The organism is Roseibium porphyridii, assembly GCF_026191725.2.
GTDB lineage: Bacteria > Pseudomonadota > Alphaproteobacteria > Rhizobiales > Stappiaceae > Roseibium > Roseibium porphyridii.
This window is the reverse complement of the sequence record NZ_CP120863.1, coordinates 2,865,485-2,921,898: the sequence shown is the minus strand read 5'-3', so window position 1 is coordinate 2,921,898 and position 56,414 is coordinate 2,865,485. Positions and strand designations below refer to the sequence as shown.

Genomic DNA, 56,414 nt, shown 5'->3' with positions numbered 1-56,414 from the left:
TGAAGTGATCCCAAAGCCTGTGAACGATCAGAACAGGTATCGGGATCGGCAGAAAGATGACAGCCCACAAATAGTAACTCTGCATGACGAAGGCATCGACCAGGTCATCGGAATAGGTGCTCCAGACTGTCGGGGCGACCGAACGGTGATGTTCGGCGTGGAAACGGTAGAGCCACTTGGTATGCATCAGCCTGTGGCCCCAATAGAACCAGGTGTCAAAGGCGATAATGGAGACGACGAACATCAAGATAGCGGACCACCAGGTCAGCTCCAGCGGAGCGACCAGCGTCCAGCCTTTCATTGACAGGAAAATTCCGCCGGCAAGGCACCCAGCAGTCACGGTCAGAGAAGAGACGCTGGCGCGAATTTCCTTCCACATGCGTTTCTCACCGCGCCGGTTCTGTTGAATCCGGCGCTCCGGGTGACGGTTCTGGATTTGAACCAGTACCCAGCCAGTGGCGAAATACAAAAACACATTGATGGCATAACAAGCCGCGTAGATCGGCAGAAATTCAAGCAAAACTGTCAACGCTTGATCGAGCATATCGTCTATTACATCCAGTTTGTCGGTTGGCTGACACAGCTGATCTAGTGTGCGGGCTTACCCGGTTGCCTTGACTTTGGTTTCTTCAGTATCCGGGATCTCTCCGGTTTCTTCCATCGAGCGCACAAGTTCATCGTATTTCGGATGAACTGTTCCACACACGCGATCCCAGAATGAGAAGAAGTTACCGTAGTTATAGTGAAACTGCGAATGATGCAGATCATGGAAGGTCGTACAAATCAGTGGTGACGGGTAGCGCGATGACTTGGACGCAAAATACTCGAACCCGGAATGTCCGACCATGCCCGAAATCTGGTCGAAAAGGCGCAGCGCAAAAACACTCAGTGCCGGAACCGGCAGCACGAACCACACAATGAAATAGAAGAAATGCTCAATGAGCGTGTCCACGAATGTGGAGCTATCATTGCTCCAGGCTGTTGGGGCTATCGAGCGATGGTGTGGGACGTGGAATTTATAGAGCGCAGGAACATGCAACAGCCTGTGCCCCCAGTAAAACCAGGCATCGAACAGCACGAAACAGACGGCAAACATCAGCGGGAACGACCACCAGGAAAGCGCCAGGGGCTCAAACAGGGTCCAACCCTGTGTCTGGGCAAAGTATCCGGCAGACATCAAGACAGAGGACGTTGCAAGCGCCTTCATCGAGGAGCGAATTTCTTCTGCCTGGCGTTTCAATCCGTCGCGGTGTTTTTGAATTCGTCTATCGGGGTAACGGGCGTTGATCGCCATTAAGGCGAAACCAGTCGCAAAGTAGACAGCCACCATAACCGCGTAGATGACTGCAAAAACGGTGATGTACTCAAGCAGGAGCGTCATTGGGATTGATCCTGCTTGCCGGCATAAAGCGCCTCGAACCCCTCAACACGCTCATCGTAGGTCGGATGAATAGTTCCACACATCCGATCCCAGAACGAGAAGTAGTTAGCGTAATTGTAGACAAAATACTGATGATGCTGATCGTGATAGAGCGTGCATAGCAGCGGCCAGGGTTTGCGGGCGCTCGGGCTTGCGAAATGCTCATATCCGCAATGGCCAATAGCGGCAGACACCTGATCGAACAACCGATGGCCCAGGAAGACAAGCGGTGGCATCGGCACGACGAGAAGCACCAGTGCATAGTAGGAATGGGCAAAAAGCGTGTCGACGCTGGAACCTGCGTCATTTGACCAGACCGTAGGCGTCACGGTCATGTGGTGCGGCTTGTGGAACCGATAGAAGAGCTTTGTATGAAGGATCCGATGGCCCCAGTAGAACCAGGTGTCGTGCAGCATCAGAGAAAGTACAAAGAACAACGGTACAGACCACCAGGACAGGGCCACCGGAGCAAAAAGCGTCCATCCGCGCATCTGGAAATAAAGACCGATGGAAAGACAGCAACTGGTTATCAGAAGCTGGACTGTCGACGACTTGATATCGCGGATCGCATCATGGGTCGGCTGACGTTTTTGAATCTTGCGGTCGGGATGCCTGCTGTTGAGCGCCGTCATGGTAAGACCGGTCGCGAACAGCACAACAAGGCTCGCCAGATACAATCCGGCAAACATCGCCACCAGCGCGCCAATCCCAGTTCCAAACGTGTCTGTTACGAAGCTCATAAAAAATATCCATCCGTGAGGCCTTCGCTATAGCAGTGCGTAGCGAAAGTTGAAACGCCGCGTCAAGAAAACACGGTCAGATTTTATGGACAGATACGCCTAGACTTCCTCTTCAACATGCGCAAAGTCGGGATAAATGGATCTGACCAAAGCGTCGATACGGTCAATTTCATCAGGTATTTCAGTGAGTTTTCCGCGCTCTTCTTCCAAAACGGCCAAAAAGATACGCGCGCGAGCCTGATTGACCTGCGGCTGCGGCAAAGTGCCCTCATGAGCAGCGGACAAGACAATGCTCACCAGCCTGTCGGCGGCGTTCAAGCGCCCCCACAGATAATCATGTTCCCGCCAGCCTCTATTGAAGAAGGCACCAAAGGTATTGAGTTGCTTGCCTTTCAGGTCAAACCCTTGCGTGAAAAGGCTTGTCGCGTCCCGTGGGCTGATCCGGTCGACCAATATCTCAGTGACTTCGGAAAAATCGTTTCTTTGCAGGACTGGAAATGTAATGAGGTCATAAAACGCAAAGCCAATATAGGCTCGCATCAGGGTCGCATGCCGTTCCTTGTCGAGCAGCTCAAGTGCCGTTTCAGCAAACAATTCGTCCTGTAACCGGTCGAGATCAGCAAGTCCCATCATGCCGATCAGGCTGTCCAGGAGAGTTGCGACATGATCGCCCGCAGTGGATGCACCAACTGAAACATCCTGAACGAATTCCCGCGTTATTGACTGGCTTCTGCCACCAAAAAATCGACGGGTCCAGCGCCAGCCCAAATGGTCGATTTGCTCGTACAGCAAACCTTTCAGGCGATCGAGCGCGGCTGTATCTGGCGGCGGCAACCCGCTGTCGGGCTCATAGTGGTAAAACCCGTTGAGCTTGCGAATGACGAAACGCAACCGCCTCACCCGATAATCAACGTCAAGACCACGCAGCAGTCCAACAATCTCCGGGTCGGTGCGGCCAAGTACATCCTTGCTGTTTTTCGTGAGATCCGTGAAGTGGTTTGCAAACAGGCCCAGCATGGCCTCTTCCTGCGCCCGTGCGCCCTCGTCTTCATTCAACAGCGCTGCAAGACCGGCAATCCGCTCGGCAAGAGCATGAAGTTTCAGCGACTGATAGTTCAGGAAAGCAAAGCCTGCCTGCTGGAAGGCAGCTACTGTCGCATCCTGGCGGCACTTGGCCAGCAACGCAGCGCTCACCTTGCGCCGCTTTGGCAGCAGTCCCGAAACCGCCTGCTCCACCATGGGTCCCGCTGCATCGATCAGCTGTGATAGCCACCGGCTTCGCCTGTTGTTCTGTTCCAGTTCACGCAGGTCATCGCCAATCGGCTCATTTCGAGGAATATGCGCAAGCGATGCCAGAATAACCCGAAAAAATCCCGGCAACTCGACAGGACCGCTGCCCGCTTCTTGCGGTTCCACCGGTGCTGGATCGACATAAATCAAACGCCGAGCAACTTCGCGCGCGGCCGGCCGTCTCTGAATAACGTCAATCACGGGAGCAAACGGCTTGTTCATGACAACACTGCCGTCGACGAAGCAGTGATTGCCGAAAGTTTCGGATCTAAGATCGAGGCCCTGGGCCAGAAACGAATCTCGATTGTTCCAGGCCAGCTCCTTCCTTGAAAGCACCCTTTCCATCTCCGCAACTGTCGCCGGAGGAAAGGCTCCCGGGAAAGAAGAGGTTGCGCGTGCAGCAAAGACAATGTCCGGGATGTTATCTGTGTCGAATTGACTGTCGACAAAACCTGGTGCCCGGTGAACTGCATGAAAGTTTAAGATTCGGCGATGATCCCACTCTTCCACAAAAGCGGGGTCATCCAGATGGATCCGGCGCTTCATGCCGTTGTAATCTGTAATGGTGACGAATAGGTCGAGTGTTTGCCCGCGTGGTATCAGCGACCGGCCAGTGCTTTCCCCGTTTTCCATTTTTCGGCATGCATCCAGCATCCAGCCGATAAAGCGTTCGCCCGAAAACGGCGGCGAAAACCAGCGCGACTGCATGAATTGGCGCAGTTTCTCGCGTGTCTCTGCACTCTCGATCTGTTTGTTCAGTCTAGAAGAGATGAGACGGTCCAAAACCGGTGAAACCGAAAGCTTCAGATAGCGTGAAAGACCGGACTGGGGCCTTGCCAGCCGCGTAACGTCAGCATTTTGAAGCCACATCTCACTATGGCTGTCGAGCGGCAGGTCGTGGGCGATGGCGCGCGCCAGCATGATACCGTTGACACCACCAGCCGAAGCGCCTGCGATTGCATCAACAACAACTCTGATGTCGGCAACAGAAGAAATTAGATCGAGAAGGTCACGAAATGCGGTTTGAACCGGAGACAGTTCTGAAGGTTGGTTCTCGGCAGTCTTGCCAGCATTGCGATCCAACCGGAAGTTCGAAGCGCGTACCAGGTTCAAAACTTCACGGCTCACGCCGTGCATATAGATGGCCAGGGACACGCCCCCATAGAGCACAAGCGCCAATCTGAGTTCGATTTCCTTCATGGGCTGCCGCCGGCTTCCGGTTTGGGACTCAACGAACCATTCGCGAGTCTAACACAGTAAAAGGTTTCAAATGTTTATGTGGCGATCGCACCGCCATACCGAAGAGCTGCGCCATTACAATGTGATCATGCCTTCTCACGTCTGGGCGTTCCGTGCGTGATCAAGATTTGACATCGCTCCTTATACTGGAAAGCTGCACTGCACTTTTTCGCGCGAGCTGAAGGCCTCTTGCGCTAAGATAAAGCATCCGTCGAAGGTGATTCTTGGGCGGCAGGCTAAACGGCATCAACAGAGACTTCCGTCCACTCGATCAAAATGGCACTCAGCTTGGAAAAAGAAACGCAGCCCTCGTCCAGCATCAAGAACGAAATAGAGGACGCTCCCCTTCGCTCATTCGAAGAGGAAAACAAGGATCTGCGTGCTGAACTGGAAGACCTTCGCGTTCTTTATGAAGCGACGATCGAACATAGCGAGGCTATTGAAGATCAGCTTTCCGAGCAGTCCGAAAAACTTGAGGATCTCTCCAGGCAGCTGGCAAAATATTTGTCTCCACAGGTCTATCAGTCCATCTTCGAGGGCCGACAGGAAGTCAAGATTGCCTCCACTCGCAAGAAACTGACTGTCTTTTTCTCGGACATCGCAGACTTTACCGAGACCGCCGACCGATTGGAGAGCGAAGAGCTCACAAGCGTCCTCAATCAATACCTGACCGAGATGTCCAGGATTGCGTTGAAGCATGGCGCGACGATCGACAAATATGTCGGCGATGCCATCGTTATCTTCTTCGGTGATCCGGAAACACGTGGTGTGACGGAAGACGCGCTCGCCTGCGTGAAAATGGCAATTGAGATGCGTGAACGCATGTCGGAGCTGCAGGACGTCTGGCGGCAGGCAGGAATATCCAATCCGCTCAAATGCCGGATGGGCATCCATACCGACTATTGTACCGTCGGCAACTTCGGCAGTGATGATCGACTGGACTATACGATCATAGGCAGAGGCGTGAACATCGCATCGAGACTGGAAGCCCTGTCTGACCCTGGCTCGATCCTGATATCCTTTGAAACCTACTCGCAGGTGAAACAGCATGTCGCCTGCACCGGAAACGGCGACGTCACGGTCAAAGGCATCGCCTACCCCGTGAACACTTTCCAGGTAGTGGGATTGAAAGACAAATCGTCTGATACGCTCGGCGCAGATCTATCGAAAGTGTCTGAAAAGCTGAATGAGCTCGCATTTGATCTGCCGGAAGAGTTGGAAGCCGGCGAGCGGGAACAACTGATCAAATCTCTGCAAAGCGCATTGGATCGGCTTAAGTCGCCTGGCGACTGAACCGGCCCGCCGCAAAGTTCGGCAATTCAGCTACGTTCTTTTCTCAGCTTGTCCCAATACTCCAACCGCTTTTTGAGCTCACGTTCAAATCCACGCTGCGGCGGGTCGTAGTAGGTCTCACGACCCAGGTTTTCTGGAAAATAGTCCTGGCCGGAAAACCCGTCAGGGGCGTCGTGGTCATAGCTGTACCCTGCTCCGTAGCCTTCTTCCTTCATCAGCTTTGTGGGTGCATTGAGGATGTGTTTGGGCGGAAGCAGCGAACCGCTGGACTTGGCTGAACGCATTGCAGCTTTGTACGCGACATAAGCGCCGTTCGACTTAGGTGCCGTCGCCAGGTAAATGACCGCCTGTGCGAGGGCCAGCTCGCCTTCGGGAGACCCCAGCATCTGATAGGCGTCGCGAGCCGCATTCGCCTGTACCAGCGCATTGGGGTCTGCAAGACCGATGTCCTCTACAGCCATGCGGATCAAACGTCGGGCGAGATACATGGGATCTTCGCCACCATCGAGCATGCGGCAGAACCAGTAAAGCGAGGCGTCCGGATCGGAACCGCGTACCGACTTGTGGAGCGCCGAGATGAGGTTGTAGTGACCATCCGCGCTCTTGTCATAGATCGGAGCGCGCCGTTGCACGATCTGCTGCAAGCGCTCTGCGTCGAAAACTTCATCTATGTCGGCAGCCCGCCAGACATCTTCAGCAAGGGTCAGTGCGGAACGGCCATCACCATCCGCCATGCGGATAAGCACTTGCCGTGCTTCGGCATCAAGCGGCAGAGCCCGTTCTTCAGTCTCCTCCGCCCTGAGCAGAAGTTTTTCAATTGCATCGCCTGACAGGGACTGAAACGTCATGACATGCGAGCGCGACAGAAGCGCTGCATTCAATTCAAATGACGGGTTCTCGGTGGTGGCTCCGACCAGTGTGATCGTGCCGTCTTCCATGACAGGCAGAAAACTGTCCTGTTGGGCACGATTGAAACGATGGATCTCGTCCACGAACAAAAGCGTGGCGCGTCCGCCCATGCGCCGCGCCCTCGCGGCCTCGAAGACTTTCTTCAGTTCAGAAACGCCGGAGAAAATGGCTGAGATCTGCTCAAACGCCAGATCTGTCTCATTGGCCAAAAGGCGCGCGATTGTGGTTTTGCCAGTCCCTGGCGGCCCCCAGAAAATCAGTGATCCAAGCGTGCGCGTCTTGAGCATCCTGGACAATGTGCCCTCAGGGCCCAGCAAGTGATCCTGGCCAACAACATCAGCCAGCTTTGCCGGACGCATTCTGTCGGCCAAAGGCCGAGGGCCGGACTGTGCCAGACCCGAAGCTTCGAACAGATCGCTCAAAGGGACGTCTACCTCAAGATAAGCTGGGACACCTTGCCATCGCGTTCGATCTCAAGCCGCCAGACACGCGGAGGTGTCTTGGTCACCGTTTCAAGCATCCTGGTGCTTTCGACAACCTGCTCATTAATACCACGCACGACATCGCCGGGACGCAAGCCCACCTGATTTGCCGTGCTGCCGCGCCGCACCGCTGTGATCACAACGCCTTCAAATACCCCTTCCAGACCGATTTCTGTCGATACGGCCGGAGAAAGGTTCATGACTGTTGCCCCTTCGAACGGTGAAAACTCAACAAGCTCTCGCGTATCCCGCGGCACTGTCTCCGGGGCCGGCACCAGGGAAATGGGCAAGGCAATTTCCTTGCCGTCACGGATGATCTTGAACTCGGTGTCATCGCCGATCATCTTGGTCGCAAACCGATAGCCGAAGGAGTTCGGATCGGTTACTTCCTTGCCGCCGATAGCAACAACGAGATCACTCACTTTCAGCCCGGCATCCTGTGCAGGTGACCCGTCGAAAACGGCGGTCACCAAAACCCCGCGCGGACGATCGAGTGACAGTGCTTCTGCAATCTCTGAATTGACCAGCTGTACGGTCGCGCCGAGCCAGGGCCTTTGAACCTTGCCTCCCTGGTCAGCCGCCCGCGCTACAAACCGCGCCATATGGGCGGGGATGGCAAAACCAATGCCGTTGGAACCACCAGAACGAGAGAAAATCGCCGTGTTGATCCCGACGAGTTTCCCCTCCATGTCCACGAGAGCTCCGCCGGAATTGCCCGGATTGATCGCGGCGTCCGTCTGAATGAAAAACTGGAAATCAGTGACACCAACCTGAGTCCGGGCCGTCGCGGACACAATGCCCTGGGTCACAGTCTGACCGACACCGAACGGATTGCCGATGGCAAGCACAATGTCTCCGACCTCGAGACTGTCGGACTCTGCAAAAGTCGTATGATCAAACGGCCCCTCACCCTTGATCTTCAATACGGCAAGATCGGTTCGCTCATCCAGCAAAACGATTTCTGCATCAAATTCACGCCTGTCACTCAGCGCGACACGGACTTCATCCGCATCCTTGATGACGTGATGATTGGTGATGACGGTGCCGTCTTGGCTGATGATCACGCCGGAGCCAAGGGAGGATTCCACCCGCTCGCGCGGACGGTCAAAGCCACCGCCTCCTGGCTGGCCGAAAAATCGCCTGAAGAAAGGATCATCAAAAAACGGCGATACTCGTTGCCGCTGCACGACCTTGCGACTGGCATAGACGTTGACGACGGCCGGAGCGACGTTTTTCACAATCGGCGCGAAGGACAGCTTTATTTGTGTTTCGCTTTGAGGAACCAGCCTGAGGTCGGTGGGTGTTGGCTGTGCTGTCTGGGCAAATGCGTTTGCCGACCAAAGGCCCAAAACCCCCGTCAGAACTAAGCACAGCAGTTTTGTCGTTTTACCGGTTTGTGCCAGGCGCATGCCATGCCCTCGTTTCGAATCTCAAAAGGTTGAATGCCGATACATGGCAGATAGGGTGGAATGGAGGCAAATACAAAAGCAAAAAGCCGCCGGAAATCCGGCGGCTTTCGATCAAAATACAGTGTTTGATCAGGCAGAGCGGACCTGATCGAGGAAGCTGCGGACTTCGGTGTCCAGCTGCTCAGCCTCCGATGCCATATCTCCAGCTTCATCCGTGAAGTTCTGAGCGGCCATGTTGGTGTCGTTGGAAAGTGAGGCAACGTTCCGAATGTCCTCAACCACCTTGGATGTTCCACCAGCTGCACGTTGCGTATTCTCCGCAATGCCCTGCGTCGCATAGCTTTGCTCGGTCACCGCAGCGGCAACTTCACTGACCGATTGCGTGATATCATCAATCGTTTTTTGAATGTCACCGATTGCTCCAACCGCATCATCCGTCGCTCCGCGGATCGCATCGATCTGCTGCTGGATTTCACCAGTCGCCTTGCCTGTCTGTGCGGCAAGGTCCTTGACTTCGGATGCAACCACCGCAAAGCCCTTGCCCGCCTCACCGGCACGTGCCGCTTCGATGGTCGCATTCAGAGCCAGCAGGTTGGTTTGGTCTGCAATGTCGGAGATAAGCGTGACCACTTCACCGATCCGGTTGGCTGCTTCAGCAAGCGACTTGACGGTCTCGTTGGTTGTTTCCGCCCGCTTTGTCGCTTCAGCTGCCACGCCGGACGAACGTTCAATCAGCGTAGAGATCTCCTGGATCGAACTGGAAAGCTGATCGGAAGCAGCTGCAATCGATTCCACTTCGGCAAGCGTACCTTCAGACATCTCCGCAGCATTGGTGGAGGTTTCACCGGCACTATCTGTCATGCTGCGCATGTTGTTAGCGCTTTCACGCAGCTTCGATGCAGACCGCGCGACCTTGTCGACCACCGTGCCGACAGTCGCTTCGAAATCACCAGCAAGGCTTGCCAGCATTTCCTGCCGTTGTGCTGCTTGGCGTTGCGCTTCGTCGGCCTCTTCTGCAGCCCTGCGCTCATTTTCATCTGCCGCGTTCTGGCGGATTTGCAGAACGGCACGGCCGATATCGCCAATTTCGTCCTTGCGTTTCGCTGCCTTGATTTCAGCGCCAAGATCACCTGAGGCAATTGCATTGAGAGCGCCGACCAGTGTGGTCAACGGTCCAGTGATCGAGCGAGAGAAGAACAGTGCGATGACAGCGGCAACCGCAATGGTCCCCAAGGACCAGATAAACATCTGATCGCGCATGTTGGTAACTGCCGAAAGCGTCTCTTCAACGCTCTTTTCAGCAACAATCGCCCAGTTCTGTCCTTGGAAGGAGAGCGGGCGTGCGACCATGAGGTCTGCAACACCATCAGCACCGATAACGATATCCGCTGCTTCCGCACCGTTTGCCGCTTCGCGTGCCGGAGCAGCATCTACAGTTGCGGTCAAAGCGGTCTGTGAACCGGCAAGTGGCATGTCACTGAGAACCAGACCATCTTGATCGATGACGTAAACTTGGCCTGTTTCACCAAGATCCTCACGTCCCGCAACGACCTTGTTCAAAAACTTGGTGTTCAAACGGACAACAGCCACACCATTCAGGCTAACGGAACCAAAGGAATTCATATAGACCGGAGAAGCAAGGAACAGCGTTCCCTCACCACCACCAGGGCCGTAAGCTTCAAACCCTGTCGCAGCGACCTTGCCTTCTTCCAGCTCTTTTGCAGCATTGAAGACAGCTTCAAGACCGGTTCCGTCGGCAGCACTTCCTTCACCAAGCTTTGAGAGGAATTCATCCCCTTTGGTGACAGAGTAAAGAATTAGGCCCGCAGGATCTATCAGGTAGACATCTGCATATCCGCCGTTTTTCCAGACATTATAAAAGGCCGGATGCGCTTCCGAGTGGCGCCAGGCGTACATGGTCTTTTGTTCGGCACCTGTCAGCTGAGCACGTTCTTCAGGTGACTGTGGAGCGTGGAAAAGGCTTAGAATTTCTGCCTTTTCCTTGTCCAGGTTCATGGTCGCATTGCCCAGATTGCTGATCGGGTCAGCCACGCTGGAGGCAAGATTGACAATTTCCGCCTCGACGGTATCCAGCTTTGCGTCAAGCAGTGCCGACCTGGCTGTGATGACCATACCAAGCTCAGCTTCGGCTGCTTTCTGCAAACCGTCTTTGCCTGTCATGTAACCAATCACACCGACTGCTGCACAGGCAGCGACCGTGATCACGATCATCAAAGCAGGAATAACAAAGGAAAGACGAAGAGAAGGCCCGGCCTTCTTCGATCCCGATTTCTTGTTGCCGATCACAATAATTCTCCCCAGCCCCGAATCCATCTCCAGGAGGCTGGGAAAAGATAGGCTCGAGTTTCTTAAATCATTGATAATCGGCAATCATACTATTTGCAGGCAGCAGAAAAGTATTTGAAGAAGTTTATTTCAAACAAAAAGGCGAGCCAATGCCCGCCTTTCAGTATTCGCTATGAAAACCGAACTTACGCTGCGTTTTCAGCCGCTTCTTCTGCTTCAACACGAGCGCGATCGTCTGCGCCGCGCGCTTCCGGATCCCGGTCGACGAGCTCGATGACTGCCATCGGAGCATTGTCACCATAGCGGAAACCGGCTTTCAGAACGCGGGAATACCCCCCGTTGCGTTCCTTGTAACGCTCGCCAAGCGTGTCAAACAGCTTGGCAACCATGGCTGTATCGCGGATCTGCGAGATAGCCTGGCGGCGTGCATGAAGATCACCGCGTTTGCCCAAAGTGATGAGCTTGTCGATGATCGGCTTCATTTCTTTGGCCTTGGGCAGGGTCGTGACGATCTGCTCGTGCTTGATCAGCGACGCTGCCATGTTTGCGAACATAGCCTTGCGGTGGCTAGAAGTCCGATTGAGCTTGCGGCCGGCTTTACCGTGGCGCATGGCCCTCTCCTTTTTCTATCGGGAAGTCTGCTCTGTTTCCTTCAAGAGCACTTGCCCGGTGGTTCCCTAAAGGACGCATGCGTCCTTAATACTGATGGTCTTCGTAGCGCTTGGCGAGATCATCGATGTTCTCAGGCGGCCAGTTGGCGACTTCCATGCCGAGATGGAGGCCCATCTGAGCGAGAACTTCTTTGATTTCGTTGAGCGACTTGCGGCCGAAATTCGGCGTCCGCAGCATTTCCGCTTCGGTCTTCTGAATGAGATCGCCAATATACACGATATTGTCGTTCTTCAGGCAGTTTGCAGACCGGACAGACAGTTCCAGCTCGTCGACTTTCTTCAAAAGCGCCGGGTTGAAAGCCAGTTCCGGAACAGTGTCCTCGGCGACTTCGCGTTGCGGCTCTTCGAAATTGACGAAGATGGAAAGCTGATCCTGCAGAATGCGCGCTGCGAAAGCCACGGCATCATCCGGCTTGACGGAACCATCGGTTTCAATGGTCAGGGTCAGCTTGTCATAGTCAAGAACCTGGCCTTCACGGGTGTTTTCCACCTTGTAGGAGACCTTCTTGACCGGTGAGTAAAGACTGTCGACCGGAATCAACCCGATCGGAGCATCTTCCGGCCGGTTGCGATCAGAAGAATGGTAGCCTTTACCGGTGTTGACGGTGAATTCCATGCGGATTTCAGCGCCTTCGTCGAGTGTGCAGAGAACCAGTTCCGGGTTGAGCACTTCCACGTCGCCGACTGTCTGGATATCACCGGCCGTCACAACACCTGGTCCCTGCTTGCGCACAACCATGCGCTTGGGTCCTTCGCCTTCCATGCGAATGGCGATTTCCTTGATGTTGAGCACGATGTCGGTGACATCTTCCCGGACACCCGGGATCGACGAGAACTCATGCAGAACGCCATCGATCTGAACCGCGGTTACCGCCGCCCCTTGCAGGGAGGACAGAAGAATGCGGCGCAGGGCGTTGCCCAGTGTCAAGCCGTAGCCACGCTCGAGCGGCTCGGCAACAACCGTTGCCAAGAAGCGCGGGTCATCACCCGGCTTGATCTCGAGTTTGGTCGGCTTGATCAGTTCCTGCCAATTTTTTTGAATGGTCACGTTTGCGTCCCTTCGGCTATCCCGCCCGGCTCTGCGGCCAGGCTATTCTTTGCCATTTGGAGAAACAGGTACCTAAGACTGAATAAGCCTTAGACGCGGCGGCGCTTGCGCGGACGACAGCCGTTGTGCGGTATCGGCGTCACGTCGCGGATGGACGTGATCAGGAAACCGGCGGCCTGCAGTGCCCGAAGCGCAGATTCACGGCCGGAACCCGGACCGCGCACTTCAACTTCGAGAGTGCGCATGCCGTGTTCGGCAGCTTTCTTCGCAGCATCTTCAGCAGCAACCTGAGCCGCATACGGCGTGGACTTACGAGAGCCCTTGAAGCCAAGCGCACCAGCGGAAGACCAGGAAATTGCATTGCCCTGAGCGTCCGTGATCGTGATCATCGTGTTGTTGAATGTCGAATTCACATGCGCAACGCCAGACGAAATGTTCTTGCGTTCGCGGCGACGCACGCGCGTCGTGTCTTTAGCCATTTTGTTATCCTTGTTTTGATCTCGTCACTGCCGTAATGCCGGCAGCTCCACCACCAATCGCGGAATGATGATTATTTCTTCTTACCTGCGATCGGTTTCGCCGGACCCTTGCGAGTACGTGCGTTAGTATGCGTCCGCTGACCACGAACCGGCAGGCCGCGGCGGTGACGCAGGCCGCGGTAGCAGCCAAGATCCATCAAACGCTTGATGTTCATTGCCGTATCACGGCGAAGATCACCCTCAACCATATAGTCACGGTCGATGGTTTCGCGGATCTGCAGAACTTCTGCGTCGGAAAGCTCATTCACACGGCGGGAAGCGTCGATGTTGTTCTTTTCAACGATTTCCTGGGCAAATTTCTTGCCAATGCCGTGAATGTACTGAAGCGCGATGACAACGCGCTTGTTCGTCGGGATGTTAACGCCAGCAATACGTGCCACGTTGGTCTCCATGTTATGCGGCAGAACCGGAGTTTCTGCCCGCAGTGGGTAGTGCCCGCGTCCGGTGGAGTCCGGCCCTTGCGGGTGTGAAAATGCCGGGATGGTCCCGGCACAGAGAATGCCGGTCCCACATCCATGGAACCGGCTTAACTGTAAGGTAGAGCGCGTCGTTTACCGGCTCTAAACCCTTTCGTCAAGACCTTGAAGTACGGAATCTATAGACCCTGCAACTTCTTCAATGGATTGCATTCCATCGATGACATGAAGCAGGCCGGTCTTCTCGTAATAAGGGACAACAACTGCGGTATCGCGGTTATATGCTTCGAGCCTTTGCTTGAAGACGATCGGGTCGTCATCCTTGCGAACCGGCTCACCGGCTGCTTTGGCATCTTCAGCCCGCTTCACGATACGATCAACGAGTTTGGTCTGGTCGACACGCAGCTCAACGACGGCATCTACTTTGTAGCTACCGGCCTCGAGCATTTCGTCCAGTGCCTCAGCCTGGGCAACGGTGCGCGGGAAGCCGTCAAGAATGAAACCATTCTTTGCATCGTCTTCTGCGATCCGGTCGCGGATAATTCCGACGACGATCTCATCAGAGACGAGCCCGCCGGAATCCATCACTTCCTTGGCTTTGAGGCCGACCGGGGTCTGGGCGGCAACGGCGGCCCGTAGCATGTCTCCCGTGGAGAGCTGCGGAATGCCGTATTTTTCAACAAGCCGAATGGCCTGCGTTCCCTTCCCCGCTCCTGGCGGTCCTACCAGAATTAGCCTCATCGACGTTTCCCCCTGAGTTTCGCTTTTTTCACGAGCCCCTCGTACTGGTGTGCAAGCAAGTGGCCCTGGATCTGCGATACGGTATCCATTGTCACGCTAACCACAATTAGCAAAGAGGTGCCCCCGAAGTAAAACGGAACGCCAGTGGCCGATATTAGGAATTCGGGTAATAGACAAACGACGGTGATGTAAAGCGCACCGACAACCGTAATGCGCGTCAGCACATGGTCGATATATTGCGCAGTGCGTTCACCAGGACGAATGCCAGGGATGAAACCGCCGTGTTTCTTCAGATTGTCGGCCGTATCACTCGGGTTGAACACGATCGCCGTATAGAAGAAACAGAAGAAAATGATCATGGCGGCATAGAACACCATGAACAGCGGCTGCCCGTGTCCAAGTGCCGCTGTGATGTATGTCAGCCACTCGTTGCCGCTACCTTGCCCAAAACCGGAAAGCGTCGCCGGCACGAGCAGAAGTGACGACGCGAAGATCGGCGGAATGACACCAGCGGTGTTCAGCTTCAATGGCAGGAACGAGGTGTTGCCCTCGAACATGCGGTTGCCCATCTGCCGCTTCGGATACTGGATCAGAAGGCGGCGCTGAGCACGCTCCATGAACACGATGAACGCGATAACCACAACAGCGAGGATGATGACTGCCAGAATGATACCGGTTGCCAGGGAGCCCTGACGACCAAGTTCAAGCGTCTGAACCACTGCTGAAGGCAGACCGGCGACAATGCCGGCAAAGATGATCAGCGAAATACCGTTGCCGATGCCGCGCGACGTGATCTGTTCGCCAAGCCACATCAGGAACATGGTGCCGCCGACAAGCGTGATTACGGTGGATGCACGGAAGAACCAGCCCGGATCGGTAACAACATTGGTTGCGCCTTCAAGCCCGACAGCAATGCCGTAGGCCTGGAACGCCGCCAGAATGACGGTTCCGTACCTGGTGTACTGGTTGATGACCTTGCGGCCCTGTTCGCCTTCCTTTTTCAGCTGCTCAAGGGTCGGAACGACCGTCGTCATCAGCTGCATGATAATGGAGGCGGAAATATACGGCATGATGCCGAGGGCGAAGATCGCCATCCGCTCGACCGCACCACCGGCGAACATGTTGAACATGCCGATAATGCCTTGCTGCGCCTGATCAAAGGCCTGCGCAAAGGCTTCCGGATTGATGCCGGGCATCGGAATGTAAGTGCCCAGTCGATAAACCAAAAGCGCCCCTAGCGTGAACCAGATGCGCTTTTTGAGTTCTTCAGCCTTGGCGAAAGCTGAGAAATTTAGATTTGACGCCAGTTGCTCGGCGGCCGATGCCATGCCCTACTCCGGTCAGATGCTTGCCCAAAAATGGGAAAAGCCCAGGCTGTTAAGCCTGAGCTCCCTGAACGGCAATCTTGCCGCCCGCTTTTTCGATTGCAGCCACAGCACCCTTGGAGGCACCAGCCACTTCAAATGTCACTGCAGCAGTGAGTTCACCGTTTGCAACGATGCGCACGCCATCACGGATCCGTTTGACGACGCCGGCAGCCTTCAGGGCTTCAACCGTCACGGTTTCGGATGCATTCAATTTGCCGGCATCAATCGCCTTCTGAACACGGCCGACGGACACAGTATTGAAGTCCTTGGCAAAAATGTTCGTGAAGCCGCGTTTCGGCAAACGGCGGTGAAGCGGCATCTGACCGCCTTCAAAGCCTTTGATAGCGACGCCGGAACGGGACTTCTGACCTTTGACACCACGGCCACCGGTCTTGCCCTTGCCAGAACCGATACCGCGTCCAACGCGGGTGCGCTCTGGTGTTGCGCCTTCGTTATCACGAAGTTCGTTGAGCTTCATGTTCTCTCTCCTCACCCCGTTCTTACGCGTTGTCTTCGACGACGCGAACGAGATGCTGGACCTTATTGATCATGCCGCGCACTTCCGGAGTATCCTTCAGCGTGGAACGGCGGTGCATCTTGTTCAGGCCAAGACCGACAAGCGTCGCGCGCTGGTCCTTAGGACGGCGCAGCGGGCTGCCGATCTGTTCGACCGTAACAGTCTTTTCGGTGTTCGCCATGGAACCTACCCTCTTTCAGCTGGGGACCCGAGCCGCTAAGGTCAAGCCTCAGCGGCAGCCGGAGCCGCCTCATCGTTGTTGTCACGACGCCGCGACTGCAGCACAGAGACCTTCAGGCCTCGGCGAGCTGCGACGGAGCGCGGGCTGTCTTCTTTGGTCAGTGCAGCGAATGTTGCACGAACCATGTTGTAAGGGTTGGATGTTCCCAGCGACTTTGCCACAACGTCCTGAACGCCAAGCGTTTCAAAGACGGCACGCATTGGACCACCTGCAATGATACCCGTACCAGCCGGAGCTGCACGCAGCAGAACCTTGCCCGCACCGTGACGGCCTTCCACATCGTGATGAAGGGTCCGGCCTTCGCGAAGCGGCACACGGATCATTGTGCGCTTTGCAGCTTCAGTTGCTTTCCGGATGGCTTCCGGCACTTCACGTGCCTTGCCATGACCGAAGCCGACACGGCCCTTCTGATCACCAACCACTACCAGAGCGGCGAAGCCGAAACGGCGGCCACCCTTGACCACTTTGGCAACGCGGTTGATGTGAACGAGCTTGTCGACGAATTCGCTGTCTCGCTCGTCGCGATCGCGATTTTCATGTCTCGCCATTTTATACGTCTTCCGTTCTTAAGAGCGCCAACGGGCGCTGGTCAGAATTCAAGTCCACCTTCGCGGGCTGCATCAGCAAGCGCTTTGACGCGCCCATGATACATGTACCCACCTCGGTCGAACACGACCTGCTTGATGCCAGCGGCAACTGCGCGCTCGGCTACAAGCTTGCCGACAGCAGCAGCTGCTGCAACATCGGCGCCCGTTTTCAGGCTGCCCTTGAGATCTGTTTCGATCGTTGAAGCAGAGGCAATCGTGTGCCCCTTCGCATCGTCAATGATCTGGGCGTAGATCTGCTTCGACGAGCGGAAGATGGAAAGGCGCGGACGTCCGCCGGCGGCTTTCCTGATCGAACGACGCACGCGATCGCGGCGGCGCTCGAAAGCTTGTTTGCTGTTCGCCATGATCCAGGTCCGTTACTTCTTCTTGCCTTCTTTGCGGACGATAAATTCGTCTGCATAACGTACGCCTTTGCCTTTATACGGCTCCGGCGGGCGGAATTCACGGATTTCGGCTGCCACCTGGCCGACACGTTGCTTGTCGGTTCCGGTGATGCTGATTTCCGTCGGTTTCGGGCACTTAATATCGATGCCTTCCGGGATCGGATAGACGACGTCATGCGAGAAACCGAGCGCCAGCTGAAGGTTTTGACCCTGGACCTGTGCACGGTAACCGACACCAGTAATCGCGAGGTCCTTTTTGAAACCATCGGTTACACCGGTAATCAGGTTCGACACCATGGTACGGCTCATACCCCACATGGAGCGAGCCGGCTTGGTGTTGTTACGCGGATCGATTTTGATCCCGTCATCCGTCATTTCGGCCAGAACAAGATCATTGAGCAAGAAAGACTTTTCGCCTTTCGGGCCTTTGATCGTAACCGTCTGACCGTCGATCGATGCCGTTACCCCGCTTGGCACGGGGACTGGCTTTTTGCCAATACGAGACATATGACCAACCTTGTCGTTGTTTTAACAGTGAGAATGCCGCCTCAGAAGACGCGGCAAAGAACCTCACCACCTACATTTTCTTCCCGCGCCTGATGGTCGCTCATGACACCGCGTGGCGTCGAAATGATCGACACACCCAGGCCATTAGAGACATGCGGGATGTTTTTCACCGAGGAGTAAACGCGGCGGCCCGGCTTGGACACACGTTCAATCGTGCGAATAACCGGTTCACCGTCGAAATACTTCAATTCGATTTCCAACTCGGACTTACCGCCCTCATAGTCAACCGAAGTGTAGCCACGGATGTAACCCTCTTTTGCGAGCACATCAAGTACGTGTGCACGCAATTTGGATTTTGGTGAACTGACCTTGCTCTTGCGGCGCAATTGCGCGTTGCGGATGCGGGTCAGCATATCCCCCAACGGATCAGAAATTGCCATCGGAGTTTCTCCTTACCAGCTCGACTTGACCAGGCCCGGGATTTTACCCAGAGAACCCAGTTCACGAAGCGCAATACGCGACATCTTCAGCTTGCGGTAAAAACCGCGCGGACGGCCGGACACTTCGCAGCGATTGCGAACACGGTTCGGCGCGGAATTCCGCGGCAGTTTTGCCAGCTTCAGGCGGGCGTTGTAACGCTCTTCCAGGGACAGGCTTTCATCTTTGGCCATTGCCTTCAGAGCGGTGCGCTTCTCAGCGTATTTCTTGACAAGCTTCTCGCGGCGCTTGTTTTTCTCGATTGCGCTTTTCTTCGCCATCGTCGTTCCCTTCCTTGCCCGTTACTTCGTGAACGGGAAGTTGAACGCGCGCAGAAGCTCGCGCGCCTCGTCATCCGTCGATGCCGTTGTGCAAACGATCACGTCCATGCCCCAGATCTGGTCGACCTTGTCGTACTCGATTTCCGGGAACACGATGTGTTCTTTGATGCCCATGGCATAGTTGCCGCGACCGTCGAAGCTTTTCGAGTTCAGACCACGGAAGTCACGAACGCGCGGCAGCGCGATGGTGATCAGACGGTCCATGAACTCGTACATCTGCTGGCGGCGCAGGGTCACCTTGGCACCAAGTGGCATGCCTTCACGAACCTTGAAGGTTGCGATGGATTTCTTAGCCTTGGTGATGACCGGCTTCTGACCGGCGATTGCTGCCAGGTCTTCTGCTGCGATGCGCGCTTTCTTGGAATCGCCAACCGCCTCACCGACACCGATGTTCAGGACGATTTTTTCCAGCTGCGGAACCTGCATAACGTTCTTGTACTGGAACTGTTCCAGAAGCTGCTTGCGCACGACTTCATCGTAATGCGTCCGAAGACGCGGCACATTAGTGGACTCAGCCATCGATCAGGTCTCCCGAACGCTTGGCCACACGAACCTTGGTGCCATCGTCCTGCACTTTGAAGCCGACGCGAGTCGCCTTGCCGTCCTTAGGATCGACCAGGGAGACGTTGGAGAGATGGATCGGTGCTTCCTTAGCAACGATGCCAGCTTCCTGGGTCTGGGTCTGCTTCTGGTGGCGGCGAACCATGTTGATGCCACGGACCAGGGCCTTGTTATCGGCGGTCAGCATCTGGATGACTTCGCCGGACTTACCCTTGTCACGGCCGGTCAGTACAACCACCGTGTCGCCTTTTTTAATTTTCGCAGCCATCAGAGCACCTCCGGCGCGAGCGAAATGATTTTCATATGGTTTTTTGCACGGAGTTCGCGCGGCACCGGACCAAAGATACGGGTGCCGACCGGCTCCTTATTGTTGTTGACCAGCACGGCCGCATTGCGGTCGAACCGGATCACGCTGCCATCGGGACGGCGGATATCCTTTGCCGTGCGCACGACGACAGCCTTCATCACGTCGCCCTTCTTAACGCGGCCCCGCGGAATAGCCTCTTTGACGGAGACGACGATAATGTCGCCGACCTGGGCATATTTACGCTTGGAGCCGCCGAGCACTTTGATGCACATGACACGACGCGCGCCGGAATTATCGGCGACGTCGAGGTTTGTTTGCATCTGAATCATGACTGGCTGCCTTGTTCTTCTATTGGCGCTCGGTTAAGCGCCTGATGCTCACTTGATCGGAGCGTGGTCACTGAGTGACCACAGTCCAACGTTTGTTTTTCGAGATCGGCGCGCACTCTTCGATCTGAACAGAGTCGCCAATCTTGTATTGATTGCTTTCGTCGTGTGCGCGGTACTTTTTAGTCCGGCGCACAGTCTTCTTCAGCAGCGGGTGTGTGAAGCGACGCTCCACGTTCACCGTCACCGTCTTGTCATTGGCGTCGCCGACAACGGTGCCCTGCAAGATACGCTTTGGCATTGCCGTCTCCTTAAGCGTTCGCCGTCACGCGCTTTTCGCGCATGATCGTCTGGATACGCGCGATGTCGCGGCGGATCTGCCGGACGCGCGCTGTGTTTTCAAGCTGACCCGTTGCCTTCTGAAAACGCAGATTGAACTGCTCTTTCTTCAGACCTTCGAGTTCCGTGCGGAGCTCATCAACGGTTTTCGCCCGTACTTCGGTCGCCTTCATGGCATTAACTCCTCGACTGCCTTACTCGCCGATACGCTGAACGAAACGGCATTTGATCGGCAGTTTGGCAGCAGCAAGACGCATCGCTTCACGCGCAATGTCTTCCGGCACACCGTCAATTTCGAACATGATCCGGCCAGGCTTGACGCGGCAAGCCCAGTAATCCGGAGAACCCTTACCCTTACCCATACGGACTTCAGCAGGCTTCGAAGAAACCGGAACGTCCGGGAAGATACGGATCCAAACACGACCCGCACGTTTCATGTGGCGGGTCATAGCACGACGGGCCGCTTCGATCTGACGTGCAGTAACACGCTCTGGCTCCAAAGCCTTCAGACCGAATGCGCCGAAGTTGAGGTCGGTGCCTCCCTTCGACAAGCCGTGAATGCGGCCTTTGTGCTGCTTGCGGAACTTTGTGCGCTTCGGTTGCAGCATCGTTCTTCTCTCGTCTTTCTTATCTTACGAGCGGCAGGCAGCTTGAATTAAGCTGCGCGCTCGCGGCCCCGATCCCGGCGTCCGCCGCGATCACCCTGGTTTCCGTCTGTCACAGCGCTCGCACGGCGTTCAGACGCCATGGGATCGTGTTCCAGAATTTCACCCTTGAAGATCCAGACCTTCACACCGCACACGCCGTAAGCCGTGTGAGCGCTGGCAACACCGTAATCGATGTCAGCACGCAGAGTGTGGAGCGGCACGCGGCCTTCACGGTACCATTCGATACGAGCGATTTCTGCGCCACCGAGACGTCCGCCGCAGTTGATCCGGATGCCTTGGGCGCCGAGACGCATGGCGGACTGAACAGCCCGCTTCATGGCGCGGCGGAAGGCAACACGGCGTTCCAGCTGCTGAGCGATCGAAGCGGCAACAAGGGTCGCGTCGATTTCCGGCTTGCGAACTTCAACAATGTTGATGTGCACTTCCGAATTGGTGATGTCGGCAATCTTCTTGCGAAGACGCTCGATATCGGCACCCTTTTTACCGATAACCACACCCGGACGACCGGAGTGAATGGAAACACGGCATTTTTTGTGCGGGCGCTCGATAACCACTTTGGAAACGGCCGCCTGCTTGAGCTCCTTCAACAGGAACTCACGGATGCGGAAATCTTCATGAAGAAGATCGCCATATTCGTTCTTGTTCGCGAACCAGCGGGAATCCCAGGTGCGGTTGATCCCAAGGCGCATGCCGATCGGATTTACTTTATGTCCCATCAGGCAGTCTCCTCAACTTCGCGCACAACGATGGTCAGGTTCGAGAAAGGCTTCTCGATCCGGCCGACGCGTCCGCGTGCACGGGCCTGGAAGCGCTTGATGACAAATGCCTTGCCAACATGAGCCTCGGCAACCACCAGGTTGTCGATGTCCAGGTCATGATTGTTTTCCGCGTTTGCAACGGCAGACATCAGAGTTTTCTTGACGTCCTGCGCAATGCGCTTGCGGGAGAATGTCAGGTCCGCAATGGCGGAGCCGACCTTTTTGCCGCGGATAGCAGCCGCAACGAGGTTCAGCTTGCGCGGAGAAATGCGCAGCATGCGGGTCATTGCCCGAGCCTCGTTGTCAGCGAGCGTCCGCTCACGCTTCGGCTTGCCCATCGTTACTTCCTCTTTGCCTTCTTGTCGGCGCCGTGTCCGTAGTAGGTCCGGCTCGGCGAAAATTCACCGAACTTGTGACCAATCATCTCTTCAGACACCAGCACCGGAACGTGCTTTTGACCGTTGTAGACGCCGAAGGTCAAACCGACGAACTGCGGCAGGATCGTTGAGCGGCGGCTCCAGGTCTTGATGACCTCGTTCCGGCCGGATTCGCGAACCTTGTCAGCTTTCTTCAGCAGATACCCGTCGACAAACGGACCTTTCCAGATCGAACGTGCCACGATCCTTGTCCTTTACTTCTTACGCGCGTGACGGCTGCGGACGATAAACTTATCGGTCTGCTTGTTACGCCGGGTGCGCTTACCTTTGGTCGGTTTACCCCAAGGAGTAACCGGATGACGACCGCCTGAGGTCCGGCCTTCACCACCACCGTGCGGGTGGTCGATCGGGTTCATGGCAACACCACGCGTATGCGGACGAATGCCAAGCCAGCGGGAACGGCCTGCTTTGCCGAGGTTTACGTTGGCATGGTCCGGGTTGGACACAGCGCCAATCGTAGCCATGCATGTGCCGAGCACACGGCGCTGCTCGCCAGACATAAGGCGCAGCGTTGTGTAGCCCTGGTCACGGCCAACGATCTGAACGAACGCGCCGGCGGAGCGGGCGATCTGGGCACCTTTGCCCGGCTTCAGTTCGATGTTGTGTACGATCGTACCAACCGGGATACGCGACAGCGGTGCTGCGTTGCCCGGCTTGACGTCGACGTTTTCACCAGCAGAAACAGTGTCGCCAACGGCCAGACGCTGGGGCGCCAGGATGTAGCTCAACTCACCGTCTTCGTAGCGGATAAGAGCGATGAATGCGGTCCGGTTCGGATCGTATTCCAGACGCTCGACCGTTGCCGGTACGTCCCACTTGCGGCGCTTGAAGTCCACAAGACGGTAGGACCGTTTGTGACCGCCACCGCGGTTCGGTGACGTCAGGCGACCGGTGTTGTTACGACCACCCTTCTTGGACAGGCCTTCGGTCAAAGTCTTGACCGGCTTGCCTTTCCACAGACCAGAGCGGTCAACCTGTACAAGCTGACGGCGGCCTGGGGACGTCGGGTTGAATGTCTTAAGTGCCATTTTTCTTAAGTCCCCGTCTTAGAGCCCGGTGGTCACGTCGATTGCGTGACCTTCCTGCAGCGTAACGACGGCCTTCTTGAAGTCAGACTGACGGCCAAGACGTCCGCGGAAGCGCTTGACCTTGCCCTTACGGACGAGAGTGTTCACTGCCGTGACCTTGACACCGAACAGCGCTTCGACTGCGGCCTTGATTTCCGGCTTCGTTGCATCGTTGGCAACTTTGAAGACAACCTTGTTCTCTTCAGAAGCCATCGTCGACTTTTCGGTGATTACCGGGCCGACGATCTTGTCGTAGTGAGGAAGTTTGCTCATTTGAAGCGCTCCTCAAGTGCAGACACCGCAGCCTTGGTCAACACCAGAGTGTTGGCACGCAGGATGTCGTAAACGTTGATGCCCTGAACCGGCAGCACATCCACATGTGGAATGTTGCGTGAGGCCAGCGCAAAGTTGTTGTCGACTTCGGCACCGTCGATAACCAGAGCGCTCGTCAGGCCAAGCTTGTTCAGCTGGTCCTTAAGGGCCTTGGTCTTGGCTTCGGCAGCCTTGGCGTCTTCAACAACGACAATGCTCTCAGTTTTCGCTTTTGCCGACAGGGCATGCTTCAAACCGAGCACACGAACCTTTTTCGGCAATTCGTGGCTGTGGTCGCGAACAACCGGGCCAAAGGCCTTGCCACCACCGCGGAACTGCGGAGCCTTCTTGTTACCGTGGCGAGCACCGCCGGAGCCTTTCTGACGGACGAATTTCTTCGTCGAGCCGGAAATCTCTGCGCGCTTCAGCGCCTTGTGGGTGCCGGTCTGGCGTTTCGCCAGCTGCCAACGCACCACACGGTGGATCAAATCGGTGCGCGGCTCGAGACCGAAGATCTCGTCAGACACCGTGATCGAACCGGCCGCCCCACCTGCGAGGGTCTTGACCTGGAGTTCCATCACTCACTCTCCTTCCCGGCAGCTTCAGTCGCTTCGGTTGCTTTGAAAGCACCCGGAACCGGAACATTTTCCGGCAGCGCCTTTTTGACCGCGTCGCGGACCAGGATCCAGCCGCCTTTGGCGCCCGGAACAGAACCCTCGACCATGATCAAGCCACGCTCAACATCAGTGCGCACAACCTTCAGGTTCTGCGTGGTCACGCGGGCGTCGCCCATATGACCGGCCATTTTCTTGCCCTTGAACACGCGGCCCGGATCCTGACACTGACCGGTAGAACCGTGTGAGCGGTGCGAGATCGAGTTACCGTGTGTTGCACGGCCACCACCGAAGTTGTGACGCTTCATCGCACCGGCAAAACCTTTACCGATGGAAGTGCCGGTCACATCAACGAACTGGCCTTCAACATAGTGATTGGCAGTCAGCTCAGCGCCGACGTCGATCATGTTGTCCGCGGAAACGCGGAATTCAGCGACAGTCCGCTTCGGCTCGACTTTGGCGACGGCAAAATGACCGCGCAGAGCCTTCGGCGTGTTTTTAACCTTACGGGTACCAGCGCCAAGTTGCAGCGCAGTGTAACCATTCTTTTCTTCAGTCCGGTGGGCTACCACCTGGCAGTTTTCCAGCCGCAAAACCGTGACCGGAACATGCTCGCCTGCATCGTTGTAGATGCGGGTCATGCCCACTTTCTGAGCGATCACTCCAGAACGCATGGATGTGTCCCCTTCGACCCGGCTTAAAGCTTGATCTCGACGTCGACACCAGCGGCAAGGTCGAGCTTCATCAGCGCGTCCACCGTCTGGGGCGTCGGATCAACGATGTCGAGGAGGCGCTTGTGTGTACGCATCTCGAACTGATCGCGGCTTTTCTTATCGATGTGCGGTCCGCGAAGCACAGTGTACTTCTCGATCCGCGTCGGCAGCGGTACGGGACCCCGTACCTGAGCACCGGTCCGCTTGGCCGTATTGACGATCTCCTTAGTGGAGGCGTCCAGAATACGGTGGTCAAACGCCTTGAGGCGGATCCGGATATTCTGACCGTTCATTGTTATTGTTCCCAATAAGACTGCGGGCCTGCCCGCGTTTCGGTTTGAAGCGCCGGCAGGCCCGGCTGTCGACTATTCGATGATTGAAGCGACGACGCCTGCGCCGACGGTACGGCCACCTTCGCGGATCGCGAAGCGCAGGCCTTCTTCCATGGCGATCGGCACGATCAGCTCAACGTCAACGGAAACGTTGTCGCCAGGCATAACCATTTCAGTGCCTTCCGGAAGGGAAACAACACCGGTCACATCAGTCGTACGGAAGTAGAACTGAGGACGGTAGTTGGTGAAGAACGGCGTATGACGGCCACCCTCTTCCTTCGTCAGAATGTAGGCTTCTGCCTTGAACTTCGTGTGCGGGGTAACAGAACCCGGCTTACAAAGAACCTGGCCACGCTCAACGTCTTCACGGCCAACACCGCGGATCAGTGCACCGATGTTGTCGCCGGCTTCACCGCTGTCCAGCAGCTTGCGGAACATTTCAACGCCGGTAACCGTCGTCTTCTGGGTGTCCTTGATGCCGACGATCTCGACTTCTTCACCCACGTTGATCACGCCACGCTCAACACGACCGGTCACAACAGTACCGCGGCCGGAGATCGAGAACACGTCTTCGATCGGCATCAGGAACGGCTGATCCTTCGGACGCTCTGGCGTCGGGATGTATTCGTCAACCTGATTCATCAGCTCACGGATCGCGTCACGGCCAATCGCCGCATCGCGGTTCTCAACAGCTGCAAGCGCGGAACCCTTGACGATCGGAATGTCGTCGCCCGGGAACTCGTAGGAAGACAGAAGCTCACGGATTTCCATCTCGACAAGCTCAAGAAGCTCTTCGTCGTCGACCTGGTCAACCTTGTTCATGAAAACAACAAGAGCCGGAACGCCAACCTGACGGGCAAGCAGAATGTGCTCGCGGGTCTGCGGCATCGGGCCGTCTGCGGAAGACACAACCAGGATACCGCCATCCATCTGAGCAGCACCGGTGATCATGTTCTTCACGTAATCGGCGTGACCAGGGCAGTCAACGTGGGCGTAGTGACGGGCGTCCGTCTCATACTCAACGTGAGCCGTGGAGATCGTGATACCGCGAGCCTTCTCTTCAGGCGCACCGTCAATCTCGTCATAAGCTTTTGCTTCGGCACCACCTGCTTCTGCAAGCGTCATGGTGATCGCAGCGGTCAGCGTCGTCTTGCCATGGTCAACGTGGCCAATCGTGCCAATGTTAACGTGCGGCTTGTTGCGCTCAAATTTTTCCTTCGCCATCGGATTACTCCGTTTCTCTATTTCTTTTGACGTTAAGAGGCTGGGATCAGGCGTATTTCGCCTGAACCTCTTCGGCGACAGCCTGCGGCACCTGCTCGTAGTGATCGAACACCATCGAGTACTGGGCGCGGCCTTGAGACATGGAACGCAAGTTGTTCACATAGCCAAACATGTTAGCCAGCGGAACCATTGCGGTGATGACAGTGACAACGCCCCTGTTCTCCGTACCTGCGATCTGGCCGCGGCGGGAGTTCAGGTCACCTATCACGTCACCCATGTAGTCTTCCGGAGTGACAACCTCGACTTTCATGATCGGCTCCAGCAATTTCGGGCCGGCCTTCTGGATCGCTTCGCGGAAACCGGCACGGCCGGCGATTTCGAATGCGAGCACAGAGGAGTCAACGTCGTGGTATGCACCGTCGGTGAGAGTTGCCTTGATGTCGAGCATCGGGAAGCCTGCCAGCGGGCCGGAAGACATCACGCTCTCAATACCTTTGGTAACACCCGGGATGTATTCCTTCGGAACGTTACCGCCGACGACGGAGCTCTCGAAGACATAACCTTCATTCGGCTCGGACGGCTCAATGGTGAGCTTGATGCGAGCGAACTGGCCGGAACCACCGGACTGCTTCTTGTGGGTGTAATCCACATCAGCCTGTTTGGTGATGGTTTCACGGTAAGCAACCTGCGGAGCACCGATGTTGGCTTCAACCTTGAATTCGCGCTTCATGCGATCAACGATGATGTCCAGGTGCAACTCGCCCATACCGGCGATGATTGTCTGACCGGATTCTTCGTCAGTCTTGACGCGGAAGGACGGGTCTTCAGCTGCCAGGCGGTTCAGGGCAAGGCCCATTTTCTCCTGGTCGCCTTTGGTTTTCGGCTCAACCGCGATCTCGATGACCGGCTCAGGGAACTCCATACGCTCCAGGATCACCGGCTTCAGCGGATCACAAAGCGTGTCGCCTGTCGTGGTGTCCTTAAGACCTGCAATCGCCACGATGTCGCCTGCATAAGCCACATCAATGTCGTCACGGGAGTTGGAGTGCATCTGCATCATCCGGCCGACGCGCTCACGCTTGTCTTTAACCGTGTTGAGCAAAGACGTGCCCTTGTTCAGAACGCCAGAGTAGATGCGGCAGAACGTCAAGGAACCGACAAACGGATCGTTTGCAATCTTGAACGCCAGCAGACCAAGCGGCTCTTCATCAGATGATTTGCGCTCGACTTCTTCTTCGTTCTTGGGATCGATGCCTTTAATCGCAGGCACTTCCACCGGGCTCGGAAGAAAATCGACAACAGCGTCGAGAAGCGGCTGAACGCCTTTGTTCTTGAACGCGGAACCGCAGAATACCGGAACAAATTCGTTGCTGATTGTACCCTTACGGATAAGCTCTTTGATCTTATCGATGGATGGCTCTTCGCCTTCCAGATAAGCTTCCATCGCTTCTTCTTCGATCTCGACAACGGTCTCGACCAAAGCATCACGTGCCTCTTGTGCGCGATCAGCAAGATCGGCTGGAATATCGACGACATCCCAAGCAGCACCGAGATTTTCCGACTGCCAGATGAGTGCCTTCATTTCCAGAAGATCAACAACACCTGCGAAATCGCTTTCAGCTCCAACCGGAAGCTGCATAACAAGCGGTGTGCAGCCGAGGCGCTTTCTGATCATTTCGACACAACGATCGAAATCAGCACCAAGCTTGTCCATCTTGTTGACGAAGATCATCCGCGGGACGTTGTACTTGTCGGCCTGACGCCAAACAGTCTCTGTCTGCGGCTCAACGCCAGCATTTGCGTCCAGAAGAGCGACAGCACCATCAAGAACACGCAAGGAACGCTCGACCTCAATGGTGAAGTCAACGTGTCCTGGGGTGTCGATGATGTTCAGGCGCTTATCGTTCCAGAATGCAGTGGTCGCAGCGGACGTGATCGTGATGCCACGCTCCTGCTCCTGCTCCATCCAGTCCATGGTGGCTGCGCCATCATGAACTTCGCCGATCTTATGGCTCTTACCTGTGTAGTAGAGGATCCGCTCGGTAGTTGTGGTCTTACCGGCATCGATGTGTGCCATGATGCCGAAGTTGCGGTAGTCCTCGATTTTATGCGTGCGCGACATAGCGTCAGCCCTTCGAAGTCACAAATTACCAGCGATAGTGCGAGAACGCGCGGTTGGCATCAGCCATCCGGTGCGTGTCTTCACGCTTCTTAACTGCGGTACCACGGTTGTTTGCAGCATCGAGCAACTCGCCAGAAAGACGATCAACCATTGTCGTTTCGTTGCGATTGCGTGCTGCGGTGATCAACCAGCGAATTGCCAGTGCCTGGCGGCGGTCAGAACGAACTTCAACCGGAACCTGGTAGGTCGCACCACCAACACGGCGGGAACGGACTTCCACTTGCGGCATAACGTTCTCAAGAGCAGCATGGAACACTTCAATCGGGTTCTCACGGGTCTTGTTCTCAACCACATCAAACGCACCGTAAACAATGCGTTCTGCAGTGGACTTTTTGCCGTCATACATGATCGAGTTCATGAACTTGGTGACGACGATATCCCCGAACTTCGGATCCGGGTTAATTTCGCGTTTTTCTGCGCGGTGACGACGGGACATCTGATGTGCTCCTTACTTCGGCCGCTTGGCGCCGTATTTCGAACGACGCTGCTTACGATCCTTGACGCCCTGGGTATCGAGCACACCACGGATGATGTGATAACGAACGCCCGGCAAATCCTTCACGCGGCCGCCGCGGATCATCACCACCGAGTGCTCTTGAAGGTTGTGACCTTCACCCGGGATGTAGCCAATGACTTCGAAGCCGTTGGTCAGGCGGATTTTGGCCACCTTACGCAGAGCCGAGTTCGGCTTCTTCGGCGTCGTCGTGTAAACGCGGGTGCAAACACCACGCTTCTGGGGGCAGGCCTCCATGGCCGGCACCTTGTTCCGCTTCGGCGGATCTTTCCGCGGCTTGCGGATCAACTGGTTGATGGTCGGCATTCTTTGCCCTTTACCTTGTCCATCCAAAAATTCTTTAGCAATTGCAGTTCTCACAGCCCTGCAGACAACCGGCACAAACCGTTAGCCATGCAGAATTGCACCAGCGCGCTCAGAACTGAGCGGCCGGCGCTGCGAAAAACCAGAGGACCACAAGTTGCCTCGCGGTCATGCAATCGACGCGTATTCGCCTATGTAACCCGGCAGCGTTTAAGAGGATTGGGTCCTGCGCCTTGGTTAGCGCTGGACGGGTTCACTCTTACCGCCTGCCCTTGGGATGCGCGGAAACTACTCATATGCACCCATTGCGTCAAGTGCTTTGTCGAAAAAACCGCGGCTTTGCGCATTACCGATCGGCAATGCGAATTTGTGACATGATTTCCGTCGGATACGGCAAATGAGCGACACTATTCACGCGCCGTTTTGTAATTTTATTTCGCAGCCAACTTTCCGGCTAACGAAGCATGGGGACTCGATCGCCACTGAAGCGGCATGACCGCGATTCCCGGCGCGACTCTTCTGACGATCGGATCCAACGAAGAGCCTTGTTCCTTCTCATGAATCACTTCTCCAAACCGAACGGGAAGAATTCGATGCATTGCCAATGACGCCCGCTTCAATCGGCCCTGCAGAACTTTCAATCCTGCTGAGTGTCGGAGTTCCCCCTCACCTGTACTCCAGGAAACGTACATTGCGATACCGGTCCAAACTGCGTAAGCACCGTGTCAGGCTGAAAAGGTCACAATCGCAACATTGCCTGAAAGTGCATCCTGGTAGGCGCCTTCATAGACCGGATCATCGGGTTCACCATCCATGACGCCGATCTGCTCCAACTCAGCTTCCGCAAACCCCTGCGAAGACAAGGACTCAAGTGTTCTTCTCACGGCATCATCATCATCCGGCGCAGTGAGCAGCGCGTGGATGGTAATGGCGTCCTCCGGCAACGCTTCCTCATTCTCCCATACCCGACCGATGACGATATAGACGACCGGATCCATTTCAACTTCATTGTCATTCATAGCTAACTTCCGCCTGTGTCCTGATACAAGAAAGGCCGCCCGGAGGCGGCCTTTCGAATTGTCATGGGAGCACCGGTTACTCGGCCGCCCCGGTCATGTCTTCCAGGAGGCCTTCCGCTGCGCTGTCCGAAGACTGCTGGCGTTGCGCTTCCTGGATCAGGTCGTCGCGATGGGTTGCAATCTTGCGGATCCGCTTCATTACCCCGCCGGTACCAGCCGGGATGAGGCGTCCCACAATCACGTTTTCCTTCAGACCGACCAGTGGATCGGTTTTGCCGTTGACCGCAGCATCTGTAAGGACGCGGGTCGTCTCCTGGAAGGAGGCGGCAGAGAAGAACGAACGTGTCTGCAACGAAGCCTTGGTGATGCCGAGCAACACCGGTGCGCCTTTGGCAGGCTCTCTGGCTTCGTCGATTGCCTTGCGGTTCGCTTCCTCGAAGTCGAGCTTGTCAACCTGCTCGCCAGAGAAGAATTCGGTATCACCGGCATCGGTGATCTCGATCTTCTGAAGCATCTGACGAACAATGACTTCGATGTGCTTGTCGTTGATCGTCACACCTTGCAACCGGTAGACTTCCTGGATCTCATTGACGAGGTATGCAGCAAGTGCTTCCACGCCTTTAACAGCCAGAATGTCATGGGGTGCCGGGTTACCGTCCAAAATGTACTCACCCTTTTCAATGGCGTCGCCTTCCTGCAGATGGAAGTGCTTGCCTTTCGGAATGAGGTATTCGACCGGATCGACACCCTCTTCAGCCGGCTCGATGATGATGCGACGCTTGTTCTTGTAGTCGCGACCGAAACGGATCGTGCCATCGATCTCAGCGATGATAGCGTGATCCTTCGGACGGCGTGCTTCGAACAGTTCAGCAACACGCGGCAGACCACCGGTGATGTCCTTGGTCTTGGCGCTTTCAAGCGGGATACGCGCCAGAACGTCACCAGCTTTGACAGTTGCACCCGGCTGAACGGACAGAACCGCATCCACCGACAACATCAACCGTGCATCGGAACCGCGGTCGGTCTTGGAAACCGCCCCCTTGTCGTCCTTGATCACGATTGCCGGTTTCAGGTCGGCACCACGCTGGGACGAACGCCAGTCAATGACGACACGCTTGGTGATACCGGTCGCCTCGTCGGCAGTTTCCTGCACAGACGCACCATCGACCAGATCTTCAAAGTCAACGACACCGTCAACTTCAGCAAGCATCGGACGGGTGTACGGATCCCATTCGGCAATCCGCTGACCGCGCTTGACCTTGTCGCCATCATCGACATGGAGCTTGGAACCGTAAGCCACACGGTGCACGGCGCGTTCGTTGTCATCGCTGTCAATGACAACGATGGACATGTTGCGCACCATGGCAATCAGGTTGCCATCAGAGTCCCGGTTGACCGAACGGTTCCGGATCTTGATCGTGCCGTCGACATTGGATTCGATGAACGAGCTGTCAACAACCTGTGCGGTACCACCGATGTGGAAGGTACGCATGGTCAGCTGGGTACCCGGCTCACCGATGGACTGCGCAGCGATAACGCCGACCGCCTCACCCATGTTCACTGGAGTACCGCGAGCAAGGTCACGTCCGTAGCAGGTCGCGCAAACGCCTGTTTCGGTTTCACAGGTCAGAACCGAACGGATCTTCACCTGCTGCACCTTGGCAGCTTCGATCGCTTCAACGTCCTTTTCGTCGATCAGCGAGCCCTTCGCCACCAGAACTTCACCAGTCTGGTTGTTGACCACGTCTTCTGCCGTTGTACGACCGAGGACGCGCATCCCCAGAGAAGCGATGACGTTACCGGCATCCACGATCGGCGCAACGGTGATGCCACGTTCAGAACCACAATCCTGTTCAAGAATAATGGAGTCCTGGGCAACATCCACGAGACGACGTGTCAGGTAACCGGAGTTCGCAGTCTTCAAGGCCGTGTCGGCAAGACCCTTACGGGCACCGTGGGTGGAGTTGAAGTACTCCAGAACCGACAAGCCTTCCTTGAAGTTCGAGATGATCGGGTTTTCGATGATGGAGCCGTCCGGCTTGGCCATGAGACCACGCATGCCGGCCAGCTGTTTCATCTGCTGAGGCGAACCACGCGCACCGGAGTGCGACATCATGTAAACCGAATTCATCGGTTCCTGGCGACCAGATTCCTCATCGATCTGAACGGCCTTAATACGGGCCATCATTTCATCGGCAATCTTGTCGGTGCATTTCGCCCAGGCGTCAACAACCTTGTTGTACTTCTCGCCCTGAGTGATCAGGCCGTCATTGTACTGCTGCTCATATTCGGTCGCGAGCGATGAGGTCTCGGCCACCAGCTTCTGCTTGGTGTCCGGGATGACCATGTCGTCCATGCCGAAGGAAATGCCGGCGTTACAAGCGTTCTTGAAGCCAAGCTCCATGATGCGGTCACAGAAGATAACCGTCTCCTTCTGACCGCACGCACGGTAAACCGTGTCGATCATCTTGGAGATGTCCTTCTTGGTCATCAGCTTGTTACAGGCATCGAACGGCACTTCGTGGTGTTTCGGCAGCAACTCCGCAACCAGCATCCGGCCAGGCGTCGTCTCAAAGATCTCCGACGTCGGATTGCCTTCCGCGTCAATGGACTTGAAGCGTCCCTTGATCTTGGAATGCAATGTGATGACATTGTTGGCCAGCGCGTGATGGATCTCGCCGATATCGCCGAAGGCCATGCCTTCGCCCGGCTCACCTTCTGCCATGATCGACAGATAGTAGAGACCCAGAACAATATCCTGCGACGGCACGATGATCGGGCCACCGTTTGCCGGGTGCAGAATGTTGTTCGTGGACATCATCAGCGTCCGGGCTTCCAGCTGAGCTTCGAGCGACAGCGGCACGTGAACGGCCATCTGGTCACCGTCGAAGTCGGCGTTGAACGCGGAACACACCAGCGGGTGCAACTGGATCGCCTTGCCTTCAATCAGCGTCGGTTCGAAGGCCTGGATGCCAAGACGGTGCAACGTTGGTGCGCGGTTCAGAAGAACCGGGTGCTCACGAATGACCTCGTCAAGAATGTCCCAGACTTCCGGACGCTCCTTCTCAACCAGCTTCTTGGCTTGCTTGACCGTTGAGGAGAAGCCCTTTGCATCGAGGCGCGAATAGATAAACGGCTTGAAGAGCTCAAGCGCCATCTTCTTCGGCAGACCACATTGATGCAGCTTCAGTTCGGGACCAACGGTGATGACCGAACGACCGGAATAGTCGACGCGCTTACCAAGCAGGTTCTGACGGAAGCGGCCCTGCTTGCCTTTCAGCATGTCGGACAGCGACTTCAAAGGACGCTTGTTGGCACCAGTGATCACACGGCCACGACGGCCGTTGTCGAACAGGGCATCTACAGATTCCTGAAGCATCCGCTTTTCGTTCCGGATGATGATATCCGGTGCACGCAGTTCCATCAGCCGGCGCAGACGGTTGTTACGGTTGATCACACGACGATACAGATCGTTGAGATCAGACGTCGCAAACCGGCCGCCGTCCAGCGGCACAAGCGGCCGCAGATCCGGCGGGATCACCGGAACAACAGTCATGATCATCCACTCCGGGCGGTTGCCCGACTCCATGAATGCTTCAATGACCTTCAAACGCTTGGCCAGTTTTTTCGGCTTCAGTTCGGTCGTCGCTTCCGCGATTTCCTGACGAAGCTTCTCGCTCTCGCGTTCCAGATCCATGCTCATCAGGATCTCGCGGATCGCTTCAGCACCGATCATTGCCGTGAAGGCGTCTTCGCCATACTCGTCCTGAGCGGCAATGAAGTCTTCTTCAGACAGCAGCTGATGTTGCTTGAGCGGTGTCAGGCCCGGCTCCAGAACAACGTAGTTCTCGAAATAGAGAACGCGCTCCAGATCCTTCAGCGTCATGTCCAGCAGAAGACCGATGCGGCTTGGCAACGACTTCAGGAACCAGATATGCGCAACCGGCGCAGCCAGTTCAATGTGGCCCATACGCTCACGGCGAACGCGGGAAAGGGTGACTTCAACACCACATTTCTCACAGATAACGCCTTTGTATTTCATGCGCTTATATTTGCCGCAAAGACATTCGTAGTCTTTGATCGGGCCAAAAATACGCGCACAGAACAGACCGTCGCGCTCAGGCTTGAACGTGCGGTAGTTGATCGTCTCCGGCTTTTTGATTTCGCCGAAGGACCAAGACAAGATCTTTTCCGGGCTCGCGAGCGAAATCCGGATATTGTCAAAGGTCTGTGTGGGAGCCTGCTGATTAAACAGGTTCATGACCTCATGATTCATGGTCCGTCTCCTTCGATGCACGGTCGGGGTAGAGGGTCACTCGCCTCTCCCCGTCACCGGCATGAGTCAATTGGGGTCCGTTGCCGGGGTTACTCTGCGGCGTCCGCAGCTTCTTCCTCGGCAATCGCGGGTGCATCGGTACGCTGAAGTTCAACGTTGAGACCCAGGGACCGCATTTCCTTCACAAGCACGTTGAAGCTTTCCGGAATGCCCGCCTCGAATGTGTCGTCGCCGCGTACGATGGCCTCGTATACCTTCGTTCGGCCGGCCACGTCATCCGACTTGACGGTGAGCATTTCCTGCAGCGTGTAGGCTGCACCATAAGCTTCAAGCGCCCAGACCTCCATTTCCCCGAAGCGCTGGCCACCAAACTGCGCCTTACCACCCAACGGCTGCTGGGTAACGAGCGAGTATGGACCAATCGAACGGGCGTGGATCTTGTCGTCGACCAGGTGATGGAGCTTCAACATGTAGATGTAGCCCACGGTAACCTGACGATCGAACTCTTCCCCGGTCCGGCCATCATAAAGGGTCGACTGACCGGACTGTTTGTAGCCCGCGATGTTCAACGCATCGACAACATCCGGCTCGCGTGCACCATCAAAGACTGGCGTCGCAATCGGAACACCCTTCTTAAGCTGATTCGCCAGACGAACGATGCCATCGTCATCGAATTCCTTGACGTCATCGCCTTTGAGGTTGTCGCCATAGATTTCGATCACCTTGCCACGCAGGTTCTCGATCTCGCCGGTCTTGCGGTACTCATCGTACATTTCGCCGATGCGAAGCCCCATGCCACGGCAAGCCCAACCCATGTGGGTTTCCAGGATCTGACCGACGTTCATGCGCGAAGGCACGCCAAGCGGGTTCAACACGATGTCGACATGCGTACCGTCTTCCAGGAACGGCATGTCTTCACACGGGTTGATCTTGGAGACCACGCCCTTGTTTCCGTGGCGGCCGGCCATTTTGTCGCCCGGCTGAAGCTTGCGCTTAACGGCAACGAAGACCTTGACCATCTTCATGACGCCCGGTGGCAGTTCGTCACCGCGCTGCAGTTTCTCGACCTTGTCGATGAAACGCTGCTCGAGACGCTTGCGGCTGTCGTCATACTGACCGCGCAGAGCTTCGATCTCGGACATGAACTTCTCGTCGTCAGTGGCGAATTGCCACCACTGCGAGCGTGGGAAGTCGTTGAGAACATCCCCGGTCAGAACACCGTCTTTCCTGAAGCCTTTCGGTCCGGCGACAGCGGTCTTGTCCATCAGCATCTCGGCCAGACGGCCATAGACGTTACGGTCAAGAATAGCCTGTTCGTCGTCACGGTCTTTTGCGAGGCGTTCGATTTCTTCGCGCTCGATCGCCATCGCACGTTCGTCTTTTTCAACGCCATGGCGGTTGAAAACACGAACTTCAACGACCGTACCGGACACGCCCGGCGGCAGACGAAGAGACGTGTCACGAACGTCCGAAGCCTTCTCACCGAAGATGGCACGCAGAAGCTTTTCTTCCGGTGTCATCGGGCTTTCGCCCTTCGGCGTGATCTTGCCGACGAGGATGTCACCCGGGTTCAGCTCAGCACCGATATAGACGATACCAGCCTCATCGAGGTTCTTCAGCGCTTCTTCCGAAACGTTCGGGATGTCGCGTGTGATTTCTTCCGGGCCAAGCTTGGTGTCACGCGCCATCACTTCGAATTCCTCGAGGTGGATGGAGGTGAAGACATCGTCGGAAACGATGCGCTCGGAAAGGAGGATGGAATCCTCGAAGTTGTAGCCGTTCCAGGGCATGAACGCGACAAGCACGTTCCGGCCGAGCGCCAGATCACCGAGGTCCGTGGAAGGACCATCTGCGATAATGTCACCCTTGTGCACCCGATCACCTACACGGACCAGCGGACGCTGGTTGATACAGGTGTTCTGGTTGGAACGCTGGAACTTCTGCAGCCGGTAGATATCGACGCCGGATTTGCCGGGGTCGAGGTCTTCGGTTGCCCGGATAACGATACGTGTTGCGTCGACCTGGTCGACGACACCTGCACGGCGCGCACCAATGGCAGCACCGGAATCGCGAGCCACAATCGGCTCCATGCCGGTGCCGACAAACGGAGCTTCCGCCCGCACAAGCGGCACAGCCTGACGCTGCATGTTCGAGCCCATCAGAGCGCGGTTGGCGTCATCGTTCTCAAGGAACGGGATCAGCGCCGCTGCAACGGAGACCAGCTGCTTGGGCGAAACGTCCATGAGGTCGACCTTGTCGGACGGAACCATCATGTTTTCACCGGCGTGACGACAAGTGATCAGCTCTTCGGTGAAACGACCCTCGCCGTCCATCACGGCGTTGGACTGTGCCACGTAGTGCTTGGCTTCTTCCATCGCCGAAAGGTAGACAACGTCGTTGGAAACAACACCGTCTTTCACTTTGCGGTACGGGCTTTCGATGAAACCGTACTTGTTGACGCGTGCGAAGGTTGCCAGCGAGTTGATCAGACCGATGTTCGGGCCTTCCGGCGTCTCAATCGGGCAGATACGGCCATAGTGTGTCGGGTGAACGTCGCGGACTTCGAAGCCGGCGCGCTCACGGGTCAGGCCGCCTGGGCCAAGTGCCGAAAGACGGCGCTTATGGGTGACTTCCGAGAGCGGGTTGGTCTGGTCCATGAACTGCGACAGCTGCGAAGAGCCGAAGAATTCGCGAACAGCAGCAGCAGCTGGTTTCGCGTTGATCAGATCCTGCGGCATGACTGTGTCGATTTCGACAGAGCTCATGCGCTCCTTGATCGCGCGTTCCATGCGCAGAAGACCAACACGGTACTGGTTTTCCATCAGCTCGCCAACGGAACGGACACGACGGTTGCCAAGGTTATCGATGTCGTCGATATCGCCCTTGCCGTCACGCAGCTCCAGAAGAACGCGGATGACTTCCAGAATATCTTCCTTGCGCAGAACCCGAACAGTATCTTCGCACTCAACGTCAAGACGCATGTTCATCTTCACGCGGCCAACAGCCGAGAGATCGTAACGCTCATCATCGAAGAACAGCGACTGGAACATCGCTTCTGCGGTGTCGATGGTGGGCGGTTCACCCGGACGCATCACACGGTAGATGTCGAACAGCGCATCCTCGCGGGATTCGTTCTTGTCGACTGCCAGTGTGTTTCGGATGTACGGCCCCGTGTTGACGTGGTCGATGTCGAGCATCGTCAGCTCGTGGTAACCGCGCTCTACGAGTTCTTCCAGCAACTTGCCGGTGATTTCGTCACCAGCTTCAGCGTAGATCTCGCCGGACTGGCCGTCGACAATGTCTTCGGCAAGATATTGACCATGCAGATCTTCGTCAGTGATCTTGAGGGCGGTAACGCCCTTTTCACCGAGCTGACGGATTGTACGGGCAGTGATCTTGCGGCCACCTTCAACAACCACATCGCCGCTATCGGCGTCGATCAGGTCGTAAGACGCCTTGGTGCCCTTAAGGCGGTTGCTGTCGAACGGCATACGCCAGGAACCATCCTTCTGACGGGTGTAGTCGATCCGATTGTAGAAGGTGTTCAGGATCTCTTCGCCATCAAGGCCGAGTGCCATTAGCAGCGAGGTCACCGGGATCTTGCGGCGACGGTCGATACGCGCGTGCACAATGTCCTTGGCATCGAATTCGATGTCGAGCCAGGAACCGCGATACGGGATCACGCGTGCAGCAAACAGCAACTTGCCGGAGGAATGGGTTTTTCCCTTGTCGTGATCGAAGAAGACACCCGGAGACCGGTGCATCTGGGACACGATCACGCGTTCCGTACCGTTGACGATAAAGGTGCCGTTGTCGGTCATGAACGGCATGTCGCCCATGTAGACATCCTGTTCCTTGATGTCTTTGACGGACTTTGCACCGGTATCTTCATCAACGTCGAATACGATGAGGCGCAGGGTCACCTTCAGCGGCGCAGCGAAGGTCATGTCGCGCTGACGGCACTCGTCAACGTCGTATTTCGGAGCTTCGAACTCGTAGGAAACAAATTCCAGCAGTGAGGTGCCGGCAAAATCGGAAATTGGAAATACGGACTGGAAGACCGCTTCTAGGCCTTCAATCTTGCGGCCACCGCCAGGCATCTCGTCGACCTGCAGGAACTGGTCATAAGATGCTTTTTGAACCTCGATGAGATTGGGCATAGCCGCGACATCGCGGATCGATCCGAAGTATTTACGGACCTTTTTGCGACCGTTGAACGTTTGGGTCATTGTCGCTCCTCATATGGGCCGGGTAACGGCTTCCCGAAACGCCCCTTGTCCAATCGGGCATCTGCCCGGGCGCTTCGGAAAACCGTCGCCCCTTTTGAGATCCACTTGCCTCAAGCCAGACAAGCCGATCAGTCGTAGGGGTCTAGAGCTTTGCCACGATCATTCGAACACAGCAGGCCCTAGTGGGACGTACGCCCCGGAACCGGGTCAGACCCGCCGGGGCAAAAAACGGTCCCGGGAAAACCCGGAACCGCGAAAGGCAATAGCCTTTATTACTTCAGCTCGACAGAAGCGCCTGCTTCTTCCAGCTTTTTCTTCAGCTCTTCAGCTTCGTCCTTGGCAACGCCTTCCTTGACAGCCTTCGGAGCGGACTCGACGAGTTCCTTAGCTTCCTTCAGACCCAGGCCGGTGATGGCACGGACTTCTTTGATGACGTTGATTTTCTTGTCGCCGGCAGAAGCCAGAACAACGTCAAATTCAGTTTTCTCTTCAGCAGCAGCACCTGCATCAGCAGCGCCACCAGCAGCAGCAGCAACTGCAACCGGAGCAGCAGCAGAAACGCCCCACTTTTCTTCCAGAAGCTTGGAAAGTTCAGCAGCTTCCATAACAGTCAGTGTGGACAGTTCTTCAACGAGCTTTTCAAGATCAGCCATTTTTCAGTACCTTAAAGTTCGAACCAGTATTGGTTTCTTCGAGACAGTGTGTTGGTCGCCTTATGCGGCCTCGTCCTTCGTGGCATACGCATTGAAGACGCGAGCGAGCTGCCCGGCCGGTGCGTTGACAACCTGAGCAATCCGGGATGCTGGTGTCTGGATCATGCCAACCAGTTTCGCGCGCAGCTCATCGAGCGACGGCATGGTTGCCAGTGATTTGACCCCATCCGGGTTCAAGTTGGTCGTGCCAAGAGCACCGCCAAGAATTGCAAACTGATCGTTTGCCTTGGCGAAATCGACGGCTGCTTTCGGTGCGGCTACCGGATCCTCGGAATAAACGAGAACGGTAGGGCCCTGAAACAGGTCGGAGATGTGCTCAAGGTCAGTGCCTTTGAGGGCGAGTTTCACAAGGCGGTTTTTTGCGACTTTTACAGAGCCGCCGGCTTCACGCACAGACGCCCGCAATGCGGTCATCTGAGCAACCGAAAGACCTGCATAGTGCGCGACAACAACGACGCCGGTGTCAGCCAGCTCATCGTTGAGAGATGTCACGAACTCGTGCTTTTCCGCTCTTTCCACTTGCCTTCTCCATTTGGTGGCGCGTTTCGCCACCGGTTTACCTTTGCCGCTCGGCTGACGGTCCCGAACCCGGAACCGTCTGATCGAACGGCGCTCAGGGTCCTGTCCCCTCACCTTTGCGTTGCAACAACGCTCGGCAAGGTCTGGTTCGAACCAAGTTTCCGCCGGTTCGGCGGGGAATTCGGTTCTCACCCATCTATGCAGGCCAATATGCTTAAGCCGGTTTCCCGGCACCTGCAGTCTCGGACAGGGCAATCCGGCGGCGAACCGCCGGATCTATTCGATCTTGCGATCGAAATTTCACTTCAATCCGGCAGACCCGGATTATTCGCCGGCAACGCTTGCCAGATCGATCTTCACGCCCGGGCCCATTGTCGAGGACACCGCAATACGCTTCAGATAAGAACCTTTTGCACCTGACGGCTTGGCCTTCTGAACCGCATCCACCAGAGCCTTGACGTTCTGGGAGATGGCTTCTTCTGAGAAGGACACTTTGCCAACACCTGCATGCACGATACCGGCCTTTTCAACACGGAACTGCACAGCGCCACCTTTGGCGTCGTTGACAGCCGCGGTAACGTCCGGCGTCACGGTGCCGACTTTCGGGTTCGGCATCAGACCGCGCGGGCCGAGAACCTTACCGAGACGGCCGACAAGCGGCATCATGTCAGGGGTCGCAATGCAGCGGTCGAAATCGATCTTGCCGCCCTGGACTTCCTGAACCAGCTCTTCAGCGCCAACAATGTCTGCGCCTGCAGCTTTGGCTTCGTCAGCCTTGTCGCCACGCGCAAAAACAGCAACCTTGACGTTCTTGCCTGTTCCGTTCGGCAGAACGCACACGCCGCGAACCATCTGGTCAGCATGGCGTGGGTCAACACCGAGATTGATCGCAACTTCGACGGTCTCGTCGAACTTGGTCTTGGACCGACCCTTGACCAGGCTAACGGCCTCGCCGAGCGGGTAGAGCTTGTTCCGGTCGATGCCTTCACGCGCTTCTTTGGTACGCTTTCCAACCTTCGCCATGATCTTACCCCTTTACCTCAAGGCCCATGGAACGGGCGGAGCCTTCAACCATCAGCATTGCTGCATCGACGTCGTTGGCGTTCAGGTCCTTCATCTTGGCTTCTGCGATTTCCTTGACCTGATCGCGGGTCACGGAACCGACAGTGCCGCGTCCTGGGGTCTGGGACCCCTTCTGCAGCTTGGCAGCCTTCTTCAGGAAGAAGCTGACGGGAGCCGTCTTGACTTCGAACGTGAAGGACTTGTCAGAGTAATATGTAATCACGGTCGGGCACGGAGCACCCTTTTCAACATCCTGAGTCTGCGCGTTGAACGCCTTGCAGAATTCCATGATGTTCAGACCACGCTGACCGAGCGCCGGACCAATGGGTGGCGACGGAGTAGCGGAACCTGCCGGCACCTGAAGCTTCAGGAAGCCTTCAATTTTTTTCGCCATTTTTCTCTCCTGTCATGTGCAACCGAACGGCTATCCGGTTGCATGGGAGTTGGTGGTCCGGCCCTTTGTCATTGCCCGGCGAAGAGCAATGGAACCTTCCACCTATTTTATCCCGGCTCGTTCGCCAAATTCGACGATTACCACCGGGCACTCACGCCCTCCTGCCGGAGGGCAACCAGTCAGAGCTTGTCGACCTGACCGAATTCCAGTTCAACGGGCGTTGCACGACCGAAGATGGACACTGCCACCTTGAGACGCGCGCGCTCGTCATCAACTTCTTCGACAAGACCGGAGAACGACGCAAACGGCCCATCGGACACACGCACCTGCTCGCCAACTTCAAAGCTGATAGAGGGCTTGGGACGATCAACGCCCTCCTGCACCTGATTGATGATCCGCAAAGCTTCTTTTTCCGGAATCGGCATCGGTTTTTGATCCGCACCCAGGAAACCGGTAACTTTCGGAGTGTCCTTGATGAGGTGAAATGCCTCGTTGGTCATTTCCATCTTTACAAGCACATAGCCCGGGAAAAACTTGCGCTCGGCATCGACCTTGCGGCCCCGACGCACTTCCACGACCTTTTCCATTGGAACGAGGATTTCCTCAAACAGATCGGTGAGACCTTTCTGCTCGGCCTTCTCGCGAATGGAATCGGCGACCTTCTTCTCGAAATTGGAATAGGCGTGCACAATGTACCAGCGCTTGGCCATGGTTCTTCAGTTCCGTTTCTTGTTCTTGTCTGCAAACCGGACGGCCGGTCTTACTCAATTAGCCGCCGACACCCAGCAAAAAGCCGATCCCCAGGCTCATCAACTGGTCCGCGATGAGGAAGAAGATCGAGGCGATCATCACCATGACAAACACCATGGCAGTGGTCACAGCGGTCTCGCGGCGCGTCGGCCAAGTCACCTTGGAGGTCTCGGCGCGCACTTCCTGGATAAATTTAAAGGGATTGGTCTTCGCCATTCCGATTCCGGTCTGTTAAATACGAGTGGGCGCGCGGAAAATCTCCGCGCGCCTCACTCGAGGAAACTCTTTAAGCCCTCGAGGCCGATTAATCAAGAGCAAATTGGCAGGGGCAGCAGGGTTCGAACCCGCGACCTACGGTTTTGGAGACCGTCGCTCTACCAGCTGAGCTATACCCCTTCATTGGAACCGCCTGCGCGATCCCTGCTCCTGATACCCTCTGAGGCCGCTCACAGCAACACTTAAGAGGGCAAACCGCCGGGCACAAGCCCGGCGGTCCAAATTCATCTTATTCGATGATTGAAGCGACGACGCCTGCGCCGACGGTACGGCCACCTTCGCGGATCGCGAAGCGCAGGCCTTCTTCCATGGCGATCGGCACGATCAGCTCAACGTCAACGGAAACGTTGTCGCCAGGCATAACCATTTCAGTGCCTTCCGGAAGGGAAACAACACCGGTCACATCAGTCGTACGGAAGTAGAACTGAGGACGGTAGTTGGTGAAGAACGGCGTATGACGGCCACCCTCTTCCTTCGTCAGAATGTAGGCTTCTGCCTTGAACTTCGTGTGCGGGGTAACAGAACCCGGCTTACAAAGAACCTGGCCACGCTCAACGTCTTCACGGCCAACACCGCGGATCAGTGCACCGATGTTGTCGCCGGCTTCACCGCTGTCCAGCAGCTTGCGGAACATTTCAACGCCGGTAACCGTCGTCTTCTGGGTGTCCTTGATGCCGACGATCTCGACTTCTTCACCCACGTTGATCACGCCACGCTCAACACGACCGGTCACAACAGTACCGCGGCCGGAGATCGAGAACACGTCTTCGATCGGCATCAGGAACGGCTGATCCTTCGGACGCTCTGGCGTCGGGATGTATTCGTCAACCTGATTCATCAGCTCACGGATCGCGTCACGGCCAATCGCCGCATCGCGGTTCTCAACAGCTGCAAGCGCGGAACCCTTGACGATCGGAATGTCGTCGCCCGGGAACTCGTAGGAAGACAGAAGCTCACGGATTTCCATCTCGACAAGCTCAAGAAGCTCTTCGTCGTCGACCTGGTCAACCTTGTTCATGAAAACAACAAGAGCCGGAACGCCAACCTGACGGGCAAGCAGAATGTGCTCGCGGGTCTGCGGCATCGGGCCGTCTGCGGAAGACACAACCAGGATACCGCCATCCATCTGAGCAGCACCGGTGATCATGTTCTTCACGTAATCGGCGTGACCAGGGCAGTCAACGTGGGCGTAGTGACGGGCGTCCGTCTCATACTCAACGTGAGCCGTGGAGATCGTGATACCGCGAGCCTTCTCTTCAGGCGCACCGTCAATCTCGTCATAAGCTTTTGCTTCGGCACCACCTGCTTCTGCAAGCGTCATGGTGATCGCAGCGGTCAGCGTCGTCTTGCCATGGTCAACGTGGCCAATCGTGCCAATGTTAACGTGCGGCTTGTTGCGCTCAAATTTTTCCTTCGCCATCGGCGTCGCTCTCTGTCCAATACTCGGTTCATCGATAAAGGCTCGAGTCGGGCCGCATTCCGGCGCCTTGGACAGATCCGCGTGCGACGAACTACTTCCCGTAGAACTTTTCTGTCAGGATTTCCGGGCGAAAGAGCCTTCCGTCCCGGACACTCCGATCAGCACCCATGATGGAGCGGGTGAAGGGAATCGAACCCTCGTCGTCAGCTTGGAAGGCTGCTGCTCTACCATTGAGCTACACCCGCACAACGAGAGAAACAGAAGCGATGGTGGAGGAGGTTGGATTCGAACCAACGTAGGCATAGCCAACGGATTTACAGTCCGTCCCCTTTAGCCACTCGGGCACTCCTCCATCTCGTCCTGCTTCACGCCGAAGCGATCAGGATGGCTTGACCGGAGAGCCCACCCGAAGGGGCGAGCAATCCCGTGGCGCGTGTTATGCAGATGAGGACCTGCCCTGTCAACGCCGATTTTGCAAAGAAATGAACAAAATCAGGATGACGCGCGAAACAGCTGCCTCACGCGCAGTCCATCGGCCTAGCCACCTATCCAAAAAGTGTGCCTCAGCTTGGCCATTTTGTCACGATTTGCCTTTGGTTTTCACGCTCTTGCGCTCTTGAAGGCTCTCACCCTGTGGACAACTGCGGAGCGTCAGGCAGTGGGGCGCATATGGCAGCAAAGGTGGGCTTCAACGATTTCAATGCGCCTCTGGTAGACGCCAGGTGATCAAAATAGGAGTTGCGGCGCACAAACGGTTTGTTGTAGCTACAACAAATGACTGATCCGCTTGACGACATAGACCTTATGCATATGGGCCGGATGTGCTTCGGCCACGCAGCAAGGCGCACCGCAAATCTGCTGACCCGGCATTATAATCGACACTTGGCGGCACTCGGTTTGGAACTCACCCAGGCACAATTGCTGGCGGCGATTGCCGAGGGCTCCGCCGCATCTGCGTCGGAGATTGCAAGATTTCTCGGGATTGATCGCTCCACGCTTGCCCGAAACCTTAAACCGCTCGAAACCGCAGGTCTGATTACAAGGCAGGATAAGGGTGGACGCCGAGTTCTACCGGTTCTCACGTCCGCGGGTAGGCGCAAGGTGATCGAGATCCATCAAACGTGGCTCAAGGCCCAAGCCGAGATCAGCGACCTTCTAGGCCCTGACGGTGCTCAAGCCGTGCGCAGCCAAATGTCCGCGCTGCGCAAGGCCGTTCACATCCTTAGCGGTGAAATGGACACCGACGCGCAGAACCGTGCTGGACAGCCCCCGCAAACAACTTCTTCAAAATCGGGACAACAATCATGAGCGACTCTGAGTCTTTTACTGAAAACGGAAAAACACATGTGCTCGGCGCCCTGCCCAAAAAGGCCTTTCATGAAATGACCGGCCTCGACATTTTCGAGCGCATGATGGCCGGAGACCTTCCCGCGCCACCGATCATGGTGCACTCCAATATCCGTATGAAGGAATTCTCTGAAGGGCGCGCTGTTTTCACCGGCCAACCGGCGAAAGAATTCCTCAATCCCCTAGGCACTGTTCATGGCGGCTGGATTTCCACGCTGATTGACACAGCCCTTTCCTGCGCGGTCCACACGACGCTGCAGCCCGGCGAGTTTTATACGACCACATCGCTCAACGTGAACCTGGTGCGACCACTCCAAGCCAATAGCGGCGAGGTCACATGCGAGGGCCGCATCGTTCACCGCGGTTCACGACTGGCCACGTCCGAAGGCGACCTGCGCGATGCAAGCGGCAAACTGATCGCCCATGGCACGGTCAGTTGCATGATCATGAAACCATCTTGAACAACGGCTTCCTGTCTGTTGAAGAGCCGAAAGCCACCTCTTTCCCTTTGGGCTATTTGACGCTAGAGCTGCGCTATGACGGAAAACACCAAATCATCGCGCTTCAAATCGGGTAGAGGCAAGCCGGGCAGTCCCTTTAGAAAGGGGTCGGGCAAACCTGCCCCGCGCCGCCCAGGCCTGCCGCCAGAAGGTCCCGTTCTGCTCTATGGTCTCCACACAGTGGAAGCGGCATTTGCCAACAAGGACCGCAAGCGGTTGAAGCTCTTTGCGACGGAAAACGCACAACGCCGCCTGGAGGAACGCGGCGTCAAGATCGATGTGACGGTGGAAACTATGATGCCACGCGCACTCGATCGCATGGCCACCAAGGATGCCGTCCACCAGGGCATGATCCTGGAAGCCGATCCCCTGCCCGCCTATGGAGCGGAGCACCTCAAGGGTGCGCGGCTAATTCTGGCGCTCGATCAGGTCACCGACCCTCATAATGTCGGCGCGATCTTGCGGTCGGCGGTCGCGCTTGACGCCGATGCGGTCGTTACCACCGAACGCCACGCGCCCGAAGAAGGCTCTGTTCTTGCCAAATCCGCCTCCGGCGCGCTGGACATGATCAAGCATGTCAGGGTGAAGAACATGGCCCGCTTCGTTGCAGAAATGCAGGATCAGGGTTTTTCCTGCGTCGCTTTGGACAGCGACGGCCCGGCGAGCCTCGAAGAGACGCCCTTTACCGACAAGACCGTACTGGTTCTGGGATCGGAGGGCAAAGGCGTGCGCCAGGGTGTGCGTGAAGCCTGTGGTCTGACAGCACGTCTCGATATGCCGGGAGAAATCCGCTCCCTGAACGTCTCCAATGCAGCAGTGCTGTCGCTATACGTCGCGCGCATGAAGATGGGTCTCTAGGCAACAAGCCTTGAATGCTGGCTGTCCAAGAAGGTGTCCGGTCTATCACCAGCTAGTCCTGCTTCGACGCTGAAGCGAAGGCAAGGCAGCCTTCGCCTCTTTCAAAGTTTTCAGGAAACGCCGGCTTCGACGGTTGGCCCCCTCAATCCTTCTCAACACCGCGCAAATGAAATTCATTCTGCGATGTCAGCCGCACCGCTCGCACCACGGTGTCCGCGCCAGTTGCCGGCGCGCGTCAGGAAGGGAGCAAGGATCAGGCTCAGGAAAAGTGTCGGCGCGAGTACCATAAGACCGGTGCGAATGCCGTAGGCGTCGGCAACCGGACCAATCGTCAACGGTCCGAGCAGAAATCCCAACAACGCGATAAAGGAGAGAATGGCAACATTCGAGGCCGCGCTTGTTCCCGGGGCTGCTGACGCGGCAGAGACACCCAACGGAAACGCAAGCGCAGCACCAATACCAAGAATACCAAGCCCCAGAAGCGCTACCGGTACGCCCGGCGCTACCCAGATGATACCCAGGCCAACCAGACCGACCGCCGCAAGGATCTGGCCCAGCCTGCCAGGCTCTGCCACTTGGCGAAGCCTGTCACCCAGGAGACGCGTTGACGCAAGGCAGAGAGAAAAGACGGAAATACCGAGACCGGCCAGACCCGGGCTCGCAGCAAACGCATCTCGCAGGAACACTGCCGCCCAGTCCGCAATGGCGCCTTCGACGATTGTTGTGCCGAACGTAAAAACACAGACGCCAAGCAACAAAGGGTGCGGCATTCGAAAACCAACCGCATGTTCTTCCGCGCTGGCTGGCGCTTCGGCAACCGGCATCTTAAGCGTCGACGGCAACACCAGCGCTTCAACCACAAGGGCAATCGCCAGTCCGGCGATCAACGGCGACCACCCCAGGCCTGCAACCGCCGACCCGATCAGCGTTCCGGTCAACAATCCGAAACTCCAACACCCGTGGGCAACGCTCATGACCTTGCCGCCAGTGTCCTTTTCATATTCGTCGGCAAGTACGTTCAGACCCAATTCCAATAGGGATAGGGAACTGCCCATGCAGGCAAGCGCTGCCATCAAGAGCCATTGAGACGTCGCCATGAAGGGCAAAAGCATGACAAGCAGAAATACCGGATAAAGCACCAGCGTAATCCGCCGAGCACCCAGCCAGTTGGCAATACGTCCGGCAAAAAGCAGCGTTGTCAGCGTTCCGATCGGAGCACCAATCAGAGCGAAGGCAAGCTCACTGTTACTGAGACCCAGTGTCGTCTGAATGCCAGGAATATGCGGCAACCACGCACCAAGCGCGATTGGCTGTAGAAAAAAGATCAGGCAGATGCGCTGTGCCCGCGTCATGTAATCCCTGTTCGAAGAAGACTGGTCGCACCACGATAACCATTACCCGGCGCGACTCATTTTGGGTTGTCGATGAACAGCATTACACGAATTTCGCCGGGTTCGGCAGGTATCCGCTTATCGTCCTGTTCCGGGGGGGCCTTTTCGGGTCTGCGCCGGTCCTTCGTAAGGGGCAAATGTTTTGAGCTCGGATACATTGAATCCGCCAGGGCACCCGGATGCGATATAGTCGAAATAGATCGCCCGGCCCCGAATAGCCCTGCTTTTGTCTGCTTCGAAAAAGAGGCCGTAGCAGGCATTGTTACAATAAAAGAGGCTTCCCTCCTCGGCCCCGACCCGCCGCGCTGTACCGTTTGTCTGGAGCACCTGTTCGCCCTGGAGCATACCCGTCATGACGTGACAGACATCGCCGCCATATGAGTTCCGGCTGCTGTCCTTGATGGCAAATCGGATGGGAATGCCGGTGATTTCCTTGCCGGTACGATCCACGCGGTGAAGCCAACGGTCGCGCGCAAAATTCTGCGGGCGTCCGGAAAGACAATTGAGCACATCCCAATCGGAAGTGGTCTTTACGTTGTAAAAATAATCTCCGGTCTCGTCTTTCATGCCACGGCAGGTATCAAGAGCATTCTCAACCCCATTCGCTTTGTCGAACCATCCAAGCGCCAGGATCGGAAACCCGTCCATCGCATAGCCGATCGGTTTCTTGTCCACCTCGACCCATGTTTTGCCGAGGTCCTCAATCAGGCATTTGGGTGCAATGTGGTAATGATAGTCGTCTCCTCTTCCCGCGTGGCCGCCACAGACATCCAGTTCGCCAGCCTCAAAAGCGCTGGGGCGCTTGCCGGTCGACCGATTCACCGGCCCCTGCGTGCTCGGATCAAAGATCGGAACACCATTGACGGCAACACCCACCGGACCTGCCTCTGTTTTTGTCGGCCGGTTTGACAATTGCGGCGTCAAAAGGATTTCGAACTCATAATTGTGCTCGGACGGAAATTGCTGATTGGTGGCAATGATTCCCCTCATGATCGGATCGTTGACGTTTGGCAGCCCTTTGGATGAAAACCGCGCCTTGCCGCCTGAACAGGTCAGCGTCTCAACCTCCTTGGTGTAGCAGGCCTCGTCGCATTTGCAGGTCTTGATATCGTGAGCTTTTGATGTTGGCGAAAAGCCGAGTGACGCAAAGACGATTGCAGCGGTCAAACCCATTGGTTTTGCAAAATTCATTTGTGCATTCCCGATAAAGCCCACGACATTTGGCATAACACAGCACCCGGACAGACCGCAGAGTGAATTTGTAATTGACTGTAACCGGCCCTGAAACAGATTTATCCACAGTCTCGGAGCAAATATCTCTGCTTTTCTAGGGCGTTAGAAAGCTTTTTGAGGCCTTGAATTGAATTTTTGCCACAAGGGCATGGACAAGCGCCGCCAATCTGGTAGAAGCCATTCCCGGCGCCGGTATAGCTCAGTTGGTAGAGCACGTGATTTGTAATCTCGGGGTCGCGGGTTCGAATCCTGCTGCCGGCACCATTTTTCCCTTTGATGCAAATCTGTTTGATACGGTGCCAGCGCCCACGCACTCCATCGTGGTGTCCCGAAGCCGAGGTTGTCCTACTGTAGCGCGCAACTTCGTTTGGCATTTCGCGCAACTTCGTTTGGCACACAGATTTTGCGGTTAGTCGAAATATCTGATTTGCGAACGCAAGCCTGGAAGCGTGTTCTCATCAGGAAGTTCATCTAGCGCCTTCTTGGTAAGCTTAGGTCTGACAAAAGAGCCTCCCTCAACTCTGTTGTCCACATACTCATTGATCTGGTCCAGGGTAATCTTCCAGCAATGAAGGGCGTAATCCGTTAAATTGCACATAGCGATACCTTCATCTGAAAGCATGCTCGCAAAGTATATTGACCGTTGCGGCGTCATCGGCACATCGAGTGTTCCCTCTGACGCGTGTAGTGAAATTCTGTTGTTTCTCTCGGTTAAACAGTCATTGAGTTCTTCAGTAAAACACGCTGCACGATGCACAAACATCGACAGTGCAGGCATTTCTCGGCGCAGCGATGAATATTCTGTGTGATTCGGAACCGGCATATGCGAAGGCTTTGCAAATGCCCTGTAAAAATGAACCATACTCTTTGAGGCAAGCAATAACGATGAGACACTCTTGTCTCGGTTTTCATCTTTGGCTGAATAAACGGAATTCACATGTTGTTTCATCGTAGACACTTCAGGCCGAAGTTCGTTCAAAAACTGATTTTTGAATATGGCCAAAGACTCCAAATTGGCACCAGCCGCCATGGCCAATCGACTGAGTGCATCGAGTTCATCATTTCGCCTATCTGCAAGTTTTCGTTTTTGAAGCTGTTCCTGCTGATAATGGAACGCCCAAATTCCCATTAGAAAACCAAGTGCTGAGCCAATCGCTATTTGCAAGACTCTCAGAAAAAACTCGAACATCAGTGTTTCCTTGCCTGAAATTTTTGGTTTCTAGGTGGTGTAATCGACGGATATTTTCGGTGGCTTCATAACGATGAAATGACCGCACACCAGTCAATTGACTTTCCTGCTTTGGTAGCTGATTAAGCGGCATATTTTCGGCTTAGAGCGTGGTTCTGATTGTTCAATTCTAAGCCATCAATTGCGAGACTTCCCCAATATCCAAAGCATGTTACAACTCTGTTGAAAGAGGCGTTTAACATTGGATCTTCAACACGCAGCTCGCAAAGATCTATGAGCCTTTTTGTTCAGGCTTATCACGAAAAAACGCCGAAGTATGATATTCACCCAGTTGCAACCGGTTGCTTGCCGAGATCTTAGGCAAAAGTTCTTGAAGACGAAAGAAAAGCATAAAAAGCTGGTTATGTTCCAAAGCCAAGTCAGAATGCCAAAATGATACGTCTCTGTTGTTGAAGAATCGTAATACATCACACACACGATCTAGTTCGTGGCCCGCAGAAGATGTGCAATTTGGGTATAATTCATACGCAACATTAGCGATTTGCGTGCAAAGACTCGACAATTCTTGGTCTGCAACTTCTTTCTCCTCTCTTTCCTTTTGCTCCTTCATTAGTTCAGTTTGCAAGTTGAAGTAATTACCACTACGACGAGCCTCTTCAGCTTGCGCTTTAGTCGCCTCTTTGGCCTCTTCGGCCACGTCGCGTGTTAACCGGAGTTCTTTTCGTTGTTCGGCAAGTTCTTGCGACTGAATATACACCGCAGCTGCCAACCAGATAAAAGCCAGTGGAGCAAAGAATCCAGCGAGAAAATCACCTAGTTCATTTGCAGTAAGTCCCTGAAAAATCTTGATCGGTTGGCCGGAACCATCAAGCCCAGACCAGGAGAGCAGCAACGCGCCAATCAAAAGCCAAATGCCCGAAAAAATGACCAATCCTGCTTTCATCAATACCCCCGTGATTTACACAGGAGCATTGCAACCTTCGGGCGATCTAGCAAGTATCACGCATAAAAAGCACTCTTGAGAGTTCGCCACGCATAAGTTGCGACCAGCGGGACAACCCCAATACCGGCTGCGTGGAATCGCTCCGCCCGATTGACCATCCCATCATCCAATTCGAAAACTTCGCGTTGAAGGTCCAGCCGCCTGGACAAGTGCCGTCCCAGACTTCAAGGTCACATGGAGTTGGGGCAAAGATTGGCAATCTCTTCCATCAAATTTGTGAACTCAACACGCGAAATCTGGTTGAATTCTGCTCCATTAGCGTTTGCTAATTTAGTTTCGAAAATGCCGACCACAGCACTGAGTACTACCTCAATTTTGTTTGCAAACAGAGAGGGTCTTTCTCCCAGAGGTGATACCTCTTTAGATATTCAAATTCGTTTCTGATAGCCGCGTAAACACCAACCAGATCTCCTGCTGCCACGGGAGGTCTAAGTGTGTTGGTAACATCCAAAAGAGACCTCAGCATTCCTGGGCCTCCCATTGTTGAAAAGTAGACAGAGTAACCAGCGTCCACCCAGCCTCCTACAAATTCAGCTAGGTCTTCACGTTCCAGAGCTTGGGGCTCGCGCAAGGCTACAATGTACAGCGTAGGCGATGGGCGAGTTTCAATGTCAACGAGGAAGCCACATTGAAGTGGTTGCCAGGACATTGGGATGTTCTCTAGAACCCTCCAGCTGCATTGGTATCCGCGACAAATATCTGGTCTTGTTTCATAAACGGTGCAGCCGCTTGATCGGTCACAATGAGGACATAGCACCCCAGTGGGCTTAACCAACTGTTCTGTTTTTATGCGTGTCACCTCGCAGCAAACAGTGCATTCTCCGCATTCTCGGCCAGGAATCGTCGTCACCATCAAGATGGCTCCCTTTAAGCGATTCGATAGCCACCAATTGCAGTTCAACTATGTTTGGGTTGTCAACCTGCGACATGTATCCCCTGCAACTGGTTGAGCGCGTCTTCTTATTAAGAATTCGATTTTTCGAGCTGACTGTTGGCAAAGGACGAACCAGTTGTTTCGATTTTTTGCCTTTCATAGTTCTGCCATTCGTTCCTCGACATTCACTTTAGTTTCTTGCGTGTTTCACTTGCACTCTCTTACGACTTGATTGCGCGATACCTGAGTTGATGGCTTAGCCGTGCATGAACTCCACTCCGAATACTCAAAGGCCGGGCGGGCACATGGTTTGGCGATCAGGCCCGCCGTCCGGATCAATCCCTTTTGATCCGGACCGTCCGTCAGTTCATCAGTCCAGTTCCTCCACCTCATCCGGCTTCACCGGCGCGATCGCGTCCGGTTCCCCGACAGGATCGGAATACTTGACTGTGAGCCCGTGCCTGGGCGGTTTGCCCGGCCGGGACAGGATCTCGACCACCTCGACGGTCGAGCCGGCCGGGAACGTGCTGGAGACCAGATGCGACTTTTCCGTCAGCCGCAGTTTGGTCCCAGGCCCGATGTGATCAGGAACGGGACTTTGCATTCGTCTTGTCCTTGCCAACGGTCTGAAGAAGTGCGCGGGCCGCGCCGCCAACTTCAGTGCGCAGGGCACAGGCTTCCAGCAGTTCCTCGATTTCGGTGAGTTCCTTGGAGGTGATATCGGTCTCGCCGTTGTAGATCCGCTGGGACAGCATGAAACGGCGGTACTTACGGTCGCCGTCCTTGTTGCTGCCGGCATCGGCATCTGATGTCAGAGCAAAGAGCACCGCGTCCTTTAGCAGGAAGGATTGCGGCTTCTCTTCTGTTGCGTCGGGATGTGGAATGGCCTCGCCCCGGATGTCCTTCAATTCCTCTTCAAAGTCGATTTTCATTGCATGGTCCTTTCTTCAAGTTCTGTGACCCGGCCTTCGATCGCGTCGAGCCGGTCTTCAGCAATGGCAATGCGGGAATGATGGTCCTGGGCGAACATGATCAGCGGTGCGGTAAAGCGCTCGTACATCAGCCCGTCCGGCGTGCCGCCGATCGTGAAATGCACATATCGCGGATCGACTTCGGCCACCTCTTCGGCAACCAGCCCATAATAAGACCAATCCTGATTGTCATGAGCCCCCTTGGAGCGGTAGCGTCTGGCGGTCAGCTTCAGCAACAGATCCCGCTCTTCAACCGACATGTCGCGGACATCGAACTTGTAGAAAATCGAGGATGTTGACCGCTGCAAGAAACCGTTGGAGGCAACATAGACATTCCCGGCCGAGGCCGTTGTGTTGTCGTAAATGCCCTGGGCATAGATCAAGCCATCATCGCGCACCGCGAGCTTTTGAGCCCCAACCGAATTGTTCACCCGCAGGCCATAGCCGGTGCCGGTACCGGCACCAACGACTGTCAGCCGCGTTCCCGCGATCGGAACACCACCAAGGCCGGTTTCGCCGTTCGAGTTGATGTAAAGCCGCGCGGCCGCGTTCGTTCCGAAAAACAGCGTGTCCGACGAATGGTCATAGGATATCCGACCAACAGTTGCATTCTCAGGATCGCCAAAGAAGATGTTCGCCGTCAGCGTGCTTTGAACCGCAATGGACATTCCGGTGTCGGTGCTGGCATTGCTCTCAATCACCAGCAGATTGCCGGTCGAATGAGCCGTGAAGCCGGGCAACTCCGGAGAGATCGTGCCGAGCGTGCCGGAATTGGCGAAGATGTGCACAATGCCGTCCGGATCGGCCACGTCCAGATAATCATAGGCCCCGAGCGTCTGCGCCCACCGGCCATTAAAGACAGCCCCGCGGCGGAACTTGTGCCAGTTCTCCGAAAAGATCCGGCCGATATCGGATGTTGTCAGAGCCGAGAAGAACAAATGCCCCTGGTAGAACGGATGGTCGGCACCATACCCGACCACCACAGCGCCATCAGCCTGCGTTTCCGAACCGGTCGCCGACAGGATGAACACACCGTCATGAGTGACTTCGGTGGTTGTCTGCAAGATCAGGTTGGTCGCCATGGAAAGGCGGCCATTGCTGCTTTCCAGGACAATGCCGTTAACGGCGTTGGCCGCAGCTCTGGCATCTGAGAGGGTTGGATAATCGGCCTGATCTATAATGCGCGGATAGTCGCCATGTCCGGCGCTCCGGTGCCAGTTGTTGCCATCGCTGATCAAGGTGACGGATTGCCCGGAGCCGTAGAGCGTCATCGACGCCTTGCCGTCGATCGTCTCCGCGCCATTGGGAATGATCGTCACGGTGTTGTTGTCGATCGATGTGCGTTTTACGGTAAAGCGAAAGCTGGCTCCAAGTGCGGCCGCGCTTGCCGCATTCACAACGACATTGCCGCCGCTCGTATCAATCAGAAAGTCGCGGTTGTCGTCGGCCGCCGTCACGGCGATCGGCGTGTCGGCAAAGGCACCGGCAACCGGATCGACCCGGTCGACCTTCGGTCCCATCAAGGCTTCAACCTGTGCCGTCAGCGAACCGACCGGCACTCTGACGGTTGATTTCCCTGCCCCGCTGTCGTGGTTGCCGAAAAGTTCGGTAACCGTGGCTTCTTCCGGCAAGTTGTCAGTGGTCACACCGTTGGGCATCGGTTTCTCCTAGATGATTGTCGCGGTGAGCGGGCCGGTCACCGGTCCCGCCTGACCATCGGTGTTGATGGGTTCGATGTAGTAGTCGTAAGTGCCTTGCGGCGCGCAATCGTCGGTCTCTTCGAAAAGCACCACGGTATCGACCGTTCCGTTGAGAGCGCTGTTTGCGGAAAACGCCAATGTGTCGCTGCCGGCATCCGCTGTCAGCCGGTCGGAATAGCTGCCCGAAGCATCACGCGTGCCGCCGGAGACAGTCGTCCCGCCTTCCAGGCGCGGCGTGAGCGTGCCCCCGGTCACCGTTGCTTCAAAGCCGAGCCGATAGACCTTGCCACCGGTCAGCGCAATGGCCTGTGTCAGTGTTGCAGCACTTCCGGCCGCATGGGTTGCCACGCCCGCGCCAATCGACCAGCCGTCGCCAAGCGTCCAGTTGGCCGCACTGGCAAAGCTGCCATTTGCGACAATCGACGCGCGCGTGCTGTCGCCATCTGAGACCTGATATGCGGTGTCTTGCGCCACCGATATGGGTTGTCCGGTTTTGTGGATGGTGCGATCCAGCAGCTCCCCTTCCGGGACGCGGTAAATCTGGACCTGGTTGAGCGTTGCATCGCTGCCAGTGGAAAAATCGATATCGGCAACGCCAAGCCCGCCGCTGACCGTTGCCCCACCTGGAAGCGCGTCTGGCATCTCACCGTCATCGGCTCCAATCTGAACCGTAACCGTAGCCGTGGATGGTCCTGGAATGCCGTCAATCGCAATCGCACGGGCACTCAATTCCACGCTGTCGCCGCTGGAATATCCGGTAACAGCGGTTCCACCGCTGCCCGTTGGAACACTGAGCATGGTCCAGCTGCCAGCACCGGAAAGACGATGACTGATCTCATAGGACCCGATTTCTGCCGTGTTGGCGGACCCAGGGCTGAGAAGAACCGACAGCCCGTTCGGATCTCCAGTTCCCGTGACACCGGTCAGGATGCTGGTGAAGACAGGAATGGCGGGCACGATGCCGCCTGACCCGAGATCCTCGCCAATCCGGCCGGACCATTCCGGAATAGATTCCTGCTCAAGGAGATCGTCAATCTCGGGAGCCGCATCAATCAGGGTATAGTGTCCTGAGAAATCCTCGCCGCTTT

General features: G+C 55.9%; 59 protein-coding genes, 4 tRNA genes and 1 pseudogene (2 of these 64 running past the window's edge). 5 read left to right on the top strand and 59 right to left on the bottom strand.

Annotated features, from left to right (window positions below):
* The 4 genes from K1718_RS13700 to K1718_RS13685 all read right to left on the bottom strand — a co-directional run.
* Positions 1-544, bottom strand: partial view of a sterol desaturase family protein gene (locus K1718_RS13700; RefSeq protein ID WP_152501395.1) — the 5' portion only. It extends 245 nt beyond the left edge of the window; the window shows 544 of its 789 coding nt (coding positions 1-544); it begins with the start codon at positions 542-544; the stop codon falls past the left edge of the window.
* Between the two features lie 57 nt (positions 545-601).
* Positions 602-1,381 (bottom strand): sterol desaturase family protein, encoded by a 780-nt coding sequence (locus K1718_RS13695; protein WP_265682161.1) that lies wholly within the window; start codon positions 1,379-1,381, stop codon positions 602-604.
* Entirely contained in the window at positions 1,378-2,160 is a 783-nt protein-coding gene (locus K1718_RS13690; RefSeq protein WP_265682163.1) for a sterol desaturase family protein, read from the bottom strand. The genes K1718_RS13695 and K1718_RS13690 overlap by 4 nt, the downstream gene beginning before the upstream one ends.
* Before the next feature lie 99 nt (positions 2,161-2,259).
* Positions 2,260-4,650, bottom strand: coding sequence for a patatin-like protein (locus K1718_RS13685; protein ID WP_265682165.1), 2,391 nt, complete (start codon positions 4,648-4,650; stop codon positions 2,260-2,262).
* A 480-nt stretch (positions 4,651-5,130) separates the two neighbouring features.
* Between K1718_RS13685 and K1718_RS13680 the strand changes: the two are divergent.
* Positions 5,131-5,982, top strand: a pseudogene (locus K1718_RS13680) (adenylate/guanylate cyclase domain-containing protein); the annotation flags it as partial.
* A gap of 26 nt (positions 5,983-6,008) precedes the next feature.
* Here the strand turns inward: K1718_RS13680 and K1718_RS13675 are convergent.
* The 47 genes from K1718_RS13675 to K1718_RS13445 form a co-directional block, all read right to left on the bottom strand.
* Positions 6,009-7,313 (bottom strand): replication-associated recombination protein A, encoded by a 1,305-nt coding sequence (locus tag K1718_RS13675; RefSeq protein WP_152501390.1) that lies wholly within the window; start codon positions 7,311-7,313, stop codon positions 6,009-6,011.
* Between the two features lie 8 nt (positions 7,314-7,321).
* Positions 7,322-8,782 (bottom strand): Do family serine endopeptidase, encoded by a 1,461-nt coding sequence (locus K1718_RS13670; RefSeq protein ID WP_265682167.1) that lies wholly within the window; start codon positions 8,780-8,782, stop codon positions 7,322-7,324.
* Positions 8,783-8,911: 129 nt separating this feature from the next.
* A complete protein-coding gene (locus tag K1718_RS13665) occupies positions 8,912-11,089 on the bottom strand; it encodes a methyl-accepting chemotaxis protein (RefSeq protein ID WP_265682169.1) in 2,178 nt (725 codons plus the stop codon).
* A gap of 185 nt (positions 11,090-11,274) precedes the next feature.
* Positions 11,275-11,700, bottom strand: a complete 426-nt coding sequence (gene rplQ / locus K1718_RS13660) for a 50S ribosomal protein L17 (RefSeq protein WP_152501388.1) — start codon at positions 11,698-11,700, stop codon at positions 11,275-11,277.
* 85 nt (positions 11,701-11,785) lie between these two features.
* On the bottom strand, positions 11,786-12,808 hold the full coding sequence (locus K1718_RS13655; protein ID WP_152501387.1) for a DNA-directed RNA polymerase subunit alpha: 1,023 nt from the start codon (positions 12,806-12,808) through the stop codon (positions 11,786-11,788).
* Between the two features lie 89 nt (positions 12,809-12,897).
* The gene (gene rpsK, locus K1718_RS13650; RefSeq protein WP_006936427.1) at positions 12,898-13,287 is read right to left on the bottom strand and encodes a 30S ribosomal protein S11; all 390 of its coding nucleotides are present in this window, start codon (positions 13,285-13,287) and stop codon (positions 12,898-12,900) included.
* Positions 13,288-13,358: 71 nt separating this feature from the next.
* On the bottom strand, positions 13,359-13,727 hold the full coding sequence (rpsM, locus tag K1718_RS13645; RefSeq protein WP_152501386.1) for a 30S ribosomal protein S13: 369 nt from the start codon (positions 13,725-13,727) through the stop codon (positions 13,359-13,361).
* Between the two features lie 180 nt (positions 13,728-13,907).
* Entirely contained in the window at positions 13,908-14,504 is a 597-nt protein-coding gene (locus K1718_RS13640; RefSeq protein WP_152501385.1) for an adenylate kinase, read from the bottom strand.
* Positions 14,501-15,832, bottom strand: a complete 1,332-nt coding sequence (gene secY, locus K1718_RS13635; RefSeq protein WP_152501384.1) for a preprotein translocase subunit SecY — start codon at positions 15,830-15,832, stop codon at positions 14,501-14,503. Before secY ends, K1718_RS13640 begins: the two co-directional genes overlap by 4 nt.
* Before the next feature lie 49 nt (positions 15,833-15,881).
* Positions 15,882-16,349 carry a 50S ribosomal protein L15 gene (gene rplO, locus K1718_RS13630; RefSeq protein ID WP_152501383.1) on the bottom strand — a complete coding sequence of 156 codons (468 nt, stop codon included), beginning with the start codon at positions 16,347-16,349 and terminating at the stop codon, positions 15,882-15,884.
* 22 nt (positions 16,350-16,371) lie between these two features.
* Positions 16,372-16,569: a 50S ribosomal protein L30 gene (rpmD, locus tag K1718_RS13625; RefSeq protein ID WP_006936433.1), complete on the bottom strand. Its 198-nt coding sequence runs from the start codon at positions 16,567-16,569 to the stop codon at positions 16,372-16,374.
* Between the two features lie 41 nt (positions 16,570-16,610).
* Positions 16,611-17,177 (bottom strand): 30S ribosomal protein S5, encoded by a 567-nt coding sequence (rpsE, locus tag K1718_RS13620; protein WP_152501382.1) that lies wholly within the window; start codon positions 17,175-17,177, stop codon positions 16,611-16,613.
* 41 nt (positions 17,178-17,218) lie between these two features.
* Positions 17,219-17,581: a 50S ribosomal protein L18 gene (gene rplR, locus K1718_RS13615; protein ID WP_152501381.1), complete on the bottom strand. Its 363-nt coding sequence runs from the start codon at positions 17,579-17,581 to the stop codon at positions 17,219-17,221.
* Positions 17,582-17,593: 12 nt separating this feature from the next.
* Positions 17,594-18,127, bottom strand: coding sequence for a 50S ribosomal protein L6 (gene rplF, locus K1718_RS13610; protein WP_152501380.1), 534 nt, complete (start codon positions 18,125-18,127; stop codon positions 17,594-17,596).
* Positions 18,128-18,168: 41 nt separating this feature from the next.
* A complete protein-coding gene (rpsH, locus tag K1718_RS13605) occupies positions 18,169-18,567 on the bottom strand; it encodes a 30S ribosomal protein S8 (RefSeq protein WP_152501379.1) in 399 nt (132 codons plus the stop codon).
* Between the two features lie 12 nt (positions 18,568-18,579).
* Positions 18,580-18,885 carry a 30S ribosomal protein S14 gene (gene rpsN / locus K1718_RS13600; RefSeq protein ID WP_152501378.1) on the bottom strand — a complete coding sequence of 102 codons (306 nt, stop codon included), beginning with the start codon at positions 18,883-18,885 and terminating at the stop codon, positions 18,580-18,582.
* A 21-nt stretch (positions 18,886-18,906) separates the two neighbouring features.
* Positions 18,907-19,464, bottom strand: a complete 558-nt coding sequence (rplE, locus tag K1718_RS13595) for a 50S ribosomal protein L5 (protein WP_265682204.1) — start codon at positions 19,462-19,464, stop codon at positions 18,907-18,909.
* Positions 19,457-19,774, bottom strand: coding sequence for a 50S ribosomal protein L24 (gene rplX, locus K1718_RS13590; protein ID WP_152501376.1), 318 nt, complete (start codon positions 19,772-19,774; stop codon positions 19,457-19,459). Before rplX ends, rplE begins: the two co-directional genes overlap by 8 nt.
* Complete coding sequence (gene rplN / locus K1718_RS13585) at positions 19,774-20,142, bottom strand: 50S ribosomal protein L14 (RefSeq protein WP_008191626.1); 369 nt, start codon at positions 20,140-20,142, stop codon at positions 19,774-19,776. The genes rplX and rplN overlap by 1 nt, the downstream gene beginning before the upstream one ends.
* 67 nt (positions 20,143-20,209) lie before the next feature.
* Positions 20,210-20,440 (bottom strand): 30S ribosomal protein S17, encoded by a 231-nt coding sequence (gene rpsQ, locus K1718_RS13580; protein ID WP_152501375.1) that lies wholly within the window; start codon positions 20,438-20,440, stop codon positions 20,210-20,212.
* 10 nt (positions 20,441-20,450) lie between these two features.
* A complete protein-coding gene (gene rpmC / locus K1718_RS13575) occupies positions 20,451-20,651 on the bottom strand; it encodes a 50S ribosomal protein L29 (RefSeq protein ID WP_152501374.1) in 201 nt (66 codons plus the stop codon).
* A 21-nt stretch (positions 20,652-20,672) separates the two neighbouring features.
* Positions 20,673-21,086 (bottom strand): 50S ribosomal protein L16, encoded by a 414-nt coding sequence (gene rplP, locus K1718_RS13570; protein WP_055115933.1) that lies wholly within the window; start codon positions 21,084-21,086, stop codon positions 20,673-20,675.
* A gap of 47 nt (positions 21,087-21,133) precedes the next feature.
* On the bottom strand, positions 21,134-21,862 hold the full coding sequence (gene rpsC, locus K1718_RS13565) for a 30S ribosomal protein S3 (RefSeq protein WP_152501373.1): 729 nt from the start codon (positions 21,860-21,862) through the stop codon (positions 21,134-21,136).
* Positions 21,862-22,242: a 50S ribosomal protein L22 gene (gene rplV / locus K1718_RS13560; protein ID WP_152501372.1), complete on the bottom strand. Its 381-nt coding sequence runs from the start codon at positions 22,240-22,242 to the stop codon at positions 21,862-21,864. Before rplV ends, rpsC begins: the two co-directional genes overlap by 1 nt.
* Before the next feature lie 2 nt (positions 22,243-22,244).
* Positions 22,245-22,523, bottom strand: coding sequence for a 30S ribosomal protein S19 (gene rpsS, locus K1718_RS13555; RefSeq protein WP_022998243.1), 279 nt, complete (start codon positions 22,521-22,523; stop codon positions 22,245-22,247).
* A 12-nt stretch (positions 22,524-22,535) separates the two neighbouring features.
* Entirely contained in the window at positions 22,536-23,369 is an 834-nt protein-coding gene (rplB, locus tag K1718_RS13550; protein WP_152501371.1) for a 50S ribosomal protein L2, read from the bottom strand.
* A gap of 18 nt (positions 23,370-23,387) precedes the next feature.
* A complete protein-coding gene (locus K1718_RS13545; RefSeq protein ID WP_152501370.1) occupies positions 23,388-23,681 on the bottom strand; it encodes a 50S ribosomal protein L23 in 294 nt (97 codons plus the stop codon).
* On the bottom strand, positions 23,678-24,298 hold the full coding sequence (rplD, locus tag K1718_RS13540) for a 50S ribosomal protein L4 (protein WP_265682218.1): 621 nt from the start codon (positions 24,296-24,298) through the stop codon (positions 23,678-23,680). The genes K1718_RS13545 and rplD overlap by 4 nt, the downstream gene beginning before the upstream one ends.
* Positions 24,298-25,008 (bottom strand): 50S ribosomal protein L3, encoded by a 711-nt coding sequence (rplC, locus tag K1718_RS13535; protein ID WP_152501368.1) that lies wholly within the window; start codon positions 25,006-25,008, stop codon positions 24,298-24,300. Before rplC ends, rplD begins: the two co-directional genes overlap by 1 nt.
* A 23-nt stretch (positions 25,009-25,031) precedes the next feature.
* Complete coding sequence (gene rpsJ, locus K1718_RS13530) at positions 25,032-25,340, bottom strand: 30S ribosomal protein S10 (RefSeq protein ID WP_006936455.1); 309 nt, start codon at positions 25,338-25,340, stop codon at positions 25,032-25,034.
* Between the two features lie 72 nt (positions 25,341-25,412).
* Complete coding sequence (tuf, locus tag K1718_RS13525) at positions 25,413-26,603, bottom strand: elongation factor Tu (protein WP_152501357.1); 1,191 nt, start codon at positions 26,601-26,603, stop codon at positions 25,413-25,415.
* Positions 26,604-26,649: 46 nt separating this feature from the next.
* Positions 26,650-28,725, bottom strand: a complete 2,076-nt coding sequence (gene fusA, locus K1718_RS13520; RefSeq protein ID WP_152501367.1) for an elongation factor G — start codon at positions 28,723-28,725, stop codon at positions 26,650-26,652.
* Positions 28,726-28,750: 25 nt separating this feature from the next.
* A complete protein-coding gene (gene rpsG / locus K1718_RS13515; protein WP_152501366.1) occupies positions 28,751-29,221 on the bottom strand; it encodes a 30S ribosomal protein S7 in 471 nt (156 codons plus the stop codon).
* A 12-nt stretch (positions 29,222-29,233) separates the two neighbouring features.
* Positions 29,234-29,605, bottom strand: a complete 372-nt coding sequence (rpsL, locus tag K1718_RS13510; RefSeq protein WP_006936459.1) for a 30S ribosomal protein S12 — start codon at positions 29,603-29,605, stop codon at positions 29,234-29,236.
* A 722-nt stretch (positions 29,606-30,327) separates the two neighbouring features.
* On the bottom strand, positions 30,328-30,621 hold the full coding sequence (locus K1718_RS13505) for a regulator (protein WP_152501365.1): 294 nt from the start codon (positions 30,619-30,621) through the stop codon (positions 30,328-30,330).
* 76 nt (positions 30,622-30,697) lie between these two features.
* Positions 30,698-34,897 carry a DNA-directed RNA polymerase subunit beta' gene (gene rpoC / locus K1718_RS13500; RefSeq protein WP_152501364.1) on the bottom strand — a complete coding sequence of 1,400 codons (4,200 nt, stop codon included), beginning with the start codon at positions 34,895-34,897 and terminating at the stop codon, positions 30,698-30,700.
* 89 nt (positions 34,898-34,986) lie between these two features.
* Positions 34,987-39,126, bottom strand: coding sequence for a DNA-directed RNA polymerase subunit beta (gene rpoB / locus K1718_RS13495; RefSeq protein WP_265682229.1), 4,140 nt, complete (start codon positions 39,124-39,126; stop codon positions 34,987-34,989).
* 272 nt (positions 39,127-39,398) lie between these two features.
* Positions 39,399-39,779, bottom strand: a complete 381-nt coding sequence (rplL, locus tag K1718_RS13490; RefSeq protein ID WP_152501362.1) for a 50S ribosomal protein L7/L12 — start codon at positions 39,777-39,779, stop codon at positions 39,399-39,401.
* A 60-nt stretch (positions 39,780-39,839) separates the two neighbouring features.
* Positions 39,840-40,358 (bottom strand): 50S ribosomal protein L10, encoded by a 519-nt coding sequence (gene rplJ / locus K1718_RS13485; protein ID WP_152501361.1) that lies wholly within the window; start codon positions 40,356-40,358, stop codon positions 39,840-39,842.
* A 324-nt stretch (positions 40,359-40,682) separates the two neighbouring features.
* Positions 40,683-41,381, bottom strand: a complete 699-nt coding sequence (gene rplA / locus K1718_RS13480) for a 50S ribosomal protein L1 (RefSeq protein WP_152501360.1) — start codon at positions 41,379-41,381, stop codon at positions 40,683-40,685.
* Positions 41,382-41,385: 4 nt separating this feature from the next.
* A complete protein-coding gene (rplK, locus tag K1718_RS13475) occupies positions 41,386-41,814 on the bottom strand; it encodes a 50S ribosomal protein L11 (protein WP_094071112.1) in 429 nt (142 codons plus the stop codon).
* 179 nt (positions 41,815-41,993) lie between these two features.
* Entirely contained in the window at positions 41,994-42,524 is a 531-nt protein-coding gene (nusG, locus tag K1718_RS13470) for a transcription termination/antitermination protein NusG (RefSeq protein ID WP_152501359.1), read from the bottom strand.
* A 58-nt stretch (positions 42,525-42,582) separates the two neighbouring features.
* Positions 42,583-42,780 carry a preprotein translocase subunit SecE gene (gene secE / locus K1718_RS13465; RefSeq protein ID WP_152501358.1) on the bottom strand — a complete coding sequence of 66 codons (198 nt, stop codon included), beginning with the start codon at positions 42,778-42,780 and terminating at the stop codon, positions 42,583-42,585.
* Between the two features lie 104 nt (positions 42,781-42,884).
* Positions 42,885-42,960, bottom strand: a tRNA-Trp gene (locus K1718_RS13460).
* 109 nt (positions 42,961-43,069) lie between these two features.
* The gene (gene tuf / locus K1718_RS13455) at positions 43,070-44,260 is read right to left on the bottom strand and encodes an elongation factor Tu (protein WP_152501357.1); all 1,191 of its coding nucleotides are present in this window, start codon (positions 44,258-44,260) and stop codon (positions 43,070-43,072) included.
* Between the two features lie 171 nt (positions 44,261-44,431).
* Positions 44,432-44,505, bottom strand: a tRNA-Gly gene (locus tag K1718_RS13450).
* Between the two features lie 22 nt (positions 44,506-44,527).
* Positions 44,528-44,612: transfer RNA gene (locus K1718_RS13445), tRNA-Tyr, on the bottom strand.
* 422 nt (positions 44,613-45,034) lie between these two features.
* Here K1718_RS13445 and K1718_RS13440 point away from each other — a divergent pair.
* From K1718_RS13440 to K1718_RS13430, 3 genes are all read left to right on the top strand, one after another.
* Positions 45,035-45,568, top strand: coding sequence for a MarR family winged helix-turn-helix transcriptional regulator (locus K1718_RS13440; protein ID WP_209006930.1), 534 nt, complete (start codon positions 45,035-45,037; stop codon positions 45,566-45,568).
* A complete protein-coding gene (locus K1718_RS13435; RefSeq protein WP_265682234.1) occupies positions 45,565-46,068 on the top strand; it encodes a PaaI family thioesterase in 504 nt (167 codons plus the stop codon). Before K1718_RS13440 ends, K1718_RS13435 begins: the two co-directional genes overlap by 4 nt.
* Before the next feature lie 75 nt (positions 46,069-46,143).
* Complete coding sequence (locus tag K1718_RS13430; protein ID WP_265682235.1) at positions 46,144-46,965, top strand: TrmH family RNA methyltransferase; 822 nt, start codon at positions 46,144-46,146, stop codon at positions 46,963-46,965.
* A 173-nt stretch (positions 46,966-47,138) separates the two neighbouring features.
* Here the strand turns inward: K1718_RS13430 and K1718_RS13425 are convergent, their stop codons facing one another.
* The gene (locus K1718_RS13425; RefSeq protein WP_265682237.1) at positions 47,139-48,317 is read right to left on the bottom strand and encodes an MFS transporter; all 1,179 of its coding nucleotides are present in this window, start codon (positions 48,315-48,317) and stop codon (positions 47,139-47,141) included.
* Between the two features lie 117 nt (positions 48,318-48,434).
* Entirely contained in the window at positions 48,435-49,547 is a 1,113-nt protein-coding gene (locus K1718_RS13420) for a YHYH protein (protein ID WP_152501353.1), read from the bottom strand.
* 230 nt (positions 49,548-49,777) lie between these two features.
* Here K1718_RS13420 and K1718_RS13415 point away from each other — a divergent pair.
* Positions 49,778-49,853: transfer RNA gene (locus K1718_RS13415), tRNA-Thr, on the top strand.
* A 145-nt stretch (positions 49,854-49,998) separates the two neighbouring features.
* On the opposite strand, the gene K1718_RS13410 is transcribed toward K1718_RS13415, so the two are convergent.
* The 6 genes from K1718_RS13410 to K1718_RS13385 form a co-directional block, all read right to left on the bottom strand.
* The gene (locus K1718_RS13410; protein ID WP_265682239.1) at positions 49,999-50,778 is read right to left on the bottom strand and encodes a hypothetical protein; all 780 of its coding nucleotides are present in this window, start codon (positions 50,776-50,778) and stop codon (positions 49,999-50,001) included.
* Positions 50,779-51,049: 271 nt separating this feature from the next.
* Positions 51,050-51,721, bottom strand: a complete 672-nt coding sequence (locus K1718_RS13405; RefSeq protein ID WP_265682240.1) for a hypothetical protein — start codon at positions 51,719-51,721, stop codon at positions 51,050-51,052.
* Between the two features lie 1,304 nt (positions 51,722-53,025).
* Positions 53,026-53,259, bottom strand: a complete 234-nt coding sequence (locus K1718_RS13400; protein ID WP_265682241.1) for a hypothetical protein — start codon at positions 53,257-53,259, stop codon at positions 53,026-53,028.
* On the bottom strand, positions 53,240-53,587 hold the full coding sequence (locus K1718_RS13395) for a hypothetical protein (protein ID WP_265682251.1): 348 nt from the start codon (positions 53,585-53,587) through the stop codon (positions 53,240-53,242). Before K1718_RS13395 ends, K1718_RS13400 begins: the two co-directional genes overlap by 20 nt.
* Positions 53,584-55,284 carry a hypothetical protein gene (locus K1718_RS13390; RefSeq protein ID WP_265682253.1) on the bottom strand — a complete coding sequence of 567 codons (1,701 nt, stop codon included), beginning with the start codon at positions 55,282-55,284 and terminating at the stop codon, positions 53,584-53,586. The genes K1718_RS13395 and K1718_RS13390 overlap by 4 nt, the downstream gene beginning before the upstream one ends.
* 9 nt (positions 55,285-55,293) lie before the next feature.
* Positions 55,294-56,414, bottom strand: the end of a protein-coding gene (locus K1718_RS13385) for a TipJ family phage tail tip protein (protein ID WP_265682255.1). The gene runs 2,215 nt beyond the window's last position; 1,121 of the gene's 3,336 nt are visible here — the last part of the coding sequence; the start codon falls outside the window, past its right edge; the stop codon is at positions 55,294-55,296.

Coding starts and splice junctions, on each gene's coding strand:
- K1718_RS13395 (WP_265682251.1), bottom strand. CDS start 53,587: ATGAAAATCGACTTTGAAGAGGAATTGAAGGACATCCGGGGCGAGGCC.
- rpsC (WP_152501373.1), bottom strand. CDS start 21,862: ATGGGACATAAAGTAAATCCGATCGGCATGCGCCTTGGGATCAACCGC.
- rpsL (WP_006936459.1), bottom strand. CDS start 29,605: ATGCCGACCATCAACCAGTTGATCCGCAAGCCGCGGAAAGATCCGCCG.
- rplL (WP_152501362.1), bottom strand. CDS start 39,779: ATGGCTGATCTTGAAAAGCTCGTTGAAGAACTGTCCACACTGACTGTT.
- rplK (WP_094071112.1), bottom strand. CDS start 41,814: ATGGCGAAAAAAATTGAAGGCTTCCTGAAGCTTCAGGTGCCGGCAGGT.
- K1718_RS13425 (WP_265682237.1), bottom strand. CDS start 48,317: ATGACGCGGGCACAGCGCATCTGCCTGATCTTTTTTCTACAGCCAATC.
- K1718_RS13695 (WP_265682161.1), bottom strand. CDS start 1,381: ATGACGCTCCTGCTTGAGTACATCACCGTTTTTGCAGTCATCTACGCG.
- rplV (WP_152501372.1), bottom strand. CDS start 22,242: ATGGGCAAGCCGAAGCGTGAGCGGACGCTCGCTGACAACGAGGCTCGG.
- rplR (WP_152501381.1), bottom strand. CDS start 17,581: ATGGCGAACAGCAAACAAGCTTTCGAGCGCCGCCGCGATCGCGTGCGT.
- rpsJ (WP_006936455.1), bottom strand. CDS start 25,340: ATGAACGGTCAGAATATCCGGATCCGCCTCAAGGCGTTTGACCACCGT.
- K1718_RS13670 (WP_265682167.1), bottom strand. CDS start 8,782: ATGCGCCTGGCACAAACCGGTAAAACGACAAAACTGCTGTGCTTAGTT.
- rpsK (WP_006936427.1), bottom strand. CDS start 13,287: ATGGCTAAAGACACGACGCGCGTGCGTCGCCGCGAACGCAAGAACATT.
- K1718_RS13410 (WP_265682239.1), bottom strand. CDS start 50,778: ATGTTCGAGTTTTTTCTGAGAGTCTTGCAAATAGCGATTGGCTCAGCA.
- rplE (WP_265682204.1), bottom strand. CDS start 19,464: ATGGCTGAGTCCACTAATGTGCCGCGTCTTCGGACGCATTACGATGAA.
- rplQ (WP_152501388.1), bottom strand. CDS start 11,700: ATGCGCCACGGTAAAGCCGGCCGCAAGCTCAATCGGACTTCTAGCCAC.
- K1718_RS13545 (WP_152501370.1), bottom strand. CDS start 23,681: ATGAGCAAACTTCCTCACTACGACAAGATCGTCGGCCCGGTAATCACC.
- K1718_RS13690 (WP_265682163.1), bottom strand. CDS start 2,160: ATGAGCTTCGTAACAGACACGTTTGGAACTGGGATTGGCGCGCTGGTG.
- tuf (WP_152501357.1), bottom strand. CDS start 26,603: ATGGCGAAGGAAAAATTTGAGCGCAACAAGCCGCACGTTAACATTGGC.
- rplP (WP_055115933.1), bottom strand. CDS start 21,086: ATGCTGCAACCGAAGCGCACAAAGTTCCGCAAGCAGCACAAAGGCCGC.
- rplN (WP_008191626.1), bottom strand. CDS start 20,142: ATGATTCAGATGCAAACAAACCTCGACGTCGCCGATAATTCCGGCGCG.
- K1718_RS13390 (WP_265682253.1), bottom strand. CDS start 55,284: ATGCCCAACGGTGTGACCACTGACAACTTGCCGGAAGAAGCCACGGTT.
- rplB (WP_152501371.1), bottom strand. CDS start 23,369: ATGGCACTTAAGACATTCAACCCGACGTCCCCAGGCCGCCGTCAGCTT.
- rplA (WP_152501360.1), bottom strand. CDS start 41,381: ATGGCGAAGGTTGGAAAGCGTACCAAAGAAGCGCGTGAAGGCATCGAC.
- secE (WP_152501358.1), bottom strand. CDS start 42,780: ATGGCGAAGACCAATCCCTTTAAATTTATCCAGGAAGTGCGCGCCGAG.
- rplC (WP_152501368.1), bottom strand. CDS start 25,008: ATGCGTTCTGGAGTGATCGCTCAGAAAGTGGGCATGACCCGCATCTAC.
- rpsE (WP_152501382.1), bottom strand. CDS start 17,177: ATGGCGAGACATGAAAATCGCGATCGCGACGAGCGAGACAGCGAATTC.
- tuf (WP_152501357.1), bottom strand. CDS start 44,260: ATGGCGAAGGAAAAATTTGAGCGCAACAAGCCGCACGTTAACATTGGC.
- rpoC (WP_152501364.1), bottom strand. CDS start 34,897: ATGAATCATGAGGTCATGAACCTGTTTAATCAGCAGGCTCCCACACAG.
- secY (WP_152501384.1), bottom strand. CDS start 15,832: ATGGCATCGGCCGCCGAGCAACTGGCGTCAAATCTAAATTTCTCAGCT.
- K1718_RS13435 (WP_265682234.1), top strand. CDS start 45,565: ATGAGCGACTCTGAGTCTTTTACTGAAAACGGAAAAACACATGTGCTC.
- K1718_RS13685 (WP_265682165.1), bottom strand. CDS start 4,650: ATGAAGGAAATCGAACTCAGATTGGCGCTTGTGCTCTATGGGGGCGTG.
- rpsH (WP_152501379.1), bottom strand. CDS start 18,567: ATGGCAATTTCTGATCCGTTGGGGGATATGCTGACCCGCATCCGCAAC.
- rpsN (WP_152501378.1), bottom strand. CDS start 18,885: ATGGCGAAGAAAAGCGCAATCGAGAAAAACAAGCGCCGCGAGAAGCTT.
- rplF (WP_152501380.1), bottom strand. CDS start 18,127: ATGTCTCGTATTGGCAAAAAGCCAGTCCCCGTGCCAAGCGGGGTAACG.
- rpmD (WP_006936433.1), bottom strand. CDS start 16,569: ATGGCGAACACCGAAAAGACTGTTACGGTCGAACAGATCGGCAGCCCG.
- rpmC (WP_152501374.1), bottom strand. CDS start 20,651: ATGAAGGCGACCGAAGTACGGGCGAAAACCGTTGATGAGCTCCGCACG.
- rplD (WP_265682218.1), bottom strand. CDS start 24,298: ATGGAACTCCAGGTCAAGACCCTCGCAGGTGGGGCGGCCGGTTCGATC.
- fusA (WP_152501367.1), bottom strand. CDS start 28,725: ATGTCGCGCACGCATAAAATCGAGGACTACCGCAACTTCGGCATCATG.
- rpsQ (WP_152501375.1), bottom strand. CDS start 20,440: ATGCCAAAGCGTATCTTGCAGGGCACCGTTGTCGGCGACGCCAATGAC.
- rpoB (WP_265682229.1), bottom strand. CDS start 39,126: ATGACCCAAACGTTCAACGGTCGCAAAAAGGTCCGTAAATACTTCGGA.
- nusG (WP_152501359.1), bottom strand. CDS start 42,524: ATGGCCAAGCGCTGGTACATTGTGCACGCCTATTCCAATTTCGAGAAG.
- K1718_RS13420 (WP_152501353.1), bottom strand. CDS start 49,547: ATGAATTTTGCAAAACCAATGGGTTTGACCGCTGCAATCGTCTTTGCG.
- rplO (WP_152501383.1), bottom strand. CDS start 16,349: ATGAAGCTCAACGAACTTCGTGATAACGAAGGCGCAACACCAGAGCGC.
- rpsG (WP_152501366.1), bottom strand. CDS start 29,221: ATGTCCCGTCGTCACCGCGCAGAAAAACGCGAAATTAACCCGGATCCG.
- K1718_RS13430 (WP_265682235.1), top strand. CDS start 46,144: ATGACGGAAAACACCAAATCATCGCGCTTCAAATCGGGTAGAGGCAAG.
- K1718_RS13640 (WP_152501385.1), bottom strand. CDS start 14,504: ATGAGGCTAATTCTGGTAGGACCGCCAGGAGCGGGGAAGGGAACGCAG.
- K1718_RS13505 (WP_152501365.1), bottom strand. CDS start 30,621: ATGAATGACAATGAAGTTGAAATGGATCCGGTCGTCTATATCGTCATC.
- K1718_RS13440 (WP_209006930.1), top strand. CDS start 45,035: ATGACTGATCCGCTTGACGACATAGACCTTATGCATATGGGCCGGATG.
- K1718_RS13400 (WP_265682241.1), bottom strand. CDS start 53,259: ATGCAAAGTCCCGTTCCTGATCACATCGGGCCTGGGACCAAACTGCGG.
- K1718_RS13405 (WP_265682240.1), bottom strand. CDS start 51,721: ATGAAAGCAGGATTGGTCATTTTTTCGGGCATTTGGCTTTTGATTGGC.
- rplX (WP_152501376.1), bottom strand. CDS start 19,774: ATGGCTGCGAAAATTAAAAAAGGCGACACGGTGGTTGTACTGACCGGC.